The following is a 57,671-nucleotide window of genomic DNA, read 5'->3' as shown; positions in this document are numbered from 1 at the left end:
CTCAAGCGCATGGACACGATGAGCTTTTCTGGCGCCGTCAAGGGAACAGTGCCTCCGATGGACAGCCTCATCCTGGTTGCTGCGGAGACATCAGGCGACCTGCCCAAGGGGCTTGCGTTTCTCGCCGAGAACGTCCGGGCGATTGAGAAAATCAAGGCGACACTGATAGGCGCTATCGTCACCCCCGTCATCGTGAGCTCGATGATTATCGGGATGCTCGTTGGATTCCAGCAGTTCATGGCGCCAATCCTGAAGGTTGTAGTGCCTGTTGACCATTGGCCGAAGCTGGGCAAGCTGCTCAACACGGTCTCTACCGCTGTCGTGAATCTGGGCGCACCGGGCGCCGTTGCGCTAGCGTTGGCAATCGTCGCATTCGCATGGTCGCTTCCCAACTGGAGCGGTGCCGCACGGGTGAAGGTCGACAAGTACATCCCCTACAGCCTTTACCGGGACTACTTCGGTGCGGTCACGCTCGTGTCTCTGGGCGGACTTATGCAATCAGGCTCGAGCCTGGTCGGGTCGTTGACGGCAATCCGCAGCTTCGGCTCACGATGGATGGCTTGGCACATCAATCGAATTCTCCTGTTGCTTGATGAGGAGTCGGCCGCGCCGGCCAAGGCCTTCGACACGGGCATCTTGCCAGAAGACCTCTACGAGCGTGTCGTCGACTATGGCGAACGCTCCTCCTTTCAGGACGCGCTCGGGAAAATCGGCAACCAGGCCATTGAAAAGGTGTCCGTGAGCGTCACGAAGAAAGCAAAGATTATGAATACCGTGCTCATGGCACTGTCCGGCATGACACTCGCCATGATGATTGGCGCCGTGATGCTGACCGCGCAGCAGGCTCGTCAGGAAATCCAGAGCACCATGAACGCCGCCCACTGACGCAGCCGCCGGCTTCCCGTCAATCTTGAGTGCCACGTCGTTAGTTGTGCCAATTACTCGCAAATTCCCAAAGGCAAGGGTCATCTAAAAATGTTGCCTATACAAAGCAGGGACCTTAAGGGCCTCGCCCATTAAACCGGAGATATCATGAAGCAACGTAAGAAACAGAGCGGCTTTACCCTGATTGAGCTGGCCATCGTCCTCGCTATCGCAGCGGCGGTCATCTATGTCGGCTTCGCAGTGGTGCCAAGCCTGCTCGCAAGCAACAAATCGAACGCCGAAACCAGTGCGCTGCCGGCCATCGTCGCTAAAATCCAGAAGAACTACGCGACGCAGCCGAACTTCGCGGGCGTGACCACAGCGGGCCTCATTGGTCTGGACGTATTCCCGCCCGAGTATGTGAACGGAGCCGCATTGGCCGACCGCTGGGGCGGCACCATCACGCCGGCGGTCGCCACCATCGTGACCGCGAGCGACGGTATCGCCCTGACCTACACGAACATTCCGCAGCAGGAGTGCGTTGACGTCGCGGTCGGCATGGAACGCACGATGCGCATCATCTCCGTTGGCGGCACGGTGGTCAAGGCTGACGGCGGCGTGCTGAACCGCACCACGCTCGGCACGCAATGCAACAACGCGACCAACACCATGGTCTTCACGTTCGGTCGCTAATGAACATGGGCGCTCCTAACGAGGCCCTTTTCGCGAAATACACCGACTGGCGCATCAATCTCATTGATGTTGGCCAGTCGGTGTTGTTTCCGGGGCAGAAAAGACTTCTCGACGTCGAGCCTGAGGCCTTAGAGCTGGCGCGGCTGATGCAGATGGCCGCGAACAGCGCCTTATCGGCCGGCGTTCCCGACCCGCACAACTTTGTTATCGCCGTCGGCGCTTACCGGTTCCGCTTGCAACTGGTTCGCCCCGGTCTGTACGCGGCACGACGCTTTCAGCCCGCCCTTCCCGAACTGGATAAGCTTGGTTTGTCGGCTGCGCAACATGCGATGTTGACCAACGAGGAGCTGCAGCGCACGGGCGGCCTTATCATCATCGGGGGGACGGCGGGTAGCGGCAAGACCACGACCGCCACCGGCATTATGGCCTCGCGCCTGAAAAGGTTTGGCGGCTACGGCCTAACGGTTGAAGACCCGCCAGAATACCCCCTTGAAGGTTTCTACGGCGAGCGCGGCTACTGTGAGCAAATCGATGCATCGAAAACTGGTTTCACGCAGGCCATCATGGATGCGTTGCGCTGCTTCCCAGCAGGCCAGCATTCCATGCTCATGTTTGGCGAGGTCCGCTCCCGCGAGGCTGCGTACGAGCTAATTCAGGTTGCACTCGACGGGCACCTTGTAATTACCACGCTGCATGCCAAAGACATTGTCTCGGGAATTTCGCGGCTTATTTCGCTCGCCGCGCATGCGAACGGGGAGAAGGAGGTCCGAACCATGCTCGCGGCCAGTCTCCAGATGTTTGTGCACCAGCGGCTCGAGAATGGTCGCCTGCACATCCAAACGTTAAAGATGGACCCTGTCAGCAGCGCTATCATTCAGAACGGCGCCATTCACAGTCTGCAAGACATCATCATCCGGCAGAACAAGACGCCTGGCACGCGGTAGGCATGCACCGGCCGTAACGCAAAAGCCCAACGACTAGTCGTTGGGCTTTTGCGTTGAGATGCGAGCAGGTGGAACGATTGCGTCTTAGAACGCGGGCAAACGAAGCCAATCAAAATGAATAGTCACAAAACTCACCACCCCCCCGGCGACCAGGAAAGGGCCGAAAGGCGTCCGGCTTTGCCAATGTGCCTTTTTTGCTGCGATGAGCCCCAGGTGGATGACAACGGCCGCCACACTCGCCACCAGGAGCGTGCCCACCACGCCGGCTATCCCGAGGAAAGCGCCGAGCGCCATCAGGAGCTTCAAGTCGCCACCCCCCATTCCCTCTTTATGCCGAATCAGCTTGAATATCCACGCCGGGGTCGCCAACAGCAGATAGCCAAACAACGCGCCTTCAATGCTTTCTGCAGGACGCACAGTCCATCCCTGAGTTGCGGCGAAAAGACCTACCCACAATAGCGGAAACACCAGCACGTCCGGGAGCAACTGATGCTCGATATCAATGGCCGACAGGTACAGCAGCATCAATCCGGCCGTCCCTAGCGCCAGTGCCGCGACAGTAAAACCGTAGAGGTCGTACGCACCTAGCCCAATCAGGCCGCCAGCGAGTTCGAGGACGAAATACCGGGCGGAAATCGGCGCTGAGCACATGCGGCATTTCGCCCTTAAGACGAGCCAGCTGAGCAGCGGCAGATTGTCGTACCAGGCTATCGTCGCCTTGCAATGCGGGCAGTGTGAGCGCTTGGATACTAACGTCGTGTCGGCATCCGTTCTTGCCGGTTGTCCCAAAACGTCTCGAGCCTCGGCCTCCCAATCCGCGTGCATGCGTCGAGGCAGTCGATGCACGACGCTATTGCCGTAACTTCCGAACAGCAGCCCAAACACAAAAGATATCAACGCGTACACGGCATCCCTTTTAGCGAGAAAACTCTTTTAGACATTGCGTTTATCCGATGCGGTCGCAACGACGCGTTCGACCGACCCCCTCGGTACGTGTTGCATATAAACAACGGTAATTTTCTCTCTACACAACGCACGGCACCGACGAGTGCTCCCTTAACCAACGTGGAGAATCACCTCATGCGTAAAGCTCTTCTGGCAGCAGCAGCCCTCAGCCTCATCGCTTCCGCTGGCGCACACGCTCAGTCCAGCGACAAGTACTTCGGTGTCTCCGTCACCGAAAGCCACCTGACGAAGGGTGCTGACGAGAAGAACAGCGTCGGCGAAAAGCTGACGGCTGGCGTCAAGCTCAATCCGATTGTCAACGTCGAAGCATCGGTATCGAACAGCGAAGGCTTCAAGGCCGGCGACGGTTCGAAGTACAACCTGACGGAAATCGAAACCGACGTGCTCGCCGGCACGGACGTGGGCTACGGCCTGCACCCGTTCGCGAAGACCGGCCTGGCCTTCCAGCACGTGTCCAACTCGGGCATGAGCGCTGACGGCGTGACGCCGGTCCTGGGTGTCGGCGTCGACTATGCGGTCACGAAGAACTGGACGGCTCGCGCTGGCGTGGACTACAAGTTCCGCACGGCCGGCGAAGGCCAGGTGCACATGGTGCAAGGCCAAATCGGCGCCCTGTACAACTTCTGATGTAAGCGCTCAGTCGCTCAAAAGCCCGCCTTCTACGGCGGGCTTTTCTTTGTCTGCGTCGTCAGCTTTACAAACATCCGGCACCGCGCAACCTTAACAATTCAGCTCTGAAGGTGTGGCAGCGTGGTAAAATTGACAAATGAACCTGACCAACGACATCCCCACCCTTGTCAGCGAGGAACTCGCCGTCTCTTTTCTATGGGAGGCCGCTTCCTACATGGACACAGTGGATGCCGGCCGCATGGCTGAGCCGGACGCGCGGATGTATCAAGCGTATGCGCATCACACCGCAGTGCTGTTTCGAGAACATTGGGCAAATGAACGCATCGTGCGCGCATGCAACAAAAGCCCTTCGTTGCGGGAAATTCGCTTTAACGTCGCTTTCGAGTTAGGTAGTACACCTCTTTGAAGTTGAGCGTGGCCGCCAGTCGCTCAGCCGATGTGTTTTTTCTTATTCGCCGCCACACCTAGGACATCCCAATGAACGTCGCCGTCAGTATCAGTGAACGCGCCGCCGCGCTGCGCAAGGACATCGAGCACCACAGCCACCAGTATCACGTGTTGGACAATCCCAGCATCCCCGACGCTGACTATGACCAGATGTTCCGGGAACTCCAGGCACTCGAGGCGGCGCATCCGGAACTCGTCACGCCGGACTCTCCCTCGCATCGCGTGGGTGGCGCCCCGCTCGCCGAGTTCGAGCAAGTACGGCATTTGATTGCCATGCTGTCGCTGCGCGATGCGTTGAACCGCGACGAAGCATTGGCATTCTTTTCGAGCCTCCAGCAGCAGCTCGGCCGAAGCACGGTAGAACTGTGTGGCGAACTGAAGTTCGACGGCTTGAGCGACTCGCTCGTGTATCTCGACGGCCTCCTGGTTCAGGCGGGCACGCGCGGTGACGGAGTAGTTGGCGAAAATGTCACGGCGCAAGTTCGCACCATTCGTAACGTGCCCCTCAATCTCCGTGACAAGTTTCCTGCGGGCGGAGTCCCCGCCCGGTTCGAAGTACGCGGCGAGATTGTGATGCCGAAGGCTGAGCTTGCGAGGCTCAACGAACTGCGGCGCGCCGCCGGCGAGAAGGAATTCCAAAACTGCCGCAATGCCGCCGCCGGCAGCGTCCGGCAACTGGACCCAGCGGTGACGGCCAGCCGTCGACTGACGTTCTACGCTTATGGCATTGGCGAGTGTGGAGACCTTGAATTGCCGGACACGCATACGGGCCAACTGGCGCTGCTCAAGAGTCTCGGCTTTGCCGTGTCGGAGGAGACTACCGTTGTTCACGATTTCGACGGGCTTGACGCTTTCTTCCAGAGCGTCGGCGAGAAACGGGACGCGCTTCCCTTTGACATTGACGGCATCGTCTTCAAGCTCAATAACGTCGAGGACCAGAAACGCCTGGGGTGGGTCTCACGCACGCCGCGCTGGGCCATCGCCTATAAGTTTCCCGCGCAGGAAGCCAGCACGAGACTGCTCGCTATCGACATCCAGATTGGCCGCACCGGTGCCGCGACGCCAGTCGCGCGCCTTGAACCGGTATTTGTTGGCGGCGCCACTGTGTCGAATGCGACGCTGCACAACCTCGATGAAATTCGTCGCAAGGACTTGCGCATCGGTGACCATGTCGTAATCCGCCGCGCGGGAGACGTCATTCCTGAAATCGTCAAGTCCATTGAAGAGCGCCGCGACGGGACAGAACAGGTCTTCGAGATGCCGGACGCGTGCCCTGTTTGCACCTCGCCGTTGCACCGCGAAGAGGACAAGGCCGCGTATCACTGCACAGGGGGGATGTCTTGCCGCGCGCAACGCGCGAATGGCCTCGCTCACTACGCCAGTCGCCTGGCGATGGATATCGATGGCTTGGGAGACGCGACCGTGGAACTGCTGCTCGAGCATGACCTCATTGCATCGGGCGCTTCGGACCTTTACCACCTGAGCGTTGACCGCCTGATGCAGCTGCCGCGCTACGCCAAAAAGTCCGCGCAGAATCTCGCCGATGCAATTGCCGCGACCCGCACGCCGGAGCTCCATCGCTTCATTTACGCTCTCGGTATCCCGACCGTGGGCGAGAACACCGCGAAATCGCTTGCGCGCGTATTCAAGACCTGGGCAGCGTTCAAACTCGCGACCCAAGAGCAGTTGATGGACATTGACGACATCGGCGAAGTCACCACGTCGAACATCCTCGGTTTCCTCCACGCACCGGTCAACGTAGAAGAACTCGCGCGTCTTGAGGCTGTCGTTGCACCGCAAGACGCGGAACTCGCAGCCGCCGCAGAGGGCGTCGACTGGACGGGCAAGCGTTTCGTGGTAACGGGGACGCTGTCGGTGCCGCGAGAGGAAATCAAGGCTGAAATCGAACGGCACGGCGGCAAGGTTTCGGACTCAGTGTCGAAACAAACGTACGCCGTTATCGCCGGCGACGCTGCCGGCACGAAACTCGACAAGGCGCGCGCCCTCAACATTCCCGTCTGGGACGAAGCCCGCTTCCGTGCGGAACTTTAAGGCTTAAGCGCTTCCAGCCGAACGTTTCTCAACCGGCAAACCCGCTGGAGGAGTTTCTGGATTTCTACTTCCGACTCCTCCGGCAACCACGCGTCCCCACGGTCTCCTTGTCCGACGACGCCCTTGCGCGCCTCCCAAATCAATCGCCCGCTCGAGTGGCGAACGGCTATCCGGTCAGCGTCAACCTTTTCGACCGATAGCATCATGTCCGTGTAAGCCTGTCGCAGGCGCGTTGCGCGCATTGCATCAGGCAGGCGCAGGGGAGGGGCCAGATTGACGAGTCCGGGCGTCTCGCCCCGAAACAGTTCCGCGCACAGCACCGCAGCGGCCGTCCTTCGCCACTCTGATAGCCGCGCCGGCGCCTCTGCGGGGAACATCGCATCAGCGCTGTCGTCAACCACTTTATAAACTCCCAGCCATAACAGTTGGTCCTCGCCGGCGACAATACACGAAGGAGCGATTTTCCGGCTGTCGCCATAGTCAACCAGCTCGGCCCCGAAGCCCGCCAGCTCGAGAGGGCCGAGCTGTTCTATCGCGGAGAGTCTGCACGGATAGGCGCTCAGCCGGACCGTAAGGTAGGGCAACCCGAGTGCAGATTGAAGCGAGTCTTCGATTTCCCGCCGACACTCGATATAAGGGAAGGCAAGCTCGCGAGGTGAACTGAACCCGGTCGGGATGGCGAACAACACTCGCGTAAAATGCTTGTGAAAAAAGACGGAACAAATCATCCGCAACTGGCGCCATGCAAACGCATATGCAGGCGTGCCCGGGCCGCCAAGCGTCGCCGTAAATGCGGAGAGTGCGTTACCATCGCGGGCGCGGACGATATCCTCCAGCCATGCCGCGAGTTCCGCCGCTGGCTCCGAATAATCGCCTCCGATTGCCAAGGACTCTGCAGCCTGCTGCGCAAGGCCGGAAGCGTAAAGCACCTCTGCTTTCGAAAACTTCGCCATATGCCAACCGTCTCTCCCAGGGAGGAACTCCCGATAGACGGTATGTTACACGCAGCAACAGGCGCCACGGCCTCCTTCAGCCCGAGCGGATTCCCAAGCTGACCCGCCCGTTAATTCAGATGGCGGTCCGGCTCCCGCAAAACCGGGCGACGGTCTTTTGCCGCAAAACAGCCCAGACCCGGCCTGGTGTTATCTGAAGGCGCGCGGCAACCGGCGGCGGCGCGTGGCCGGCGGCGGTTGAAGCGTTAGGGCCGGGCTTGCTCCACTCGCGGATGCCATCGATTGAAAAGTAGAGGTAGACCAGATAGAGGCCGGTCATCAACCACAGCCCGGTCATGTAAGCGAGCACCGCCGACACGGCACTTGAGATTATCCATCCGTAGAACCCGAGGATGTTCTTCTTGTTGACCAGCTTGTTGCCGCCCAGCCCGAATACTACGGCTGCGCACTGTAAAGCCATTGAAAGTGTATGGTGTTCTGTCATGAAATCGAGTCAGATGTCCTGAAATGCTGGCATACGGGCGAGTCCTGGATACAGCCGGTCCAGGATTAGCCAGGGTGTTTCCTGCGTGATTGCCAGCTCCGTGTAGGGAATGTCCTTCTTCTTCAAAAACTCTTTCAGCTCGGCCTCCATTGCGAGCGCCTCGGACTGTGTGTGGCGACGGCCCGAGTTTTCGTACTGCTCGTTCGCGGCCGGCTCGCGCGTGAGGAAGAAATTGACGTTTTCGAACGCGCTGTCATACGCCTCGACCGCTTCATAGAAAGCTGCCGGATGCGTGTCGCGCGGCGCGTAGAAGGCGCAAAGTAACAACGGCGAGTCGGAAATGACGTACTCGTACGCGCCGCGACGCACGAGCAAATACTGGTGCTGCTGCGCGCAGACTGAGAACTGGTCTTCGGCCAGCTGCCACTTGGTGCCCACGAGGCAAAGATGCTGTGCGTATTCGGCCGTCCGGTCCGCGCTCAGACCGTGCGTGCGCATAAGCCAGTGCAGTCCGGACGCGACGGCTGTCTTGCCGACTTGCGGCCGGCCGTAGAGGTTGATGACCTTCAGCGGCCGCGAACTACGCGGCGCGCCGTCTATGCCACGTTTCATCATGCCGGGACCTCTTCCCGCACCTCGAATTGCTGCGAGCGCTTGCTCTCGAAAATCAACCAGTCCTTCAGCTTGGAATAGCGCTCATCGATTTGGCTATTTTCGACGGCCTTCTCGGCAGCCCATTTTGTTCCCATGACAACCATGTACTTCTTCGCGCGGGTCATTGCCGTGTACAGCAGGTTCCGCTTAAGCATCACGTAGTGGCTCGAGTCCAGCGGCATCACGACCACCGGAAACTCCGAACCCTGGCTTTTGTGAACCGTAATCGCGAAGGCAAGGTCAAGCTCTTCGAGCTCGTTCGCGGCGTACACCACGATATTTCCATCGAAGTCGACAGTGACCGTTTTTTCCTCGAGGTCTACTTCCGCTACGTACCCGATGTCTCCATTGAAGACCATCTTCTCGTACGAGTTCTTCTTCTGGATAACCTTATCGCCCGGCGAGAACACCTGCCCGAATCGCTCGAGCGTCGGCTGCGCGTCGCCATTGAGCATCTTTTTGAGCGCCAGGTTCAATGCGATGGTCCCGAGGTCACCCTTTTTCAGCGGAGCCAGCACCTGGACATCGCGGATTGGGTCATAGCCCTTTTTCCAAAGGTCGCGGATAAACTCGAGCATCTTCGCGATGCCGGCGGCCTTGTCTTCCTTGAAGCCGGGGTCAACAAAGGCAAAATCCGACGACTCGTCCATGCCGACGTCGGGTATTTCGCCGTTGTTGACCTTATGCGCGTTCGAGATGATTTTGCTCTTGGCAGCCTGACGGAAAGGCTTCAGAAGCCGAACGGTCGGGATAACGCCGGAGTCGATGATGTCCTTCAGGACCTTGCCCGGGCCAACCGAGGGGAGCTGGTCAACGTCCCCGAGAATGACGAGGCGCGTGTAGAACGGCAGTGCGACCAGGACGGACTGGAAGAGGGCAACGTCAACCATCGACCATTCATCACCAAGAAACAGGTCGGTCGTGAGCTGGTTGTGCTCGTTGAAGTTGAACTGCCCTTTACCGCCCACGCCCAACGTCTTGTGAACGGTCTGCGCGCCCATCTGCGAAGCTTCAGAAAGGCGCCGTGAAGCTTTTCCGGTCGGCGCGACGAGTTGCATCGTCACGCCTGCCTCGCGGAAAATGGTCGTGATGACCTTTGTGATGGTCGATTTACCGGTGCCGGGGCCGCCGGTAATAACAGTCACCTGATTTTCCAGTGCGACGCGCACGGCTTCCTTCTGAGCCTCCTCGAGGTCAATACCGAGCTCCAGCTCGGCGTGAAGGATTTTGTCTTCGATATCGGTGATGACAGTGCGCGGACGCAGCTGGGACATCCGGAAGAGCTTGCTGGCGATTTGCCGCTCGGCGTTATACACCTTTGGCAGGAAAAGGCACTTCTCACCTTCGGTTGAGTCGAGGATGAGGCCCTTCGCATCGAGTTCGGCCTTAAGCGCCTTGTCGAGGCCGGCCTCTGGAAGGCTCAGCTTATCGGCAGCGCGCGCCATGACCATGCTCAAGGGAAGGCCGCAGCTACCCTGCGCCGTGGCTTCCATCACCGCGAAGCGGATGCCCGCGCGCAACCTGAACTCGGACTCCATCGCGTAGCCCATTGACCGAGCGACCTTGTCTGCAAGGTCAAAGCCAATGCCCCAGATATCCTGGCAGAGAACGTACGGGTTCTCCTGAATTTTTTCGACGGCTTTTTCGCCATACATCTTGAAGATGCGATTGGCGCGCGCGGTCGAAATTCCGTTGCTATGCAGGAACACCATGATGCTGCGGGTAGCTTTCGCCTCCGTGATGACCTCAACGATGGACTGGGCCTTCACCTTCCCAATCCCTTTCACCGCCGCAAGCTGCTCGGGTGACTCGTCGATAACCTTAAAAACATCCTTTCCGAACGCGCCAACCAGTCGCTTCGCAAAAGCCTTCCCAATTCCCTTGATGCCCGACGCCAGGTATTTCTCAATACCTTCGAGCGACGTCGGTGGAACAACCCGGACGGAAGCTGCTTTAAACTGTGTTCCCCACTTGCTGCGCTCGAAGGTTCCGGTCGCCTCCAGGTGTTCGCCTTCCACAATGACCGGGGTGTAGCCCAGTACCGCCGTTGGCTCCTTTCCGTCGCCAGTGTCAAGCTTGGCGATGAAATACCCGTTTTCCTCGTTCCGAAAGGTGAGGTTTTTTACGGTACCGGAAATAACGTCTCTACCTTGAGCGGCCATTGTGAGCACTTTCGAGATAAGCGCGGAAGCCCCAGATGCCGCCGTGCATTGTAAAGTAAAACGGCCACTCCTGAGTGGCCGGTTCGAGCGATTTTGTGGGCTTTACGCGCCCATGCCCGGGAGTCGCAGGCCGAGCGGCAAGATACTGCCCTGGGCGACGTCGAGCTTCTTCTTCGTGAACGCCTCCTTCTTTCCCTGCGCGGACCCGTACGCGGTCTTGACAAGCGCAGCAACCGTCTCGCCGTCTTCGCTCATGACCGACGGGTCGATTGTCAGTCCAAGCAGGTCGCCTTTGCCGTTGAGTTGCAGCTTCACGAGGCCGCCTTGTGCTACGCCCTCGAACACTTCCTTCGCGATTTCCTTCTGCGCATTGGTAAGGGACGCCTGCGCCGCCATCAGCTTTTTCACCATGTTGCCGTTTTGCATGTTTCTCCTGAGGTCCACGGACTGTAAAAACGTTCGCAGGTATAGGTCTCAGCTTTAAACGGCCGTAAAAAAAGCCTCTCGAACGTGTCGAGAGGCTTGAATGAGTTTCATGCTGCTACGGGTTCTCTCCAGTTTCGCCATTCGTGCGGAAAGCCCTCAAGGCCGTCGTCCACCAGAACGTCGAGCCAATCGACTCCCTTCTTTCCATCGGGAATCTGCCGGTGCGGGTACAGAATTTCGTACGTCTTGCCGGCCGTCTCAAGTCGCTTGGCCAACTTGTTAGCCGCTTGTTCACCACCCCGAATTCCTGTTTTAGCCGCCGGACGGTCCAGGTCGGCCCAGATGACCACGTGTCGAACTGAATCAGGGATGTCGACGGCTGCGAGAAGCGTCGTGTTGTAGCACGACCAGACTGGAATGCGCGCGATGGCGTGCGCCGCCAGCGCCGTCTCAATCCCTTCTGCAACTCCGAGCACTTCGCCGGCGGGAAAGAGCTTGATAGCACAACCGGGCATATCCCCCGCAGGACTCATCACCTTCTTGACTTCATCGAACGGTGCCTTGTTTCCTTCCGGCGTAAGGTAGGTTCGATGGATGGCAATCAGGGTGCCGTCTTTGTTCATCATCGGGGCGACCAGACACGGAAAAGTACCCATGTCCTCCTTCTTCTCGTTGTCCCAGTATGACAAACCCCGATGAAACCGCAGGCTCTTCGGGATGTTCTGCTTCCAGATTCCGCGCTTTTCAAGATACAGCTCCGCCGCAGTTCCCTGCAGAGGGCGCGTATCCTTCCAGACACGATATAGGTCAGCACGCGCCTTTGCCGGGTCCTTCTTCTTGGCTGGAGGGGGCGGCGGGCGGTACGTTACAGCTGGCGCACTGCTATCGCCGCGATACCACTGCGCAACCTCACGCACGGCGTCGGCACCGCTGTAGTTATTCACCCATGCAAGCATCGCGAAGCCGGAACCCTTGCCAAGGCAGCTATTGCAATATCCGCCTCCGGTTTCCTGCCAGTCCTTGAAAAAACGGAACCCATCCTTGCCCCCATGAACGGGACAAGCCACGTGCGTCCCGTTCGCTTCCATCGCTTCCTTCAACTGCGGTGCGAGGGCCTGAAAGATGAAGGGCCATTGACCGGCGACCTTCCCCTTAAGCTCCTCAAACGTCATGAGCGGTTGATTCATACCACACCTTTACAATTGTTGACCTCTTTCGTGTAGCGAAAATCCGTGGCTGCTCGCCAACGCTGTCGGCGCGCTGCGCGCGTTCGCTATACAGAGCACAGCCATTCTACAGCGAGACCCAATGAAAAGTCTTTTCAAAACAGCGATTGTTCTTGCTTCTCTAACGCCTGCGCTGGCTTTTTCGGAGAGCCGGCTCAGTACTGATAACCGTAGCGTTCTCATGTTTGTCCACCAGACCGTGGACAACACCGGGACCTCGAATACGGTGACGAAAGTAGGGGGGTTGAACTACTCAAAGAACGGCAATTACAACATTTCCTCCTCCGGTGCGACCGACACGGGGGCGGCGCGCTTCGTTGGCGCGCTGCCGAAATTCTCGCCGCCACAGGCCGTTTTCGGAAGCACCGTGTCTTGCACGACGGGAGATAACGCTTCGTGCTCGCTTAACCCGCCTGCCATCAACTACGGTGCGAATCCGGGCGATGTTGCCGTTGTTTGCGCCGGTCAACTAATGCCACCTACGGCCGACCAGATACAGGGAGACGCGGTCAACTTTTTCGTCGCGAACAAGGCCGCGCTTGGCGCTCAAATGTCCAGCCACATGAAGAAGTACGGAATTCCTGCGGCCTTTTTCCGCTACGAGCAGTCAGTCCAGGTTCCGACCGACCTCAACGCGGCTGTGGTAGCCACCACGACCACCGATACAAGCCCCGCCGCCGCCCCTGACCCCTGTGCAGGTCAGACGGACTGCGTGCTTACATACGGATGCGACTCTCAAGGCTACTGTTCCATCTGGTATCCGTCTGACCACCCCGGCGAGGCCTATCCAGGGCCGACCGGCATGCCGGGTAACCCTGAAGCGGGATACGGCGGCACATCCGATGGCTCTGGAACGACCACGACCACGACCACTTACACCTGCGACCCCTCGCGAATTCCGTTTGAGCAGGACCGTGTGGTCATGAGCGCGTATGTCGACCAGAATGGCAAGATGATTTGGGGCATGCCAACGGTCACCCGGTCGTCCGCGCGCATTCTGGCGGCCACTTACACCACACTGGCACTTGACGATAATTTGCCGGCCTCGCTCGCACATACGAACGGTGGAAAGCTGACGTATCACGTCGACGACCAGAACTTCAACACGCTCACGCCTGAGACGACTATTGATACTGGCGGCGCGTATGACCCGAATCCGAACGATACGTCCGCTGACCCGGGTGTCACATGCCTGGTGAACAATTCCAACCCGGGATGCAGTCCGCAGAACTTCGACCTGCGTTCGCTCATGGGTAGCACCGGCGCGACCGTCGCCATTCTGCAATACGTTACTCCCTGGACTGTATCGTCCCAGTCGGTCGACGGGGTTGCGGCAGACGGCAGCCCTGCGGCGGTCGTTACCCCGCAGTTCACGCTCAACGTGCTCCAGAATCAGCTGGCGTACGAAACCTGCGGGCCGGCGTCGTACGTGAATAGCGGCAACTATCAGTTCACGCTGCAGTCGGAGGTCGACCAGTATCTGGTGAACTCGGACGGCACATTTAGCCGTGTCAACCAGATGCCCCTGACGAACCAGGCTCCGCCCCAGTCGTACACGTTGACACAAACACCGCTAACTTCAATGTTGTCGAGTCTGCCGTCCTACGTCATCGACCCGCTCGACGGGAACCAGCTCCTTCCCGTCAGCTCGCTGCCGGGCCAGAACATCGCACCGCTCACCACGACAGGACCAATACCGCCCGCAGCCATCCGCTATCCAATCAGCTATCAGGGAACGACAGCCCTTTGCCTCACAGACACACAGCAAATCGCGGTTCCGCAGTGCGAAAGTGGTTACACCCCATACACGGACGGGACCACCCTTGGATGCGAGATGCCCATCACCGGCCCGTTCTGCCCGCAGGGCGACACGGAGGACACAGCTCAAGGCAAGTGCCTGCACAGCGCACCGGTGTCGCTCGTGCCGTGGGGCCTTCCCTGAAATAGCAACGGCCCCAATGTAGCAGCAGCGCAACGCGGTTGATTTGTAAAGGCCACGCTGCGCTGTTACAATGTAAAGTCAAGCAAAAGATAAAGGCCGGCATGGCATCGATACTTAATCATCCTAAGGCACCTCTTGTTGCGGGAGGCCTCGCGGCCGTCGTACTCGCTGCTGTCGCGGCTTCGTCGATGAATCGAGGGCAGCCAGAGACTTCGCCGACTTCTGGGCCAAGCCTCCAGAGCGCGGTCAGCGCCGTTGGCAGCCCGGCCGTCGCCGTTGGCAGCGCGTCGGCGCTTAAGGCCGCACCGCAGTCAGCCACCCCCTCCGTCGTCAACGATACGAGCGCAGAGCCCGCTGCATCACGCCATGAACCGCCTGCGGCCGCCGAACCGAACAGAGAGATGCCTTCTCCGGCGGCGCATCTTGTACAGGCGCCTGTTCCAGCTCCGGCCCCGCCCAGCCTACCGCCTCCACCCAGCTTGCCCAATCTGGCTCCCGCCCCGGAAGTCGTGCGAGTGCATTCGAGCGTGAGCGTAGCCAAGGCTGCCCAGCCGGTGACAGCGGCGGTGACACCTGTCGTCGTGAAGCCGGCTCCGAAGGAAGTTCAACCGCAGCCGGTGGTAGCAAAGGCGGCGGCACAGCCTGCGCAACCCCGCGTCCAGGACCCGCCCTTAACGCACGAAGTCCTCAAGCCCTATCCGGTCAAGCACGTAAGCGCCTGGGATTCAATGGCGCCGCATCGAGCAGTCACGGCTCCCGCCGTCGCCCCCCCTTCGGACGCTGCAGCTTCGAACGTCGATACGCGCGTACAGCCCGCTCAAACAAAGCGCACGGTCAGCGCGAGCAAGGCCACCGCGACTGCAACGCCCGATGAAGGCGAGTACACCGAGATTAAGGCACCTGCGTCGAATCAATACCTTTCCTATTCGCCGCCTCGCAAATCCGCCGCCGAGGAAGCCGTGTCTGGCAGTAGTGGCTTCACGCCGCATGTCCTGAAAGCGGCAAGTAACGCAGCGTGGGTCCAGGTGAGCCCCTCTCAAACGGTAATGGTAAGGCCCGGTGAGGATGTTCCAGGGCTTGGGAAAGTCACCTCCATCAACGCTAAAGAACTCGTAACCGACAAAAGCCGACTGGCTGTCCCACAGGAATAAGGTACCAATGAACCGCTCAGACGTCTCGAAAAGCACGCTTCTTTACTTCATCGGCATCCTCGCGGTCGGCGCGAGCGAGTGGGGCATTCGTCGCTGCCCCGTATCGCTAAACGTCCCGCACGCGAAGGAAGTCACCCTCATTCTGTTCGCAATGGCCGCTGTCTTTGGCGCCACCGCTTTTTATTGGCACGTCCGCCGCACATCCAAGCCCTGGTCGATTTCCAGCGCTTCGGTGAACATCAGCTATGCGCTCTTTTTCATCGCTGCCGTCGCTGGCGTCGCGGTGAGTCACGCTCCGTTTTGAATCAAGGACCCAAAAAATGGATTCCCTCTTCGTAGACACGCGCGTTCTCGACGCGCTTCGGCGCCTGCGCGGCGCGAGCCGCTCCGAACTGGCTAAAGCAGCGGGCGTCGCGGCGCAGAACCTGAACGCGTGGCTCAACGAGAATGAAGAAGGCGACGGCTATGTCGCCCGCAAGAATCAGTACGAGGTCATGCGCGCGCTTGGCATCGAAGGCGACCAGCTTCGTCCCAGTGTGGTTCATCACTGGCGCGTCAATGAGAGCTACTTCGGCGGCGCGCAGGCTTATCGCGACCTTCACATCATGTTGAAGGTGTTTGGTCCGGCCGCGCTCATTTCCTTCCAGCGGCGCACGGAACCCCTGTTCTCCTTATCTGGCACCCAGGTCTTTGGCTTGCGGTTTGCCGATGCGCGCGTTGTACTCACCGTTACGCTTCCTTACCTGAAGCCGGTATCGCTCGACCCCAACCGGTTTGATGCGAATGACCTCGTGTGGGCGTTCGAGGGCGAGGACCCTGTAGCGCTTATTGACGACCACGAGTACAACCAGCTTCTGACCGCCGACATCACCCCAGCAGAGTTTGACGATTACGCGACGGGCAAGGGCGACACGGTGAAATGGGCGAAAATCCATCTTATCGCGCGGGAATATAACGTCGGTCCTGATGAGGTCCATGACTGGATTACCAGCCGCGCACGGCAATCGGAAAATCAGGTGGCGCTGGGCATGAACTCGAACATAGCGACGCAGAAGGTTGCCAATGGCGCAGACGTGCCCGTCGGGGCGACGCCTACGCCTGCGCCGGCAGCCGATAAGTTTGAAAAGAGCAGCAAGTCGCAGAACTCGGGACTCGCACGCAAAGCGAGCGTCAGCAACCTGAACGAATTCCGACTCTTCGTCAATAAAAGCGAATAATCCGCATGAAAATATACCTCGCCGGGCCGGACGTCTTCGCCCCCGAACAAAAAGCGCTTTTTGCCGAATTGAAAAGTGCGTGCGAACAGCGCGGCCTCGTGGGTGTACAACCCGTCGACGGGGGATTGTCCGAGGGGCGCGAACCCGGCCCTGAAACGGCCCACGCCATCTATCACGGCAATATCGAGTGCATCCGGAACTGCGATGCGGTCCTTGCCAATCTTTCGGCGTTTCGCGGCGCCGAGCCGGACTCAGGTACGAGCTTCGAGGTTGGGTTTGCGGTCGCCTTGAGAAAGCCCGTCGCGATATACATCGACGACCAGCTGTCTTACGCGGACCGGGTGGAAGCCCTGGTTGGAATCGCCGGCTCCGAGGCCGACATGCGTTGCAGCAGGCACGGTTGGTTTGTGGAGAACATGGGTCTTCCACTGAACCTGATGCTGGCGTGCCCGGCTGTCGGCGTTTTCCCCACGCCCGAGCAGGCTATCAACGCATTGGCGAACATCCTGAAGGCGCAAACAGCCGAGCACTCACGATAGGCTGAAGCAGAAGTAGAAGTAGAAGACTCAGGCGCCCCGCAATGTCGGGGCTTTTTCTTAAGTGCAAAGAAGACCGTCCAGAAGAAAGGCTCGCCCCGAGTGAACCGGGCGAGCCTTGCAAATCAGCTACTGGAAGGACCTTTCAGTATCAGGCCGCTTCTTCGACTTCCGCATCGGTCTGGCCCGCTTGACGCGCCGCCGGAACCGTTTTTCCAACCTTCGCTGCTACGGCTGCACGAACCTTCGCCTCGAGCTCGTCGCGCAAAGCCACGTTCTCGTTCAAGAAAGCCGCCGTGTTTTCCTTGCCTTGACCCAGACGCTCGCCGCCGTACGAGTACCAGGCACCCGACTTGTCGACAATCTTGTGCTCCACACCGAGCAGCAGGATTTCGCCGGCTTTACTGATACCTTCACCGTAGATGATGTCGAAAATGGCTTCGCGGAACGGCGGCGAAACCTTGTTCTTCACCACCTTGACACGGGTTTCCGACCCGATGACTTCATCGTTCTTCTTCACCTGACCGATGCGACGAATATCGAGACGAACCGACGCATAGAACTTCAGCGCATTGCCACCGGTGGTCGTTTCGGGGTTGCCGAACATCACGCCGATTTTCATGCGGATTTGGTTAATAAAGATTACGAGCACATTACGCGACTTGATGGTGCCCGTCAGCTTGCGCAATGCCTGCGACATCAAACGCGCCTGCAGCCCGGGCAGGGAATCGCCCATTTCACCTTCGATTTCGGCCTTCGGCACCAGCGCCGCAACCGAGTCGATTACGATGAGGTCCACAGCACCCGAGCGCGTAAGCGAATCGGCGATTTCCAGCGCCTGCTCACCCGTGTCCGGTTGCGAAATCAGCAGCTCCTCCGCGTTCACACCCAGCTTCTGTGCGTACTGAACGTCGAGTGCGTGCTCCGCGTCGATGAACGCACACGTACCGCCAATCTTTTGCATTTCCGCGATGACCTGAAGAGTCAGCGTGGTCTTGCCCGACGACTCGGGGCCGTAGATTTCCACCACGCGGCCGCGCGGCAGACCGCCGACGCCCAACGCGATATCGAGGCCGAGCGAGCCGGTCGACACCACCTGGATGTCTTCGACCACTTCGCCAGCGCCGAGCTTCATGATGGCGCCTTTGCCGAACTGCTTTTCGATTGCGGCCAGCGCCGTAGCGAGTGCCTTAGCCTTGTTGTCCTGATTCACGCCTGCTTTGTCCTGACTCATGGGGTTCTCTACTCCGAGGGGTTAAATGGATACTCTCTGTTGCTCTGAGTATATGTATCGACGACTATGCGCTTTCGAAATGGTCGACGAGAAGTTGCAGGTCAGTCTTGCCCTGCCAGGGATTGGCTGACATTTTGTAGACCGCGCGAATATTCGTGGGAACTTCTTCGCCCGCATGTCGGAACTTGACGGCCTTGAATGTCTTCCCGTCCTTGCTCAGCAGCATGCTCAGATGGGAGCGGTCCGCACCAATTTTCTTGTGGGACACCACGAAAAAGACGTCGCAGAAAGACGGTGCCCAGAAATGCTGGCCCCACGGCAGGTCTCGCAGCAGGTCTACCGTTTCCAAGGTCATGTCCGACACCGGCAGCGCACCATCAGTCTCGATAGACTGGTTCAACTGTGCAGGTGTCAGCAGCTCACGGGCCACTTCCTCGAACGCGCTCCGAAATTCCTCGAACATGCCGGGGCGGACCGTCACGCCTGCTGCCATCGCGTGGCCGCCGAACTTTGTCATGATTGACGGATTACGGGAGTCCATCAGTGCGAGCGCGTCGCGCAGGTGAAATCCGGGAATCGAACGACCTGACCCCTTGATTTCCTGATTTTTCTCGCTCGTCGCCATGACCACCGTGGGTTTGTAAAGCTTTTCCTTAAGGCGACCCGCCACGATGCCGATGACTCCATGGTGCCACGCCTCTGCGTGGAGAACGGCCGTATATGACTCCGCAGGTACGCTCGACGTGAGCTGCTCGACCGCCTCGTCGACGGTCTCAGCCTCGATTTCGCGACGACGGACGTTCAGTTCGTGAAGCGCTTTGGCCAGCTCGGTTGCGCGAGCAGCGTCGTCTGTGCTCAGACACTCCACACCTGCGTCCATCGACTCAAGCCGCCCGGCCGCGTTGATTCGCGGTCCAACGTTAAAGGCGATATCCGTAGTGGTTAGCACGCGGGGATTTAACTTGCTGACGTTCGCGAGCGCCTCAATTCCCGGGAAATTCGTCGACTGGTCCCGAATGCGCTTCAGTCCTTCCTGTACAAGGATGCGGTTATTCCGGTCCAACGCCACTACGTCGGCAACGGTTCCAATAGCCACAATTGGCAGAAGGCTCTCGACTGTAAATCCTTCCCGTATCGGCATACCGCGCTGTTTCAACTCATCCTGCAGCGCCCACATCACGTACCACATCACTCCACAGCCAGCCAGACTCTTTGAGCCGAATTGGCAGCCCCGCTGATTCGGGTTGATGATGCACTTTGCAGGTGGCGTTTCGTCGCCGGGAAGGTGGTGGTCGGTCACGATGACGGGAATGCCGCTCAGGTTCGCGTGCATGACGCCGGCGACGCTGGTAATGCCGTTGTCCACCGTCACAATCACATCCGGGCGCGGCTCGAGTGCTGCGGCCATATCCACGATACCGGGCTGCAATCCGTAGCCATCTTCCAGCCGGTTCGGAATCAGATATCCCACGTTTGCGCCGAATGCGCGCAAGGCTCGAAGCCCTACGGTAGTCGCCGTCGCACCGTCTGCGTCGTAATCCCCGACGATAACAAGCCGCTTTTGGTCGCGAATCAGGTCCGCGAGCACAACGGCGGCTTCCTTTGCGCCTTTCATGGACGAATACGGAAGCAGGTCGCTGAGCGTGCCGCCGATTTCCGAGCGGCTTTTGATGCCCCGCGCCGCGAGGATTTGCGCGAGCAGGGGGGGCAGACCCGATTTCAACAGGGCGAGCGCCACAGACGGCGAGTATTTCCGTTGGACGATTTGCATATGCGGTTGTTTTGTAAAGGACCACCAGAATAGCACACGGCAGCGAAACGGGCCAAACTGACGCCTTTACAAATAAAGTCTAAAAAATCTTTGCAAACGGTCGGCTTGTGATAAAATTTATACAAACGCACCTCTTGACGGCGGCTTAAGGTGCGTCCTCGCTGCGAACGTGCGGCGACAATGTTAAGCCGCGAACGGGGAAGCAGGTCGAGAACGATAACGGGAAATACGAGGACAATCGTGACAATTACGCCGAGCATCTTTCTGGTCGCAGCACCCGTCGTCTGCATAGGCTGGTACGTCTGCCTTATCCGCACAGTACGGGGCCGGAACCGGCGGGCGCGCGCAGAAGCGCGTGCTGCGGTTGAGCAAGCGCGGACCAAGAAGCTGGTCTCAAAGCCACTTCTGACGCCCAACGAAGTAGAGTTTCACGGCCGCCTGAAGCGCGCCGCCGAGCCGCTTGGTCTCGAAGTCATGACGCAAGTATCGATGGGCGCGATTCTCGATGTCGCGCTGCCGGAAGACCACCCAATTTACTGGGATATCCGCAACAAGTTCGCGCGGAAAATCATTGATTTCGTAATTTGCACGCCGGACGGTATGCAAGTGCTGGGCATCGTCGAGCTGGATGACTCAACGCACGACCGCGAGAAGGATGCGGCACGCGATGCGATGCTCGAGCAGGCGGGCTTTACGACGATTCGGTGGAATTCGCGCAGCAAGCCTTCCGTCGAAAAAATTGCTGAAGCGTTCAAGTGGCTTGTGGACAATCACGGAAAGTCCGCTTCTCACTGAGGCCGCTGTTGTAAAGGTTGGCTCGGAAAAATCGTCAAAATTCAACAAACAACTGAAGCGAGAAGACATGTTCAAGAAACTGATTTCGGCAGCTTTGCTGGCCACTCAACTCTCTGGATGCAGCACTGCTTACTTGCTGGCGACGCTACCTGACCAGACTGAAACACGTGACAAGCCGTATTACAGCAACCAGCTGGTCCGAATCAAAGCGAGCACCACGGAGTACCTTAACCGTGGATTCGACATGGGTTCCAAAATTACGTGGCCCGAGTACGCAGACAAGTACAACTGGGGTCCGGAAGCAGAGCGGTACCGGTGGATAGAAGCGGGCGGGCGCGACATTCGGCCCCGCTTCCTCCTGCTGGCGCAAACACCCGACCAGGTACCGCCCATCCACAAGGGGGATTTGCTCGAAATCCAGGTGAACAATATCCCGGATACCGACTACCAGAAGGGCAATCGCGCGGTAGTCGTCCGCATCGTTTGCCGCAAGGGCGATTCGGCGTGTATGGATGCAGCAGAGCAAGAAAACGGTGGTCAATTGCAGGGAATCGTCCCGAACCGGCATGCTGATATTAGCCAGTTCACTTTTACTCCGAAGTTCACCCCGAACGGTAAGCTCCTGTCGGCCCAATGACCGATAGGAGCGCGGCCTCCTCGTTCTAGCCCGTACCTAGTGCCCGCTTAGAGAACGGCCCCTGCGCGAATCGCTCAGGGGCCGGTTTCAGAGTGGCGCCTTCCCTTTCCCAAGCCGGGCAGAGCCTACTGCGTATCCTGCACGTACCGAAAGGAATTGTAGTCCAGGTTGCGATTCGGGTCCGGCGTTGCGGCAGTGAACCCTTGAACGACTGCCGGGTTCCCGTTGCTGGCGGTCGGCGCGGCCTGCAATGCTTGGACGCTTTCGTTGTTCATCATCCCTTGCACATACGGACTTGAGGGTTGCTCCACAGGTGCGGTGGTATAGCCTGCCTGCGGGAACAGAACGCCAGTTGCGCCGGTCCCGGTGATAGTACCTGCGGCCAGACCGGCAATGGCTCCATCAATAACCCCGCCTCCGATGAGGAGAGCCGCCCCAAGGCTACCAGCCGCTTGACCGGCGCCCAAAGCTAAGCTTGCCATATACGCGCCAAAACTCGCGTTAGCAGCCTGGGCGCCCATTGCCAAAAGCGCAGACCCAGCAGCCCATGACGTCACAACCGCGAGAAGAACGAAGGCCAACAGTGTCCAGCCTGAGTGCGACTCAGTCCAGGCCTGCGCCATCGTCTCGTCCTCAGACAGACTGCCGTTTTTCCACTGCTGGAATGAGACGCCTGACAACATAGTGTGTGCGCCCTGGCACGGATTCTCGTTGACTGCGCATATCGGGCCTCCGTTCAGGAATACGTCGCTGTCGGTGCCGCTTGTGCCTATTCCTTGGTCGGAAGCCCCCATTGCTGCGGGGAAAGCTATATACCACTGCGGCTTCTTCCAGTCCTCAAAGTGGTAAGTAACCGTCTTACGTAGCCACCCACCTGAGGTAGTCTTGTACTGGTTCAACCGGCTGATAAGTACCGCAGTAAGCCCAATGGTCGCGCCGGAATAGCGCATCGCACTGCCAACGACCGTCTGTACGTATTGCTCAGAGAGGCCGTGGAATACGCCGTCGCCGCTTTGGCTGTAACGGGCAAATGGGTTCGGCCCTGGTCCGGGGTTCGTCGCTTTCTCGCCAGCAGACATGAAGGTGCGCGCTGCCGCCCACGTGTTTCCCATGTCGGGGCCGAACTGGGCCATCGCAACATGCACGTTCGTCCGGGACTTCGTCACCTTGACGATGTCGACACGCAATTCCTGGTTCATCGGTGAGTACCGGGCCAGAACAACGGCACCGTCACTCGGCAATGTCTTGACGAGGTCGGCGACCTGACCGGCGCTTTTTCCTATTGCAGCTGCCGTATCATTGAGACCCACCTGCGCAGCATCGCCCGACACGGACGTTCGCACGCCACCGTCAGCGCCGACGTTGTAATCGCCAACAGTTTGCCAGTCAAGCTTCGGGTAGGTCACGGACGTGCCGCCCACGTCGACGGTGACACTGTCTGCCCACGCGCGCGCCGCCGGCAGCAATGTCCCAACCGACGCATACGCGACGAGCGTCAGGGCGGTCAGAGTTTTCTTGAAGGGGAAGTGCATTGATGCTCCAGACAGACAAATTGTGCCTCGTATAGCGACTCCAGCCCCCGGGGCGGCGCGGGCGCGACCTCGGTGAGGCGTTCCTTTACAAAGCAACCCCGGGGCCGCCGACAGGCCCGTGGTATAATTGAAAAACTTTCAATGTAAAGCTGCCACCACATGACGAATAATTCACCGCCGGTTTACGACGAGTCAAAGTTCAAAATCCTCAAAGGGCTTGAGCCAGTGAAAAAACGCCCGGGCATGTACACCCGGGTCGAGAATCCGCTTCATATCGTGCAGGAAGTCATCGACAACTCCGCCGACGAAGCACTCGCAGGTTTTGCGCACAACATCGACGTCGAGATTCAGAAAGACGGCTCAATCATCGTCACCGACGATGGGCGCGGCATTCCCGTCGAGTTGCACAAAGACGAAGGGATTCCCGTCGTGCAGGCGGCCTTTACCATGCTCCACGCCGGCGGGAAGTTCGACAAGGACGACCCCACATCAGCGTATCGCTTCTCGGGAGGCTTGCACGGTGTCGGGGTTGCCGTGACCAACGCGCTATCCACCGCGATGACGGTCGATGTATGGCGCGGCGGCCATCAGTGGCGCATCGGCTTCGCAGGTGGCGACGTCATTGAACCGCTCAATAAGGTTGGCGATTTTCCGCGCAAGCACGGTACGCGGGTCAAGCTCAAACCCGATGCGCAGTATTTTGACAGCGTCGAGGTGCCTCTCGATGCGCTGAAATCGCTACTGCAGACCAAAGCGGCGCTCTTCAAGGGCCTCACCTGTACGTTGACCGACGCAACCGGTGCGGAGCCGACTACGCATACCTGGCAGTACGAGAACGGCCTCGAATCACTGCTCACGGACTTCACGGACAATGACGAACCGGTCACTCCCGTGTTGGCCGGGCACCACTACATGACGGCGGACGACGAGGGTTTCCCGGAAGGCGCCGGCGCGGAATGGGCATTTGGTTGGTACAACGGCGTCACGAATGACGGGCAGTCATTCACCAACATGATTCAAACGCCCGAGCACGGCACGCACGTGAACGGAATGCGCACTGCACTGTACGAGGCGGTTAAGACTTTCATCGAACACCGCGCCATGCTTCCGAAGGGCGTGAAACTGCAGCCCGACGACGTTTTCAAGAACGTTCGCTACGTCTTGTCTGCGCGCGTGCTCGACCCGCAGTTCAAGGGGCAAACGAAGGACGCCCTGCAGTCGCGCGATGCCGTTCGGCTGGTCGACAGGAGCATTCGTCCGCACGTCGAGGCATGGCTTAACCTGAACCCGACCCACGGCAAGACGATTGCCGACCTCTGCATCCAGAATGCAGTCGCGCGCTCGAGAAAGGTAGACGTCAAGGAAAAGCGCAAGTCTTCGAGCGTAGTCATGCTGCCGGGCAAGCTCGCCGATTGCGAATCCAAGAACGAAGCGGAAACAGAACTTTTCCTCGTCGAGGGTGACTCGGCAGGCGGCAGCGCGAAGATGGGGCGTAACAAGGAAAATCAGGCCATCCTCGCGATGCGCGGAAAAGGCTTGAATACGTGGGAGCTCGAGCCGCACCAGGTTCAGACGAACAATGAGGCAAGCGACATCGCGCTTGCTATTGGTGTCCCGATGCACGGTGCCGAAGATGAGGTGGACTGGTCCGGCCTGCGCTACGGCAAGATTTGTATTCTCGCGGACGCGGACGTCGACGGCTTCCACATTCAGGTGCTTCTGCTGACGCTTTTCTACAAACACTTTCCGCAACTCATCGCGCGCGGCCACATCCACGTGGCGCGCCCGCCGCTTTATCGCGTCGACGCGGAAGCGGCCGGGAAAAAGCGGCCAGAGCGCAAGCACTATGCGATGGACGACAACGAACGAAAGGCGATTGAGGATGCGCTGCGCAAGGAAGGCTACTCGAAGCTGAGCGTTGTGCGCTTCAAGGGTCTCGGCGAAATGAACGCCGAGCAGCTTTGGGACACCACCTTGAATCCGGACACGCGCCGCCTGCTGAAGGTCACTGTTTCCGGCGACCTTGTCGACTCAACCCGGGAAATGTTTGGAGACCTGATGAGCAAATCACGCGCGGGATGGCGCAAAGAATGGATGGAACGACGCGGTCACGAAGTGGAGGCTGAATAATGTTTGATGGAATTCGCGACAACGACGAACTGGAACTGGCTCCGTACGCCGAGCGTTCGTACCTCGATTATGCAGTCACCATCGTCAAGGGCCGCTCATTGCCAGGCGTGAACGACGGCCAGAAGCCGGTTCAGCGCCGAATCCTCTACGCGATGAACGAACTCGGCCTCGGCCCGACGGCCAAGACCATGAAGTCCGCACGTGTGGTCGGTGATGTACTCGGTAAATACCATCCGCACGGCGACCAGTCCGCATATGACGCGCTCGTGCGTCTCGCGCAGGACTTCTCGCTGCGCTACCCCATCATCGACGGTCAGGGCAACTTCGGCTCGCGCGACGGTGACGGCGCCGCTGCGATGCGATACACCGAGTGCCGGCTCACGCCATTCTCAGAGATTCTGCTGTCAGAAGTTGAGCTCGGCACCGTCGACTGGCGCCCGAACTACGACGGCACCATGAAGGAACCCGAAGCGCTACCCGCCCGACTTCCCGTAGTTCTCCTAAACGGGTTTTCGGGTATTGCTGTGGGAATGGCAGGCGACCTCCCGCCGCACAACTTGCGCGAAATTGCCGATGCCGCGTTGGCGCTTCTGAAATCGCCGGACATGACTGTCGACCAGCTGGTCGATATAGTTCCCGGTCCCGATTTGCCGGATGGCGGCCAACTCGCGGCCGCCCGTTCCGAAGTTGTCGACGTCTATGCGACGGGCCGAGGCTCGCTGCGCATGCGCGCCCGCTGGCGCAAGGAAGAATTGGCGCGCGGTCAGTGGCGCATCGTTGTGTACGAGCTTCCGTACATGGTGTCGTGTGTCAAAATCGCCACTCAGATTGAGGCAATGACGAACCCGCAGGTGAAGAAGGACAAAAAATCCCTCTCGCCCGAGCAGAAGGACCTGAAGGACCTGTCGCTCAGCCTGATGGAAGAAGTACGTGACGAATCGAGCAAGGACAACAAGATTCGCCTAGTTATCGAGCCACGCTCGTCGCGCCAGTCTCCTGAGGACCTGATGAACTTCCTGTTCGTCAACACGGACCTCGAGGCGAACGTCGTGTTCAACGCGAACGTCATTGACCTGGACCAGAAGCCGAAGACTATGGGCCTGAAGGAGCAGCTGCAGCACTGGCTGGACTTCCGCTTCACGACCGTCACGCGCCGCAGCCGTTTCGAGCTCGACAAGGCAAACGACCGCATCCATATCCTCGAAGGGCGACATCTCGTATTCTTGTCCATCGATGAAGTCATCAAGACCATTCGAGAGTCAGATGAGCCGAAGCCCGAGTTGATGCAGCGCTTTGCACTGTCTGAACGCCAGGCCGAAGACATCCTCGAAATCCGACTCCGTCAGTTGGCCCGGCTCGAGGGTTTCAAGCTCGAGCAGGAACTCGCCGAGCTTCGCAAGAAAGCCGAGCAACTCAATCGTCTCCTCGGGGACGACAAGCTGATGCGCAAGCTCATCGCGGATGAAATCAAGGCGGACCGGGATAAGTTCGGCGACGACCGCCGTACCCTCATCCAACCCGAGGCACGTGCTGTCGCTAGCGTTCAGGCTAAGGCCGACGAGGCGTGCACTATCGTGGTCTCGAAGAATCTGTGGGCACGACGTTTCGCGGGCCATGACGTCGCGGTGGAAGGGCTGACCTACAAGCCAAACGACACCGGCTTTGCGGTACTCCGCACGACCACCAACGCGCCTGTCGCTTTCCTCGATAGCAACGGGCGCGCGTACTCTGTCCTCGCTAGCGACGTTCCTGCCGGCCGGGGCGACGGTGTGCCGCTGACATCCCTCATCGACGTCCAGAATCACGGACGCATCCTTCACGCACTGGCAGCAGAACCGACCGCGCGATTCGTATTCGCGACCGACAAGGGTCTCGGTTTCATCGCAAAGTTCGAAGCGCTCATCGCACGTCCGAAAGCGGGCAAGGACTTCATCAACCTGAAGGAGGCGGGCGGCGCGCCACTCGCACCAGTGGCGATTCCCGCTGAGGACGAGGGCTTCCTCGCGTGTGGCGGCTCGAACGGCAAGATGAGTATTTTCCCAATTGGGGAAATCAACGCGCTGGCGAAGGGCGGGAAAGGCGTTCTCCTGATGTTCCTCGACACGAACGGGGGCGAAACGCTTGCTTGCGCGAAATACTTCGCGGGCGGCCCGGTGTTTGAAGGGGTGCTTGACATTAAGGGCACAGCCGTCAAGTTTTCACTGAAGGGCGACGACCTCGAGAAGCACGTGGGCAAGCGTGCTCGAAAAGGTGCATTTCTGCCGAAGAAGGGGACGTTAGCCGGCTAGTGAGCAAGCGGCTTGGAGAAGGGCGCCTTCGGAAGGCGCCTTTTTTCGTCCCTCAAGTCCGCGTCCCGCGCGCCGATAGCACAATTACCTGATGCAGCTACACCCATATCCGAACATGACCGCTTACACCGACTTCGACGTTCGTTCTTTCCTTGACCTGCAGTGGGTTGACCGCTTTGCCGCGTACCTGCCGCAGGCGCACGAATGGTGGAACAACCCGCTCAACGAGACCACCGATTACGGGGTCGACCCGACCACCATCCGAGCCATGGGCACTGGCTCAAAAGAAGGCGACCCCACCTGGGGGCCGCTCGCCGCCTTTAATGCCTGGGCGAAGCACCAGGTGGCCGAGCTCGACCTGTCTTCTCCAGCGACCGCCGCGCACGCATCGGCCAAATGGAAGCGGTTCGATATCGAGACCTTTGACGATTTTGAGACCTGGCACCGGAACTTGGCGGAGTCGCTCGACGGGCACTGGCGCGACTGGCTTGAGAAAACCCGCGCCGCCAGCCTCCACCCGGATACGGGTTGGCAGGAACGGGCGAGAGCGTGCAACGCCGACGGGTCCTTGTGTGTTGCGCACAAGTACAAGCTCGTCGACCTCTTCGTTCGATTTTTGCGGTTGCTGGCGCCGGCCGGTACAAGCTTCGGCGCGGCCCTCGTGCGCCACGCCCACATTCCCCTTGACATGAAAAGCATTGCGGTCATCAGCGCGACCGTCGGAAACCTTTCGGTCGGGGGCGGCACCAGCATGGGCGACATCAAAACCGAACTTGCGTATCAGACGTACCAGCGCCTTGCGCGCGTGATTTGCGACGTCGTAGCCGCTCGGTCCGACAATCGAAGCGTCGCAGTCTCGCCGATTATCTTTGACGTGTTTGCGTGGCATAACCGTGACGCTCAGGCGCTTTACACTGACTTCGCGAAGGAAGAAAAAAAGCGCGCCGCGAAAGAACAGGGCGCAAACGAGGGGAGCAAACGCCGGCGGGCGCCGCGAAAATCCAAACCGAAGTGGTGGCAAACCACCGCCCCGGTTCTTTGATGCGAGGAACGGCCCGTTCTGGTCACGCGGACCTTACGCGCCGCTCTTTACCCAATTAGGTAAAAGGCCGCTCCCTCCATAGCGCGGCCGCTTTGCTTCGGGCGTTGGACCCACGCCGCCGCGTTCGGCGCCTTTCTTTGTCCGGGAGGCTATTCGTACTGTCCGTCCGGGTCGTAGCTGTGCGAAGTCGCCGGCGGGACATACGAGACGCGCTCGGGAGTCGCAGCCGGCGACGAAACGGACTGAGCCTCCAGAGGCTTCTCAGCTACTCCGGCACGCGCCGCCGCTTGCTCGAGCGTACGAATCCGCGCGTGGGCCGCTTCGAGCTCATCCCTGACGCGGGATAGCTCATCGATAGCGTCGTTCTTCTGAATCATGAACCGTTGTTCACGCATCCGCGAAACCTCGAGCTCATCCTTCAATCGGCGCGCGTCGTTCGCAGCCGCCGTTCGGATGCGGTCTGTCTCCAGCATCATGTGGCGGCGCGAACCGTCGAGCTGCTTGGCCGCCTCGGCCACCGCCCGTTCTCGCTCAGTGAGCTGCGCCTGAAGTTGCTCGACCTTTTCGCGCGCCGCCAGCTGCGCGGCCTTAACCTCACGCTCCAGCTTCGCGCGCGCTTCCGCCATCTCTTTCTCAAATGTCTGGGCGCGCTGTTCAAGTATCCCTAACCGGCTCGCCATGTCCGTACCCCGGCGGACCGCTTCGGCGACGAGGGCGTCCTTCTCCGAGCAGAGTGCCTCAAAGTGTTCGGCGCGGCTGGACGCAGCGCGCACTGCGTCCTGGAGGTCGAATATCTCGTACTGGAAGCGGGCTTGTTCTGCGCCCCCTTCGTCCGACGGGGCGGCGCCCGTCCCGCTGATATTCAGCGTTTCATGAAGCCCGAGGTTTTCGTATCTCGCCGTTTCGACCTCTCCGAACACAGCCGGCGCGGAAGAGGGCGCAGACCCCGGAACCGACTGCCCGATGCCGCCTTTACCTAATTGGGTAAACGCTGCCATCTGCGGACCCACCTCCTGCCAGAAAGCTTGCAGTTCTGCGCCAACGACATTCGGACTCGCCTTCACACCATACTGCGCCGCGATAAGCTCCCGGATGCGTGCTTGCGTGGGGGACACGCCGTCCGCGAGGAGTTCTCGGGCAAACTGCGCGACGTAGGTTCGCGTGGGGCTTACTCGGGGCATGATGGCCATCCAGATAGATGTGCTCATTTTACAGTAAGTTTCTTATTCAATCCGTATAAAATCGGCTCATATGCATCATTATTGTTATAATGATGCGCTATTGTGGTTGCCGCCGCAGAAAGGAGGTTTTACGGCTGTTGTTCCGTGGAACAGTCACACCGGTACATCATCAGACTATTCGAACTTCACGCTAAGTGCCTGATTGTGCTATGCTTTTACCGGTCGACCGACCGCTTTTTATACGGGCGACGATTTTTCGATATTGTTTCACGGGCGTGTTTTATGCAGTGGCGGCGCGCCAAAAAAGACCGAGCAACGGAGTTCTCTCTTCAGGTTTCGACTCCGAAAGGAACTGGCAATGGACGACACCCACGAACTCGCTCGAGCGGAAGTAAGCACACCGCCGGCGCGCACCGCACCCGGCACGAACGGCCGACCAGATGATGAGAGCCTCATCAACGCACACACCGATGTCGAGGCAATCGACGTCTGGCTCGCGCGCTACGCCGACTCTGCGAGTACGCAGGAATCTTGCCGGAAGGAAGGCGCGCGGTTCCTGATGTGGATTCAAATGCGTGGGCTCGAACTTTCGACGGTTCGTGTCGAAGACGTGAACGACTACAAGGCTTTCCTTGCGGACCCGCAGCCTGCAGAAATCTGGGTGGGCAAACGCCGTCCCCGGATGGTCGACGGGCGGCCCAACCCTTTATGGCGCCCTTTCAACGGACCGCTGAGCAAAGCAAGTATCAAACAGTCCGCGACTATCCTCTTTGGACTGTTTGAGTTCCTCGTATCGGCAAACTGGCTCCGCGCGAACCCCTGGCGCTTGACGTCAAAGGTCCGCGTCGTGAAGGACGAACATATTGAGCGGTATCTTGCCCCGACGGCACGCGACGCCCTCTTCTCTTATGTGCGTCAATTATCAACTAGTGACGACAAATTGCTCAGGGCGCACGGGGTCCGGAGTTATTGGCTTCTCACGGTCTTCTACCTTGCGGGACCCCGCAGGAGCGAAGTCGCCAACGCACGGATGGCCGACATCTATCGGGACGTGAAAGGCTGGTGGTGGCGTATTACCGGCAAGGGCAACAAAACAGCCGACGTACCGCTGACCGCCGACTTTGTCGACCTGATGAAAGTCTATAGAACGCATTACAGCCTGCCTCCCCTGCCCTCGCCCGCTGAGACGGATATCCCGCTAGTCGGCGACGTTTACACCGGCCGCCGGCCCGCCAGCGCGACTGTCATTTATAGGGTCATCGTTGAGCTCTGTCGGCGCGCCGCCGAGACAGTAGACGACCCGTGGGCGCGCGAGCAACTCATAAACGCTTCGCCTCACTGGCTGCGCCATACGTCGGCATCGGACCAATTGAATGAGGCGAAGCTCCCTCTCCTGGTCGTATCGAAGAACCACCGCCACGCCAACATTTCGACCACTGCCCCTTACCTGCATGTCGAGCGGTCGGAGCGCCACGACGCTGTGCAAGCCCACCACCTTCCGAAAGCGCAACCTGAGTAGGCCTCGCTGTCTGCGCTATCGGTAACGGTCAGCGATTCCCGGGGGGGTGGCCTGCGCACCCTCCTCTCCCCTGCTCTTCCGCGACGACAACCACAAAGGACACCCGCTAGCGTCGCCTGAGGCTTCCTGCCCAGCCGCTGGCCGACGACGACACGACACAACAAAACGCGGAATTTCGGCGGAGGTTGAAGATAAAGTCCGGTTTTGCAGACCGCCGGCGATTGCCCGGCTTTACCGCTTCGCGCTGCTTCGCGTCACACACGCGCCCGTTGCTCCCCCTCGCCAATTGCAGTGCAACTCCGCGATAGTTAGGCGATTTAACGCGGAGGGAGCTATACAGGCTAAATTGATGCTCGGCATTTCGGCTTGCCCTCATGTACTGCTAGTCAATCTTACGGGACGGTTTAATGGCGCATTTACTCAAGCCTAGTGCACAAAAACGGCATATGCTGCGGTTGACCGAATCAATGTTTCTAGTCGTTGGGCCGCCCCTGGCGTGGTGGCTGCAGCTCCTCTGTTTTGGCGGCACTCAGCGCTGGAGTCATTCGAGATTGCCTCTTTATACTTTCAGTTTTTTTCAATTAGTCAATCTGTACATATTTTTACCGAAAATAACTAAACCCGAAAAAGACTCAGGTTTCATTACGAAAGCATTGTTTTGGTTTTACATTCGGATTCAACCTGACAATCGTGTACGGAATATTCGCGTGCTACATCTCAATATTTAACAACAAATAAATCAAAATATGACGTTGAGGGAGACACGGTCTTTTTCGTACCGACTGCGACAGGGCTAACGGCGACAACCCACCATCCCGTCGACGCGCCGCCCCTGCTATCGACAGCGGACCGGGCAGGCTAAGTTCCGCGCTGCCCTCCCCGCTCTGCGCGACTAGGGACTCGTTTACCCAGTTGGGCAATCACGGCACGCACTCGGAAGGCACGCGCGTAAAGGTCTCTCAAAGCCAAAGCCGCCCTGACCCACCAAGCGACCGACCAGCGAATGGTTTACCCAAGTGGGTGAAGGCGCCGATGGCGAACACCATGCACGGACCCGCGTAAGTGGGTTGCCTCACGCGCTCGGCGGCACGCGCGAACGCGCACACGTGCTTCATGCGAGGCCAGCTACCCCCCATCGCCCTAACCTGCCTATGGTCTTTATGCCATCGAGCAAACAGGACGCCGGCACATGTCACGCGAATCCGTGTATTACCCTTCGAAAGCTCCACCGGGATTCATTGCGGGGGTCACCCACCGGTTGGCCTCTCGTCCCCAGGGGACCCGCCTTCTCCACGTTATCCTTTCTCATCTTTCACCAGAGCCGAGTAGTCGTCCGAGATGCTCGTCGTCACGACCTCGAGCAGCTCGTGCTTGGCTGTGAAAAGTTCGGAGGGGCTGCGGACGGATAACGGAGCATGCATGCCAAAGCAGATGAGGCCTCAGATAAACATCCCCGCCCTACTGCCTAAAATCCTCAATCAATTCCTTGCAAGCACGGCCCACAGTGAATCCGAACCAATCAATCTGAATATGCCGCGAGTGCTCGTTTAGAACTCCGTGTGAAGCTCGGCCACGACATGTAATTGTCTCGGCCCTGAACCGTTTCCGGGTACCGCACGCATAGCGGGACGCCCCTTACCCAACTGGGTAATTTCCGGGTCTGCTTCAAACTCCGCCGCCCTTTCTCGCGGAGAACATGCGCGTCGACCCTCCTGCTCAAAGTGGTTCATCGTGGCTCACGCCGACTCGGGTTCGTCATTACCCAACTGGGTAACACGCTTTAAAACGCCCGACTGCCCCTCGCCTGGAGCGGCTGAGCGAACCCTCACCGCCAGGACTTCAGCGCCCGCCATCGCCCCGAGGGGTATTGCATGGATGGCGGCCTGGCTGGCTTCAGCCCTTTGCTGCCGTCTCGTTTTCTGAAGCGGCGACTTCCCTATTCGCGGTTCTCGTATCAATTACGCTGATAGCAGCGAAGACCTTGGGTCATAGCGGCATCTGAGTCGTTCGGAATTACGCGCCCGGCCTGGACCCTAATGGCACACGCGACGAAGCTCCGCCTGCTTGTACTGCAGAGCCGCAAGCCTGAGCAGTCATTCCCGCAGCGGCACCACCTGGCCTGAGGACGCGATTACCCAAGTGGGTAGAGCCGGTCAGAACGCCAGCCGCTCATCCCTCACCCTCGAGAACGGGCGCAAGTTCGCGGCGCCGTTCATCTCTCGCTGTTCGGCCGCATGCAGTCGCATCCAAGCGGGACGCCCACTTACCCAACTGGGTAATTTCCGGGCCTGCTTCAAACTCCGCCGCCCCTCTCTCGTGGATAACACGCGCGTCGACTCTCCTGCTACAAAGTGGTTTGCATGAGCTGTTTCAATCGTGACTTCCGCCGACTCGGCGTTCGTGATTACCCAATTGGGTAACACGCTTTAAAACGCCCGACTGCCCTCGGCCGAACCGGCTGAGCGAGCCATCACCGACCAGGACTTTGGCACCCGCCATCGCCCCCGACGATGCCACCTCGCGGCCGCCCCTGCCGTTCGTTGTTGCAGCACCATCTGAAATTGCCGCGAGTGGTCGTTTTAGAACTCGGTGTGCCGCTCGGCCACGACATGTAATCGTCTCGCCCCTCCGAACCCGTTTCCGGGTACCGCGTGCAACACGGCCCCTCGTACCAAACCCGCCCCACAGCGGTAGGCCGTTCAAGCAGGCTGACGCGGCGCCGTAACCCACATGAAAAGCCGGCCGAAGGCTGCTCAATCACTTACATCGGCTTCAGTCCGGTCTTTCCTTCGACGGCGAGACCTTTCGTGGCGGCACATTTCGTTTACCCAATTCGGTAATCGCCCCCGCACGTCGAAGCGCTCGGAGTGCGGACGGCCACCCGCCCACCGCACTAGGCCAATCGCCCGGCCCGGCCATCACTAAAGTGGATAACCGCCAGGGTGAGTGGCGGCGCGTTCTCCGCTCTGAGGCGGTGACCCTCTCCTGAAAATTGAATTCGCAGGCTGCGCTCTTAGACGGAATTGGTTTCGTTCGACGTACCAAAGCGGTGGCCGAAGTCCCGAGTGCGGAAACACTCCCGTTGCCTACCGGCGGGCTGTCCGGTTTACCCAACTCGGTAAAGACCTCTTTGACTCGTGCCCTCGGGGGCTTTTCATCGGCCACGCGGCTTTGACGAGACCGGTGAATCCACTGCCAACAATGCGCACTGCAGGTGGATGACAGTAAAAAGCCGGTACGCCGAAGCGTCCGAGAGGGCGCCAAGCCAGGCACCAGCGGGTTACCCAATTGGGTAAACACGCGCGCGGAACCATCCGAAAACGCGGTCGCCGACCGCAACTGATGAAAGCAACCCCGTTTGCTGCGAGCCGGGAGATGGCTGGAACCGGTGTATGCGCCTGCGAACAATCCCAAAACAATTAAATGTTGTTTTGTATCAAAGTTTTATACGGGGCCGGATAATTCACATATAATTCCGACGGTCTTAAGAAGTTACTTGAACTTCGGCCCGTCCGACCTTTTTAGTCAACCCTCGCGGAGGCGCAACATGGCAGCCCTGGTAATTACAAACGCAAACAACAAAGGTGGCGTGGGCAAAACCACCATTACTGTGAACCTAGCTGACGCACTCGCGCGGGAGGGTTTCTCGGTTTGCGTTATCGACCTCGACCCACAGTCGAACTGTTCCCAGCACCTGAGCAAAACCCTGATTGACCCCGACCGGTCAATTGTCAACGTGCTCCAAGCTGCCGATGACGACCTGCCGTTGGACTTCGACAGTTTTCTGACAGAAACCATCATTGACAATGTAAAGCTGCTCCCCTCGACGCTCAAGCTCGATGGCCTCGAATCCGACATCCACAATGCATACGTTAATCCGCTCCTGGTTTTGAAGCGGCGCATCGAGCCACTACTGGACCAATTCGACATCATCTTGATTGACACGGCACCTTCACTCGGTCTTTGGCTACGAATGGCACTCACCGTGTCGTCCAAAGTGATTATTCCGGCGGACACCTCGGGCCAATATACGATGCAGGGGACCAAGGACTTGCAGAAGTTCATCAAACAGGTCCAGCGGGATGTCAACCCGGAGTTGGAGACGCTCGGCGCGGTTGCGACCAAAGTAACCGCGACAAATGCCTCACAGGCCGTCATGGGCTTGCTGTCAATCCAGTTCAACATGTTCGAAACCGTCATTCACTCAGCCACCGTCATCACAGAGAGCCAGCTCGCGAAGATGACGGTTCTGCAGCACGCACGAACGTCGCGCTGCGCGAAGGAGTTTGTCAATCTCGCCCGTGAAGTCCTGTCGCGTTGCGGGCTTCAGCCAAAGCGGAAGAACAAGCCGGGTCCCAAATCGAAGACAACTGTGTCCACCCTCGCTACGCAAGAACTTGAGGCCGCATCGTGAGCGCAAATCCTGTGAAAGTGAACAAGGACAATGCAACTGCTACGAAGCCGCTCTCGAAGGCGGCGCTGGCGATGATGCAAAAGTCCGAGAGCAACTACCACGGTACGGCTGAGCAACGTGAAGCTGATTTGGAAAGTACGGCGGTCCTGGATAAGGAACGCGAAAGAGCGAAGGGCGGCAAAGGGGCCAAGCTTCTTCCAATGGAGCTGATTGACCCCAGCCCGTTTCAACCCCGCCAGCGTGGCTCAGCAGGCTTTTCGGACAACGAAATAGCATCGCTTGCAGAAGCCATCGCAAAGCAGGGCTTTGGACTGCTCAATGCCATTATCGTTCGGCCGAGCACGCGAGCAGAGGGGCGCTTCGAACTCATCGCAGGTGAGCGACGAGTCCGCGCCTTCCGCCTGCTGAATCGCGCCGAGATTCCCGCCATCGTCAAGGAGATGGACGACCAGGATGCGGCCGCCGCAGCGCTGGTTGATAACGAAGAGCGAGTACAGCTGACCCAGTACGAGATTGCCCACAGCTTCAAGCGCTATGAGGAATGTTTCCCGGGAACGCCGGCAGCCGAGATTGCGCGCCGCTTTCACCAGGACATACGGCTCGTGTACCGGTGTGAATACTTCTGGAAGCTGCCCAGCGAAGTGCTGGACTTGCTGGACAAAAATCCGGCCCTGCTGCAGGCGTCGTATGCCGAAAAATTCTCACTTCTTTGCGACAAGCATCCTCAGGGAGAGACCTTTGTTATCGAAGCGCTAAAGCAGGTCAATGATGGCCTCAATGATAGTGACCCTGAAAAGGAGAAATTTACACTGAGCCATGCGAAGAAACAGGTAGAAAGGCAAATCAAGGGGGTCGAACGCAAGCCGCCCGCGCCTAAAGTCTCGCTGTTCGTCGACGGCGTCGACAAACCGGTGGCAAGCATGACTCGCAGTAAAAGAAACATAACGCTGAGTCTGGATAGAATCGTGGACCCGGCACGATTCGAGAAGTGGCTGCAGGAAAACCTGAAGGGCGCCCTTCTCGAATTGGCCTATGAGAAGCAGGGCACATGACTCGCCCCATTCCTGTCTCTTCTTGAGCGAAGCTGTAAGGCCGGAGGGAGCCTCGCTCCTTCTGGCCAACATCCCATCCCGTCTTACGCGACACCTGATATCCCGCGCGTTGCGTTCAAAGCGGCCCAGGCAGTTCGCGCACCTACCCCCTGGCGCACGTTCTGACCACCCGGCACCACGCGCTTGTCACGCTGCCCTCGATACGGTTCAACCAGGTGACGTTTTGTAAAGCCCATCCACGGGCGCTCCCGTATTCTTCCATTGCATACCTCGCGCGCTGCGCGCGGCAGGTCTCCGGGGTGCCCATAACCGTCGAGATAGCCGGGGAACGCCTAAATCAGGTGGTTGGCGCCCCGGCGGCTGCGGGGGCGGAAGCCGACGGGTGATTCAACAGCGGGTCGCCTTTACAAAAGAACGTAGCGGCATTGGGACGTGCCTTTACAATATGCTAAGATGCCAGTTCAACGAGTAAAACGCACCCACCCGAAAGCACGCTTCTATGTCCAATGTCGTCCAGCTGCGAGAGTCGCGAGTAACTGCTGAAACGTACGACTACGTCGGCGAAGCGTACGGTAAGCTCAAACGCCTTTCGGACTTTCGTGAGCGAGACGGGCAGGCCAATCTCTCGAAAATCATTGAAGACTGCCTCGCGTCGTCCGTGCCGCTTGCCGCAGAGGCGCCGACCGGGACCGGCAAAACCATTGCGTATCTTGTTGGCGGCGTGTCCGCCGTGAAGAGGCTCGAGTCGGCTGTCGCCGGCGAGGAAATGCCCATCGTTGTGGCCACTGCCACGGTCGGATTGCAAACTCAAATCCTCGCGAGTGACCTGCCCAAACTCATGGAAGCTGGAGTCATCGCGCAGGGGAGTGCGGTAATCGCGAAAGGGCGCGGGCGGTACTTCTGCATCCTGTCCGCCGAGCGCTTGCTCGCTGGCGAGGTCGAGAACATGCAGTACGACATCTTCGACCCCGAGTCGAACGTCAAAGTCGACGGCATCGACGAGATTCGTGAAATGTCCTCCGCGTGGCACACTGCCGCGTGGAAGGGCGACATCGACACCTACGGCCACAAGCGCCCTGTCTTTTGGGCCACCGTGCAGGCTTCGAGCGACACCTGCATCGGACCGCGCTGCGACTTCTACGAGGACTGTCCGTACTTCGAGGACAGGCGCCGCCTCGCGAAGGCAAAGGTCGTCATCGCAAACCACGACCTTGTCCTCGCAGACTTGTCTGCCCAGATGTCCGACCAGGAAACCGTTTTCCCGTTCAACCGGTACATCCTTCTTGTGGACGAGGCACACCACCTTCCGAGCAAGGCCATGGAGGCGGGCGCGGCGAACGATAACCTCTGTGAGACGCTCGAGAAGCTTCCTGCCGTCGCAGCGGCCGCCAAAAAGTTCTTTGTCAACGGTGAGTTCGCGAAGTTTCTCGATTCCAAGGGCATCACAACCTACGACTTCGATATCAGCCGCACGCAGACGCTGCTACGCAACGCCATCGACCTCATTCGTCAAATTAGCGTTGACCCAGACAGCCGCACCAAACGCTTCACGAAGGGGCAAGTGCCAGAGTCGCTGCGGCTTCCGCTCGCTGAGCTGCTCAGCGAGCTGGGCAGCCTCAAGGACAACGTCGCAAAAGCGGCGTCCTCGCTCAAAAGCTCCAACCTCGCGAACCGCGACGCGCGATTCAAACCTATGGTCGCCGAGGCGCTGTACGAGGCGTCGATGGTGAACGGGATTCTGAGCTCTGCCTGGCAAGCTCTGCGGCTGTTCACCGAACAGAGTGAGATTGTCCGGTGGGTCCACCACACAGAGACCGACGCATGGCTCTTCGCCTCGCCCGTCGAAGGCGACAAGATTCTGACCGAGCTCATGTGGAAGAACCCGCGCGTACGAGTCGCGCTCCTTAGCGCTACGCTGAAGGACCTGGAAGGGTTCGAGCGGTTTCGCATGCGCTCCGGACTTCCTCAGGAGGCCCGTACCTTCGCGATGCCGCATAGTTTCCCGTACCAGGAGAATCTGCTCGTCGTGTATGACACGATGAAAAATACTCCGGCGCGCGGAACGCGTGATGAATATATCAAGGAGCTGCAGACCGCGATGCCCTCGGAAATCAATCCGGGGGAGGGCACCCTCATCGTGTTCACGTCAAAACAGTTGATGAATGCTGTCGTCCCCGCCCTGCGCAAAAAATTTGGTGACCGGGTCCTCTGTCAGGGCGAGATGGGCATCAAGCAACTTCTCGTCGAGCACAAGGGACGCATCGATGCAGGGGGCGGGAGCATCCTGGCGGGACTTGCAACCGTCGCCGAAGGGCTTGACCTACCCGGTGCGTACTGCACCCACGTGATGATTACAGGCATTCCGTTCGCCGTTCCGACGAATCCGGTCGAGGAGGAAAGGGCAGAGCAGCTGGGCAATGACTACTTCAACAAACACTCATTGCCCGACGCCTTCGTCAAACTTACCCAGATGGTCGGCCGGCTTATGCGCCGTGAAACCGACAGAGGCCGCATCACCATTTTTGACAAACGACTCGTCGAAACCAAGTACGGGTGGAAGCTTATGCGCGCCCTTCCTGACTTCCGTAAAAAGCGCAAGTCCACTCTGGTAGCCGCACAATGCATCCCACAATAATTCTGCCGTTTCTCGCCGCTATAACCGCCGGCGCGCTCGTAGGCATCGAGCGCAGTTACAGCGGCCGAGCCGCAGGCTTTCGAACACTTTCGCTTGTTTGCCTGACAGCCTGCCTTTTGATGGTGGTGTGCCAGTTTCCAGGACTCACGCAGCGATTCGGCGGGTTTGACTCCACCCGGGTCGTGCAGGGCGTAATGGCTGGCGTTGGCTTCATCGGAGCCGGCGTTATCGTGAAGGACGGGGCAACAATCAAAGGTTTGACCACCGCCGCGTCCATCTGGTTGGTTTCTGCCCTCGGCATCGCGATTGGTATGGGCTTCTATGCGGAAGCGGCTATCACCCTCGCACTCGCGTTGGGGATTCTGTCTGTCTTTCGAAAAATCGAAGACCTTATTCCCCGGCGCCTCATGGTTCACTACCTCGTGCGATTCCGCGTCGAACACGGACTTACAGAAGTACGCGTTCGCGAATTCCTCAAATCACAGGGCTTCCAGGTTTCCGACCTGACCTACAAGGTTAAGGAGTCGGGCGAACTGTTCGAGTACAAAATGACGGTCTATACCCAAGCGCGTGATGGCCTGTCGAAACTTGCAGCTGCGCTTCCGATAGGCCTGCCCGCGCTCGAATATGAACTCTATGCAACGCGGGACTGATTCCGGAAGGTAACTGGTTCGCATCCGCGCAGCGCGGCCTGGCGGCGCGCTCGGCGGCGCGCAGGACCCGCGCCGTGTCGGTGCCCCACAGCACTTCTCCTCTCCTCGTCCCAGACGCAGGCATCGGCCGCCGCGCAATACCTCTAAAACTCGTTCCTACACTCCCCGAACTCTTTCTTTCGGTGAGTAAAAAGTGATACATAAGGAATTCTGGGGACTCCTCTTTCTAGCGTTTGTTGGCTGGATTTTCGTGAGCGCCAACCCCTCCGAGCGCATAGACCGAGTCTGCCGGCCCATTGGCTGGTCCGGTAGTGTCGTCGTTTCTCTCTCGGCGCTTGTGCTGCCAGAAAACCAGAAAACCGTCCAGGGCTGGTTCGACAAGCTCGAGTATGGATGCCGATACACGGCCTGGCGCCTCATTTACCAGAACGACTACAACCACGCTGTTGGTCAAGGGCAGCAAGCTTCCCAGTTGCGCGATATCGCGACAGGCGAAGATGTGAAGCCCGCAGTTCCGGCCAGCGCGTCGGCCGCGTCGGAGACAGCGCCCGCTTCTGCGGGGGCCGCCAAGTGATACGCAAACTCGCTGTCGGTGCCGCCTTCCTGCTGGCTACCGCCATCGCCTCGGCTTCGCCCGTTGACGTCGTCAAGATTGTCAACTTCTCTTGCCCCGTCTGCAGGGCCTCCGAGTTCCAGAACGGCGTCATCAAAGATGCGGTTGAAGCGACGGGCGGCCGCTACGTAGTCGCACCCATACCCGAGCAAGACGGGACAGGTGCGCGGGAAGAGGTCTACTACGCAAGCCGTAGCCAGGGTGTCCCCATAGCGGACGCCGTTAAGGAATCCCTTTTTCGCGGCGCTCAGGATATGGGCCAGCCGTTCAGCGACCTGACTCAGGTCATGGTCTGGCTACAGGGCGACCTTAAACCGGAACTCCACGTCGACTGGCAAAAGCTCACTACGGAGGCTGGTGCAGATGCTGCCAAGGCCTCCGTGGGCAAAGCCGCGCAAATGACGCTGGACGCGGGAGCGTCGCAGTTGCCAACGTACCTCATTCTCAAGAACGGCGTTGTCGTCACTTCGCTCGACCCCAACACGGTCAACAAAACGAGCATGGCTGCCCTGCGTGCAGCGGTCATCGACGCAGTGAACAAGGCTTCGGCCGACAAACAATAGGGAGGCCTTCGTGCCCTTTATCGACGTACCCGCCTACGTAGTGAATCCGCCAGTCATCGACCAGCACGTCCGAATCGAGGGAGGGACGAACTGGGATTTGTCGCGCTCGGCCGTTGCTACCCCTGTGTACCCGGTTCTGGACCCGCTCCCAGTCCGGGCAGACTCCGACCTGTCGCTCAACCGCGCGCGACTCGGCATGGTCGTCAGATTCGCCCCGAATAGCGCGCGGTTGCCCGCCGACTTTCACAAGGCGCTCAAACAACTCCCCACGCATGCGCAGTTCATTGTTAAGGGCGTGAAATCCCAGAAAGAAAAGGCAGGCGTATCCAATGCACGCCAACGCGCCGTCGAGGATGCACTTACGAAGGCAGGCTTCACAATTTCCTCAGGTGAGGGGTATGTCCTGCGGGAATCGTCCGTTTCAAAGGACAGCGCGTCAAAAGCTGAGGTTTTCATTACCGAAAACTGACCCGTCTTCGATAGTTTAAAAGGCCGTCCCTATAGGTATGGCTTGCAGGACTTTACGCATGTTCCCCCTACCTAGATTAAGAGGAGATAACCGTGAGCAACGGTACCATCAACGGCTTTTATTTGCTGGCTGAAATCAAGAAAATCGACGAGTCGATTCCCAAGGACCCGACGAAAAAGCCGTCCGCTGTTCTGCTGTGCCAGTACGGCGTGCAGCGCGACGAGTCCAAAGGTCCCGTGGACTTCGTGAACGCTGTCCTGGTTCGGGTGCCCTCCTACAAGTACCCGGAACTGCGGGACACACTGAAGGTCGGCCAGCGCATCCTCATCAACGGCCGCCTGCAGGGCGTGGCAAAGCCGACCGGCGATGGCCGCAGCTACCTGACAGTTGAGCTGGTTACAGAGCGCATCACCATCGACGGTGGCTTGACCGAGCAATAGGCGACGGCTGAGGGATGACTGCTGTCGCACCGTCTCTTCCGCCCTACGCGCATATCAACACCGAGGCCCTGCAGTGTATCGCAGAGGCCTCGCAACGTTATGACGTGCCGGAGTTGCTCCTCCATTCGATTTTGATGAAGGAGAACGGCCGAACGGGCAAGTATTCCACCAACAAGGATGGAACGTACGACCTCGGACTCGCGCAAATCAATACTCGCTGGCTGTCTTTCTTCGGTCGTTATGGCATCCGCCCCGACGACATCATGAATAAGACCTGCACCAATGTCGCCATTGGTGCCTACATCCTGAAGTACAACTGGCAGCGTCAGGGCCACGACTGGTTCAAGGCCACCGTCGCCTATCACATCGGAAACGCATCATGGACTCCGGAGCGGTACGCGCGCGGCTATCGCTATGCAAAGGACGTCGTCCAGTACTGGTGGGGCTTTTACAGGTACGTAGAGGCAGTTGACGCGGCTCAACAAAAAAACTAACGGCCCGTGGCCACAACTACCTATACGAAATTGTTAAGCCGCATTTCCACCAACCTGGGAGCCGTAATGAACCTGAAGAGCGTTTTCAAGAAGACGTCTGCCGCCGCCGCTCTGTCCCTCACGTCCGCAGCCGCGTTCGCGAGTGTCGACACTGGCGACGCATTTTACGAATACTACAACACCGTCAACGGCTGGGTGACGGGCCCGCTCGGTATGGGCCTAGCGACGACGATGCTGTTGATGGGCGGCGCAATCGGCGTCGCAAAGAACAGCCCGATGCCCGCGCTTACTGGTGTTGCTGGCGCGGCGTTCCTTCACTGGGGCCCGACGGTTATCAAAACCATCATGTTGAACGGTTACCTGTTCTAGGTTTAGGCATCCTCACCTATGGACCCGCAAGCGCACGTTATCCCTTCTGACATTGAGAAGCCGGTGCCGATTATGTTCTGGGAGCCCATCGAATTCGTGATGGCGCTCTCACTCATGGGCTTCGGCATCGTCATGAACCTGTGGGTCTTCGGCATGGTGTCTGGGGGCCTCGTGTTGGTAGGCAGCCGCTATCTAAAACGCGGCGCTAAACAAGGGGCCATGCAGCACCTGCTGTGGAGCATGGGTGTGATGTTGGACCAGCCTTTAAAGACGAAATTTCCCCAGCCATGGATGAGGGATTTCATTGAGTAGAGCTTCTTGAGTCGCATTGGCACTAACCGGTTTGGTGTATGTCGAAAACAACCTATTTGGATGTCGTGGCAAACGCGTTCGGCGAGGCAAAGGCATGGAAGTTTGCCTGCCTCGCTCTTGGCGCTGTATGCGCGGGTCTTACCTTCGGACTTGTCTACCAGGCGCGGAATAGCCCCGTAGTTCTAGTTCCGTTCAACTTCGCGACGATGGACGGCAAGCAAACGGTCAGCCCTAACGGGAACTTTGCCGATGCCAGCCCCGACTACCTCGCTCAAATCGCTCTGGGAGACCTGGCGCTTGTCCTGAACTGGACCCCGGACGACGTGCTTGTCCAGTATCAGCGCTTTCTGAACCGGATGACGCCGGACCTCTACGCCGAGCAGAACGTGTCGATGCTCGCCGAGGCGAATGACTATCGCACAACCGGCACCACACAGTCGTTCTACCCAACTGGTGCACGTGCGACCTCGAAGAACGAGGTAATCGTGGACGGCACCCTCGTTCGATGGACTGGGGAAAAAGAGTCGCTCCGAATGAAGGCCACCTACACCATTTCGTATACACCGTTCAAGGGGTTCCTCCATGTCTCCGGACTTCGGATTCAAAAGTAAGCTGTTCGCTGCGCTCGTGGGGGTGGCTTTTGCGTCAGCAGCGAACGCACAGGAAAAGCCGAAGCTTTCCTACACGCCGCAGCCACAAACGACTGTGCCCGTGGCGAGCGGGCCCGCCGCGTCTGTCTACGCACCGGCTGCCGCAAGCGCTCAAGCATCTTCCTCAGGCGTAACTTCGGGGCAGCCTGCCCCAAGTGCGTCCATGAAGACCGAGCCTTCGAGCTCCGACACTCGCGCCGACGCGAACGCCGCGCAAAGCATTGCCTCGAGCGCCCCCACCAAACACGTCAATACAAAGCGCGTAGCACGACGCAAGCATAGTGGGGTTCACCCGGCCGTCACGGTCGTCAAGCATACGGCCGCCGGCGCGTCGGACGATGTACACATTCAGGCCCCCTTGCCCGGCGAAGTGATGGTGTCGGACAGGGACCTGAACCAGTTCATCTTTCCGGTGCCAATCTCCCAGGTCATTATGCCGGCGGGCACGCCGGTGTCGCAGTCCATCTATCTGTCGAACAACACGCAGGTGTTGCTCCAGTTCCAGAAGGGATATGACAAAGACATTCAGTTCCTTGCCGAGGCGGAAAACGGGCAGGTGTTCAAGCTCTATCTGAAGCCACGTCCTATCAACGGCATCACCTATCGGGCTGACGCGCGGCATGACGCGACCCCTGTCGCGTCCAGCGCCCAAGCGGCCGGCCAATCGACCGCCGCTACAAACGACCCGACCGACGCGACTCCCGGAGAACCTTCCGCACGTGGAGAAGACATTGAGCTTCTGAAGCGCGTCGTCAAAGGCGACGTGCCGGCCGGGTTCGACCAGATTACGCTGCCGGCACCGACGCGCTTCGACAAATTCACCGCTGTGCCCCTCACGGGGTGGTCTGACGGGGCGAGACGCGTTCTCGCCTTCAGCCTCGTCTCCAACAGCGGACAATCCGCCGTCGTCGCTCCGCCGCAGTTTTACCGGCAGGGGATAACGGCCGTGATGTTGACGGGAGACAGCGTCACGCCTGACAGCTCCCCGCAGTTATTCGTGGTCGAGGAACTGAGCGATGAGTGATGACAAGAAATCTGGTCTGGGTCTCTGGCTGTCGAAAAAATCTGACGGAGCAAGCGGGTCCGGGCCAATCACACCCAAAAACGTGGGAAAGCGTTGGTGGGTTGTAGTCGCCGGCGTAGCCGGTTTTGGCATTGTCGTGTCTTCTTTCATGAACGGCAGCAATGCGCCCCCGCCCCAGCGCGAAAAGAAAGTCGATGTTGTGGACTTGACGCCGAAGGGCGCCGACCAGAAAACATGGCAGGCACAGTCGCAATCCGACATCACCGAACTGAAAGACGAGAACGCGAAGCTCGCGGCGAAACTTGACCGCCTGACAAGCGCGCTCGCCGACAAGGACGCCGCTGCAAAACAGGCCGCGCAGGCAGGCTATGTGCCGCCCCCGGTGATGCCGGGCACGACGTCACCACAGCAGATGCCTACGTTGCCGGCGGTCGTGCCGCCTCCGCCTCCGCCCACGCAGCCCACGACGACGATTAACCCGTCATTGCCGCCCGTTGACTCACTGCCGCATGACATTAAGCCGGTGGTGTTCAAGGCCGAGAAGCGGGATGTGAGCAAACCCGCAACCGATGCACTGGGCAACGCCATCGATAGCGTTAAAGCGAAAGTCGCCTATCGCAAAAATCCATATTCGGGATTTTTGCCCGCTGGGGCTTTCTCTGATGTCGCGCTACTAAACGGCCTCGACGCGGGCACGGCAAGCATGAACCAGTCTAACCCGCAGCCGATTCTGATGCAGATTCAGAACAACGCTGTGCTCCCAGGTTCGGCTAGTTATCGCCTGAAGTCTTGCTTCATCCTGGGCAGCGGCTATGGAGACCTGTCGGCCGAGCGCGTATATGTGCGCCTTGCCCGTCTTTCATGCGTTGACAAGGCGAACAAGCTCATTCTGACGTCCCAGATTGGCGGATACCTCGTTGACTCGGACGGCAAGCTCGGGCTGCGTGGCACTGTCGTCGACCGGCAGGGCGCGCGCCTTGGTAAGGCACTGCTCGCGGGATTTGCCCAGGGTCTAGCTGGCGCGCTCGGTACGGCGCAAGGCACGACGACCAATAGCGTATTTGGCAGCACCAATTCTCTTGACGGTACCGCAGCGCTGCGGGCCTCCGGATTGACTGGTGCACAAACTGCGTCTTCGCAACTTGCCCAGTTCTACCTGAAGGAAGCTGAGGCGATTTTCCCGGTGATTACCGTCGACGCAGGTCGGGTCGGAACAGTCGTCTTTACAGAAGGCACGTCACTGGAGTGGGGCCAAGGCGACACGAATTTCACCAAGGAAGTTAAGCCCGACGGGCAATAAATTAACCACGCCGGAGTAAGAGTATGAACAAGTTGCTAATTCCCGCCGCGCTGACGACCGCTATGTTGTCCGGCTGCATGTTTACCTCTCCGGGGTACGAATGCGAGCTCAAACCGAATCCGCAAGGCAAGTGTGCGTCCATGCAGCAGGCGTACACAGCGGCCGGGGCCGTCCAACGGACCACGGCCATTAAAAAGCGTGAGAGCGTTTTTGAGCAAGCCGACTCTACCGGGGACCGGCGGGAAGCGCGGCAGCCCGTGTTTGACGCCGCCGATTCGGGCCTTCCCGACACTCCAGAAAGTGGGATGCCGGTCTTCCGCCAGCCTAAGGTGATGCGTGTCTGGGTCGCGCCCTATGTCGATGCGGATGGAAATTTGCGCAGTGGCGAGTACACGTATTTCACAACGCCGGGACAGTGGAACTACGGCTCTCTGCACAAGCCCGGCGATGCTTCCGCGAGCTTTGGCCCGGCGCGTGCCGGAGGCAATCTCGGCTTCAATCCGATAACCGACAAACCCAAGGTGACGCCGCCGCCCGCACCTCCGCCCGGCCAGAACGGGGCCGTCAACATGCCTATTCAGAACGGCAAGCCGGTGGAAAAGCAGGGACCCGCGACCGTAGATGGCGTAACTCAGCCTGCGCAACGCTTCTAATCTCGAGACGAACCGATGAACCCGAAAGTCAATAAAATCCTCAAAGGCGTCCGCACGTGGTTGAGCCCCGAGCAGCCGGGCGCAACGCCGCTCGTGATGGCGCAGGCGAGGGCGCTGACCGAGCGGAACCGGTTCGTCTCTTTGCTCAACTATCGCGATTTCGACGAGAAAGACAATCTGTCGTATCTCGACGATGGTTCCCAACTCAGCATTGCTTTCGGCCTGCTGCTAGCTCCGCTTGTTATGGCGGGCACAGACTCGGAAACGCAGATAGAAGCGGCGATTAACGCCTGTCCCGCCGACACGATATTACAGTTTGGCGTCCTAAGCAGCCCTCAAATCAAGGGCTTCGTCAACACGTGGGTGAACTCGAGACTAAGCGGCAATACGAACCCTCTGCTGGAACAGATTGCCATGCGGCGGCGGGAATTCATGCTGACCACTGCAACTGGCCCGTCGATGTTGCCGAAAACCCGGCTGCACCCCCGCATGATGCAGTACTACCTCTTTGCGCGGGTGCCGTTTAAGGGAGACCTCTTTAGCGAGGGGGAGCGACTCGCGTTCATCAAGAGCATGAAGGACCTTCGGAACACCATACAAGGCGCGCTCACCGGCGCACAAATCAGTTCCGACGAAATGACCGGCGACAGCCTGCGATTCCTGCTTCGAGAACTCCTGAATCCGCATCTTGACCCGGCTGAGCGACTCGCCACGTCGCAGCGCGCGGTGCCGCTGCACGAGGACCTCCTTGACCGGAACTGCCGTATTACCGTACAGGACGATGGCACAATTGGCTTTGCCGGTGCAGCCGGAGAGCCGGAAGTGTACCTCTCGTCCATCACGACCGATGCCGCGCCCCGCGAGTTCTACCTGCCCTGGATGGCGCAAACTCTCGGCGACCCGACGGCCCGCGACGAGCGCATCACGTGCCCGTACTGGGCGTATACCACCATCCACGTTCTCGACGCGGAAAACGCGAAGGACACCCTGACCACCAAGCTTGGCGTGCTGAACAAACAGACGATGTCAGAGAGCCCTTGGTACCGGTCGATGATGCGCCATCTATACGACCGGCGCGACATGGCTTCCATGCTCTCTGACCAGACTCGCAACGGGCACCGGCTCGTGCGCGCGTACTCAGGAATCAACCTGTACACCCCGAGGGGCGAAATCCGGGAACAGGTGGAAAGCGTGAAAGGCCTTTGGCGCGCGGCAGGGTTTCGCGTGTCTGAAGAACGATACATCTCCTTCCCAGTTTTCCTGGCGTCGTTGCCGATGCAGTACAGCCCGGCCATGGACCCGCCAAACAAAGGGATGCAGCGGGCGCAATTGATGCACTCACTGAACGCGGCGTCGATGATTCCCATTCAGGGAGACTGGAGCGGCACCGGCCCGGCCCGCGCACTGAAAGACGACGGCTCTGTCGAGAAGTACGGCGCCGGCCCGTTGATGGTGTCGCGACGCGGCCAGCTCGCTTGCTTTGACCTGCTGCAGACGAGCGTTAACTACAACTTTGTCATTATCGCGGCATCGGGCTCAGGCAAATCATTCCTGGCGAATGAGATTGTGTGCGACTTCCTGAGTAAAGGGGGTATCGCGCGAATCATCGACGTGGGTAAGTCGTACTTCCGTTTTTGCTCTGTGATGGGTGGTCAGAACGTCATCTTCTCCCGGGACAACCCGATGTCGATGAACCCGTTCTCGGACCTCCGCAGCCAGGACGACCTCGACGAACTCATGCCGATGTTGCAGGACCTGCTGCGGCAGATGATGTATCCGATGACGGAAGAGAAAGACGTACCGCCATGGGAATACAAGGCAATTGGCCACGCTATCAATGCGGCCTTCGAAGTACATGGCTCGAGCACCGACCTGAAGGATGTGCACCGCTGGCTGGCGGACCATGACGACCCGCGCGCCAAGGACATGGCGTTCCTGTTGAACGACTTTGCCCATGGACGCTACTCGCGCTGGTTCACTGGCCCTCGGACCGTTTCGTTCAACAACCCCTTAGTCGTCATTGAGCTTGAGGAGCTGAAACAGGACCCCCAACTCCAGGCCGTTGTGATGACGCTCGTCATCCACCAGGTCACCAAGGAGATGTACCTTAGCGACCGGAAAATCCCGAAGTTGCTGGCAATCGACGAGGCATGGGATTTACTTTCGGGCATGAGGACCGGAAAATTCATCGAAACCTCTTTTCGCCGGGCGCGAAAATACAACGGCATTGCCGGCGTCATCACGCAGTCCTTCGAGGACTTTGAGCGCTCGGGGGCCGCGAAGGCGGCCATCGAGAATGCCGAATGGCAGTTCATCCTGTATCAGCGACCGGAATCGCTCGCGTTCGCCCTGAAAAACCAGCGGGTTATCGGCGACGAACAGACCCACAAGCTACTGTCGACGGTGCAGTCCGGACCCGGCTATTCAGAGGTCTACGTGAAGAGCAGCAGCGCAGGTGCAGGCCTGTATCGATTCGTTACCGACCGGCATAGCTACTACACCTTCACAACAAAACCCGCCGACATCAACCGCATCGACAGCTTGACGGCCAAAGGCAAATCAATCGCCGAGGCCATCGACGTCCTTGCGCGCGAGGATTATCAAAAGATGTGGGGCTTCCAGCTCGCAGCATGACCCAAAAGCACCTCGAAAGAGGTGCTTTCCGTTTCTTGGGGCCGGGTAATTTGTCGCGCCGCGCCAACCGCACCGCAGCGCCTTTACATTGACCAGTGGCCGCCGCATCCTTTACAATTGCTAAACGACGCGCCGCGCCGACAGCCCCGCCTGCCTATACGCACTATCCTTTACATAATAGGGCTGCGCCCATGGATGACGAACAGAAACAGATTCTGCGCACACTTGCGCCTTACCTTATCGCCACTGCGCTGGTTGCTGCCACGTTAGTTCTTGGCGCACTGCGTTTTTTTGGTTACGCACACTATTCTTCCGGCGGAAGTCCGCAAATGGTCCAGTTTGACGTGGTAAAGCTCGCGAATGCGCAACGCGCAGTAGCGTCACAATTCCTGAAAAGCGGCCCCGATTCTACGGACAACGCGGCGCTCCTTTTGAATCTGTCAACGCGCACACGCGAGGCGATAACCAAGGCTGCCGGCAAAGGGACACTGGTTCTCGTCAAGCAGGGAATCGTACAAGGTGACGTGCCGGACATCACCGACGACGTGCTCCGAGCACTTGGTCTGCCTACCGACGTCCCGACCCAGGACCCGACGACCTACACGCTCGACGTGGCGCCCACCAATCTCGCCATCATTTCAGCACCCAAAAACGCGCCGCGCGCCGCTCTGTCTTCAGGCGGGGGCTCAATTCTGCCATGAAATTCAAGCTCTGGCCGGTAACCCTCGCGCTCACGCTCATTACGGCCGTCTACGGCTTCGACGTCGTCCCCTGGCGGCTGGCGGTCAACCGCACCGAGAGCTTGCCTCTCGGTTTGTACTTCGCCAACCGGAACGTCTCCAACATCGGGAAGGGGCAGCTTATTTGCTTCGTATACCGCGAGCCGAACTGGGCCCGTGGTCGATACCTCCCGAGTGGTTCACATATTTGTAAAGAGGTCCTCGGGGTACCGGGCGACATTATTACAGCAAGAGGCCTATCCCTCTTCGCCCAGCACGGGGCAGAAACGACGTACCTGGGAGACATGCGAGAAGCTGACAGCGCAGGACGGCCCGTGCCGCTCCCGAACTGGTCCCATGTGGTTATTCCTCCGGGGAGCTATTACCTCGGCTCTACACGGTCGCCTAAAAGCTTTGACTCCCGTTATCTCGGCTTGGTTACCACGACTGAAATCGCAGAGCGAATCTACCCCCTCATTGTCTTTTGAACATGGCCAGCAAGCACACCGAGAAGGATGAGCCGATTGAGCAACAGCTGCCTCCCGTCGTCGACGGCGAAATGGCAAGCATTCTGACCATCGAGCTGAAGGAAAAGAAGACAAAAAAACCGGCCTATTACACGGAAGGTGCCCTCATCGCTGATATGAAGGGGGCCGAAAAGTACGTCGACGGCGCAGAACTCAAGAAAGACATGCGGGAAGCCAAAGGGCTGGGAACGGCCGCCACCCGTGACTCCATCATCGAGGAGCTCAAATACAAGAAGCTTCTCGAAACGCGCGGCAAGTACATCGTTTCAACAAAGAAAGGCCGCGACCTAATCGCCTACCTCCCCGCATCGCTTTACGACATCGCCACGACGGCACGCTGGGAGTCCGAACTTGGCGTTGTCGCCGAACGCGGAGGCGGGCGTGCATGGGAGAAGGCCATTGAGGCCGAAGTCCAAAAACAGGTTTCTATATTGAAAGCACATGGGCCTATGACCCGCAGCGAAGCGGTCGAAACCCGAAAACCAACCACGTCAACTGGAGCAAAACGACCTATGTCCGACACCGGCGCACAAAACATGGCCCCTTCTGAGAAGCAGGTGGCTTTTGCAAAGACCATCGCGAAGCGCCTGAACAAGACGCTGCCCGACGATATCGAGACGAATCTCAGCGTTTGTCGGCAATTCATCGACGACAACATCGAGCAGGCGAACGCAACGCCATCGCCTCCATCCGAGAAGCAACTGAACTTCGCGCGAAACATCGCTCAGCGCAAGGGCGTCGAGCTGCCGCCAGAAATCGCCGCAGACTTCCGCGCGATTTCGACGTGGATTGACGAAAACAAGTAACCCACAAAAGCCAGTAGACCAGGTGCCGCCAGCTCTGGCGGCATTTTTTACGCCATCCAATCTGGGGGAAATGGCATATGCGCCTCGTAATAGGCTTGATTGGAATGAAAGGGGCCGGCAAAGACACGGCTGCTGGTTTTCTTCGCGACAAAGCGTTTCGGCGAATCGCTTTCGCCGACGAGTTATATCGGCAAGTTGCCGATACGTTCGGCGTCACCGTCGAGTTCCTGAACAATCGGGACACGAAAGAACTGCCGCTTCAAGAACTAGCGTTGCGCAATTGCCGAGATACCCGCTTTGTCGGAGTGTGTCGCACGCTGGACGCGGACATCTCTCGAGACGAATTTCTTTTTTCCCCTCGAAGCCCGCGTCAGGTGCTGCAACGATGGGGAACCGAGTACCGGCGTGCACTCGACAAGGATTCTTACTGGCTCGATATTGTGCGGGCAGAAATTGACCGCTCCCCCGGACAAAACTTCGTCATCACCGACGTCCGCTTTCCGAACGAAGCCAAGTTTGTCACCCAGCTGGAGGGGTACCTCTTTCGCATCCGTCGCCCACTGCTCGAGGCATCGGCTGCGGCCGACCGGGAAACGAAGGGGACGGCGGCTCACGATTCCGAGCTCGCTCTCCAATACTGGCCGACAAATGCCACCTTTATCAACGACGAAGGGCGACCTGACCGCCTGGAAACTGAGGTGCACGCATTCGTCGAGGGTCTAACCTCCGTTCTTGCGTAGCTTTCCGCAGAGATTCCCCGTCGCACCTCCTTGAACCCCACCGCTTGGTGGGGTTCTTCGTTCTAGCCGGTATAACGCGCGTCCCTACACTGGGCTAACCTTTGTGAATCGGCCCCATGACACGCCTGCTCGCTGCACTGCTTTGCGCTCTCCCGCTTATCGCATTCGCCCAGACTGCTGAACGCGAAGCCCCTGCCACGTCCCTTCAGCAAAACGCTGAGAAGGGCTGGTTTTTTTACGAACAGGCTCCCAAAAAAGAAGAACCCGTCGCTGAGCAAAAGCAGCCGGCGCCGACGCCTCCTCCGCCTAAGGAGGCAAAGAAAGAAGACAAGTGCAAAGACCCCAAGGCATGGACCGCCGATTGCGGCTTTGTCGACCCCGGCAAGGACATGGCGTTTCAGGAAAAAGAACGGGACGCGCTTCTCCAGAACATGAGCCTCAGCAATAACGACCCGAAGGCGGTCGAGGCTTTTCAGTACTACATGCGCTGGGTCATGGGGCGCGCTAGCGAGGTTGCCAACCTCTGGTACTACAACACCGTCCAGAATCCGGACCTGGACGCTTCTGTCAATCAGCCCATCAGCTCGTTCGGACTTCGGCTGATGACCGATGTCCGCAGTGCCAACGCTCAGGAGATGTATGCTGCTCTGAAGAAAGAGGACGCAATTCTTATCCTTTTTTCCCGCTCGGACTGCGAGTTCTGCCACTCAATGGCGCCGACCTATCAAAACGTCGCGCACGATACAGGGCTGCCCCTGTATGACGCATCGCTCGATGATACGTGCCTTCCCGGCATGACGGCCAACTGCCGTACCGGAAAGGATTCTATTCCCCCGGCCGAAAAACTTTCGGTCACCACAGTGCCAGCACTATTCCTTTACATCCAGCCGTCGACCTGGATTCGGGTGGCGACAGGCGTCACCGACTCAGCGACCATCGAGGGGCGCATCGTCTCCTTTTTCAGCGCTTACCGCGCTGCCTTACTCAAGGGAATAAGCAATGGCAGCCAAGGACGGGCATCGGTCGATTTCTCTGATGCCGACAAAGTATCCGGCAATCAAAAGGGTGTCACCGCGCCCGCCGAATCCAAACTGCCGACTGACGACGACGTAAAGAAGATGCTCGGTGACGGGAAATGAAGCTTTCACACTCGCTATACATCCCGTCTTCTCCCCGAGTGCGCCCAATGTTTAAAAAATCGATACTGCTAGCCTGTTTCTTCCTTGCGTTCGCCTGCCCGCTAACGTCGGAAGCCGTCAACCTCGACTCGGCATTCGGGTCGCTGGGGGGAAACATGGTGACCAGCTCCGGGCCAGCGGCGTACTCGAGCCAGTCAAGAAACATCTACATGGCCGGGGGTATTGACGTCCGGGTTCCGCGCTCGAGCGGCGTGACTCTCTTCTCCGTTACCCCTCCCACTTTGGACATTGGGTGCAACGGGATTAGCGCCCACTTTGGGGGCTTTTCCTTCATCACGGGTGCGCAGATTGAGCAGCTCATCAAGAACATTTCGCAGAACTCGACTGGGCTTGTTATGCAGCTCGTCATCAAGACGCTTTGCCCGCAATGCGAGGCGGTGTTGCAGGTCATGCAGTCACTCTCTCAAAAAGCCGCCGCTCTAGCAATCGACTCCTGCCAGGCAGGGGCGTATCTCCAAAACTTTGTTAAATCGGAGGGTCTTGCCCCAACGGCGACAGGAACGCGCTCCGTGTGCGGGACCACGATGACAACCTACTCCAACGAAGGAAGCGACTACAACAGCTTCATGGAAGGGGTCGATAGCGCGTGCTCGACCGTGAATGACGCGCTAGGCAACGTGGAAAAGGCCATCAATGGTATGGCCGGCGGTGACCCGGTTAAGGCGGCCCAGATGAAACGCAATATTGGCATCCCCGGCAACGAAACGTGGGAGGCTCTGAAAATCATGGGCTATAACCCGATGACCCCGTCGTCCGGAAATGACCCGATTTCGTCTGGCGGCTATCGCGACCGGCAGCAGATGGTGCTCCTCATGAATCTACTTGGGACGAGCATTGTGTCGGGAAATTCGGGCAGCAACGACGCCACAACGGCTGCCGCCTCGACATCGGGGGCATCGGGGGCATCCGCTGCCTCTGCCCCGTCAGTAAGGCAAACCACCGACGGGATGACATCCGGCGTCCAGCCCGACGCCCTTAACTACGGCCATCCCACCTTCGTGGCGGTACCGGACATCGACGCTAAGACTTTGTTCATGCTGTTTATGTGCGGCTCGACTGATGCCGGCGCTCCGGACTATGTCAAGCAAATCGTGGACGATTACTGCGGGAGCTTCTTCGCCCAGTACACGGGAACAGGAGGTAGTGCGCAGACCCTGCAAAATACACCAATCATTACGTGCGACAACGCCGATTGGCTGGAGTGCAAATCCCTAACGACCACGACGCTCGGAGCCAGTGGCGTCCTGCAGGGCGCGGGATTCGTTGCTCAAGTCGGTTCCCTCCTTGACTACGGCGTGACGGCCATCCAGCAAAATAACCCAATCTACGACAGTGGCAATCAGGACGCGCGCGCCGTGCAGCTGTTACGTCTGATGAACACCGCGCCATATCCGATTTACCAGGCTATTAACGCTGCGGCGGTATATCCCGCCTCCACACGCGCCATTATTGCTTCGATGACGCTATTGGTAGCCGAATCGCTCGCTACCAATCTCGTCGATGACACGTTGTCGGTGTCCCTGCGCATCACGCCTTCGGACGGCAAAGGAGCGGACCCGCGCTCGGTCCAGCGCCTTACCGTCGCGCTTGAGGCGCTGCGCGGCGAAGGCCGCGAACTCATGAGGCAGGTCGGTGAAAAAATCACCATCCAAGAGACGATTCAGGCTCAAATCGCCCAAATCAACAAGCAGATTCAAAAGCAGGTGATGACCGACGAGCTGCTCGGCAATCAGCGCTACGTCAAGGCGATTATGGACCGGGCGGCTTCCGGCGCGGGTGTCCCGCCGGCGACGACTACGACTACGGGGAACTAATGCGAAATCTTAAGAAGCTCCTGGTCGGCGCCGCGCTTGCCAGCGCACCGCTTGCCGTTATGGCAGCGCCGGGCATGCTCAACCCCACGGGCAGTACTAATGCGTGGGACATGTATGTAATGGGCAACGGCGCCGCCATTGCGCAAATCTTGACGGCTATTACGCTCGTCGTGACAAGCAGCGCCTTCAAGATGTTGATGCTGTTCATGGCTGTATGTGGGTTTCTCGTCATGGCCGTTCAGGCGGGCTTCGACGCCGGCAAAAACCTGGTCAAAATGTTCACCTACATCCTGATAGTGTGGGCCGTCACGCTCACGACGACAGGGATTCGCGCGAATATCCATATCATCGACCCCGTTACGGCCTACGACTCTGTTGTGCCTAACGTTCCTGCGCTGGTGGGCGTCCCTGCCGCTATCGTTTCAGATGTCGGTCACGAGCTCACCTATCGCATGGAACAGGGGTTTAGCACGCCCTCTCAGTTTTCGCTAACGGGCGGGGGCTTCTACAACATCTTCGGTCAGCTGATGAAGGATTCGAACGAAATCCACATCACCAACTCTAACCTGAAGATGTCCCTCGACGCCTTCATTTCGGATTGTGCGGTCCCCGCGATGGCGCAAGGGTCGCTGTCATTGGACGCGCTGACGACTTCGACGAATTTGTGGAGCACATTGTCTGCCGCTAAGCTCAATGCGGTTCTCACCAAATATTTTCCGTACGACAATGGGGCCGCTCTCGGTGGCGTTAGCTCTGGAACGGCGGTCTTGAATGCTGCGTGCGCGTCGGCGGGCGGTGGTGGCATCGCGCAGGAAGGCGGCATGGGCGCTACGGTCTCGTGTGCGACCGCCTACACCTGCCTGGACAGCGACCTGAAACGGCACGCGTCAATGCTCCTTAACTCGAGCGCTAACTCCTGGGCGACGACCGGGGTGAACACGCCGATGGCGACATTGATGACAACCGCGATTCAATGGGCCGGCGGTGGCATGAACTCTGACGCGACGGGTATCGACCCCGCAGGCTACTTCCAGCAAAAGGCGCTGTTGAGCAGCATGACAGGAGCGTTCAGGCAGGCCGCTGTTCAGGCCGGCAACAACGAATTGATGACAGCAGCATTGGTCACCCAGGCCGAGCAGAACCAGAAGAGCACCTGGGTGGTGGGCGCTCAGATATTCCAGAATTCGATGGGTTACATTTACACGGTTCTCCAAGCCTTTATCTTCGGCCTGGTTCCCATCGTGATTGTGGCGCTGATGATTCCCGGTCTGGGCAGGGAGATTTTCGCGAACTTCGCTCAGCTGCTTGTCTGGATGGCGCTGTGGATGCCGATGTTTGCCATCATCAACTACCTCATTCTTCTGTTCGCGGGGCAGAACTTCGCAACCGTCTGGAACGGTGGACCTTCCATGCAGAATCAGTATGCCGTGAGTGAGATGACCAATAACCTGGTCATCGCCGCCCAATTCCTCGGCACCATGGTCCCTCTGCTCGCCTGGGGCGTTGTCAAAGGAGGCCTCGCCTTCACCGACTTTATCTCCCACGGCATCGGTAACAGCTTTGCAGCGGGCGCGGGTTCGGGCGCGGCTAACGGCTCCTTTCAGACCGGAAGTGTTTCGACGGGCAACGTCAGCGGAGGCAAATACGACACGGCATCGACGGCGAGTGTTGGGGCAAAAGCCACCAACTCGTTCGAGGGCGTCGGCTCCGCGCTAACCTCAAATGACCGTGGAGGCTCCACGGCGCAAGGGGACGGCGGGTCGCTTAACGCGAGTGTGTCCACCGACGACTCCCACAAGACATCGATGGGGCATAACTTGAGCGCTTCAGACAACTTCAGTGGGGATAGGAGGAAAACGGCTGGCACCTCGGTGGGCCATGACAGCGGCAACCAGATTAATTCGAGCGGGACGTTGAGCCAGAGTCGTGCAACTAAAGAGGGAACCGGTAGCAATGCCCAGACGGGGCAGAATACTCAAAAAGACCAGAGCACCAACGCGGAAGCCAGCCGCAACAAAAGCACATCAAACACAGACCAGCGCTCGGACGCCGCCGAACTCAGCGGCGGAGCGTCAATGGGCAGCGGCTTAAAGGGTGCCGGCGGCGGCGCTGGCG

The 57,671-nt window shown here is 58.9% G+C and carries 51 protein-coding genes (1 of these 51 running past the window's edge); 40 read left to right on the top strand and 11 right to left on the bottom strand.

The window, feature by feature from the left end; all coding sequences use genetic code 11:
• The 3 genes from F6X40_RS10600 to F6X40_RS10590 form a co-directional block, all read left to right on the top strand.
• Positions 1–885: the 3' portion of a hypothetical protein gene (locus F6X40_RS10600; protein ID WP_187627785.1), read on the top strand. Its footprint begins 258 nt before the window's first position; the window shows 885 of its 1,143 coding nt (coding positions 259–1,143); its start codon lies beyond the left edge, outside the window; the stop codon is at positions 883–885.
• A gap of 147 nt (positions 886–1,032) precedes the next feature.
• Complete coding sequence (locus F6X40_RS10595; protein ID WP_187627929.1) at positions 1,033–1,557, top strand: type 4 pilus major pilin; 525 nt, start codon at positions 1,033–1,035, stop codon at positions 1,555–1,557.
• Positions 1,557–2,501: an ATPase, T2SS/T4P/T4SS family gene (locus F6X40_RS10590; RefSeq protein ID WP_187627784.1), complete on the top strand. Its 945-nt coding sequence runs from the start codon at positions 1,557–1,559 to the stop codon at positions 2,499–2,501. Before F6X40_RS10595 ends, F6X40_RS10590 begins: the two co-directional genes overlap by 1 nt.
• 84 nt (positions 2,502–2,585) lie before the next feature.
• Here the strand turns inward: F6X40_RS10590 and F6X40_RS10585 are convergent, their stop codons facing one another.
• A complete protein-coding gene (locus tag F6X40_RS10585) occupies positions 2,586–3,407 on the bottom strand; it encodes a prepilin peptidase (protein ID WP_187627783.1) in 822 nt (273 codons plus the stop codon).
• A 174-nt stretch (positions 3,408–3,581) separates the two neighbouring features.
• Here F6X40_RS10585 and F6X40_RS10580 point away from each other — a divergent pair, with 174 nt between their 5' ends.
• The 3 genes from F6X40_RS10580 to ligA all read left to right on the top strand — a co-directional run bounded on the left by F6X40_RS10580 (position 3,582) and on the right by ligA (position 6,596).
• Positions 3,582–4,094, top strand: coding sequence for an outer membrane protein (locus tag F6X40_RS10580; RefSeq protein ID WP_187627782.1), 513 nt, complete (start codon positions 3,582–3,584; stop codon positions 4,092–4,094).
• Positions 4,095–4,233: 139 nt separating this feature from the next.
• A complete protein-coding gene (locus F6X40_RS10575; RefSeq protein ID WP_187627781.1) occupies positions 4,234–4,503 on the top strand; it encodes a hypothetical protein in 270 nt (89 codons plus the stop codon).
• A 71-nt stretch (positions 4,504–4,574) separates the two neighbouring features.
• Positions 4,575–6,596: an NAD-dependent DNA ligase LigA gene (ligA, locus tag F6X40_RS10570; RefSeq protein ID WP_187627780.1), complete on the top strand. Its 2,022-nt coding sequence runs from the start codon at positions 4,575–4,577 to the stop codon at positions 6,594–6,596.
• Here the strand turns inward: ligA and F6X40_RS10565 are convergent.
• From F6X40_RS10565 to F6X40_RS10540, 6 genes are all read right to left on the bottom strand, one after another.
• The gene (locus F6X40_RS10565; RefSeq protein ID WP_187627779.1) at positions 6,593–7,549 is read right to left on the bottom strand and encodes a hypothetical protein; all 957 of its coding nucleotides are present in this window, start codon (positions 7,547–7,549) and stop codon (positions 6,593–6,595) included. The genes ligA and F6X40_RS10565 overlap by 4 nt on opposite strands.
• 115 nt (positions 7,550–7,664) lie before the next feature.
• On the bottom strand, positions 7,665–8,033 hold the full coding sequence (locus F6X40_RS10560; RefSeq protein ID WP_187627778.1) for a nicotinamide mononucleotide transporter: 369 nt from the start codon (positions 8,031–8,033) through the stop codon (positions 7,665–7,667).
• 9 nt (positions 8,034–8,042) lie between these two features.
• Positions 8,043–8,648: an AAA family ATPase gene (locus F6X40_RS10555; RefSeq protein ID WP_187627777.1), complete on the bottom strand. Its 606-nt coding sequence runs from the start codon at positions 8,646–8,648 to the stop codon at positions 8,043–8,045.
• Positions 8,645–10,849, bottom strand: a complete 2,205-nt coding sequence (locus F6X40_RS10550; RefSeq protein ID WP_187627776.1) for an ATP-dependent RecD-like DNA helicase — start codon at positions 10,847–10,849, stop codon at positions 8,645–8,647. The genes F6X40_RS10555 and F6X40_RS10550 overlap by 4 nt, the downstream gene beginning before the upstream one ends.
• Positions 10,850–10,951: 102 nt before the next feature.
• Positions 10,952–11,275, bottom strand: coding sequence for a YbaB/EbfC family nucleoid-associated protein (locus F6X40_RS10545; protein ID WP_187627775.1), 324 nt, complete (start codon positions 11,273–11,275; stop codon positions 10,952–10,954).
• 107 nt (positions 11,276–11,382) lie between these two features.
• The gene (locus F6X40_RS10540) at positions 11,383–12,462 is read right to left on the bottom strand and encodes a toprim domain-containing protein (RefSeq protein WP_187627774.1); all 1,080 of its coding nucleotides are present in this window, start codon (positions 12,460–12,462) and stop codon (positions 11,383–11,385) included.
• A 121-nt stretch (positions 12,463–12,583) separates the two neighbouring features.
• Here F6X40_RS10540 and F6X40_RS10535 point away from each other — a divergent pair, with 121 nt between their 5' ends.
• From F6X40_RS10535 to F6X40_RS10515, 5 genes are all read left to right on the top strand, one after another.
• Positions 12,584–14,443 (top strand): hypothetical protein, encoded by a 1,860-nt coding sequence (locus F6X40_RS10535; RefSeq protein ID WP_187627773.1) that lies wholly within the window; start codon positions 12,584–12,586, stop codon positions 14,441–14,443.
• Positions 14,444–14,970: 527 nt separating this feature from the next.
• Positions 14,971–15,594, top strand: a complete 624-nt coding sequence (locus F6X40_RS10530; protein ID WP_187627772.1) for a hypothetical protein — start codon at positions 14,971–14,973, stop codon at positions 15,592–15,594.
• A gap of 7 nt (positions 15,595–15,601) precedes the next feature.
• Positions 15,602–15,898: a hypothetical protein gene (locus F6X40_RS10525; protein ID WP_187627771.1), complete on the top strand. Its 297-nt coding sequence runs from the start codon at positions 15,602–15,604 to the stop codon at positions 15,896–15,898.
• A 16-nt stretch (positions 15,899–15,914) separates the two neighbouring features.
• Positions 15,915–16,811 carry a helix-turn-helix domain-containing protein gene (locus F6X40_RS10520; RefSeq protein WP_187627770.1) on the top strand — a complete coding sequence of 299 codons (897 nt, stop codon included), beginning with the start codon at positions 15,915–15,917 and terminating at the stop codon, positions 16,809–16,811.
• 5 nt (positions 16,812–16,816) lie between these two features.
• On the top strand, positions 16,817–17,350 hold the full coding sequence (locus F6X40_RS10515; protein ID WP_187627769.1) for a nucleoside 2-deoxyribosyltransferase: 534 nt from the start codon (positions 16,817–16,819) through the stop codon (positions 17,348–17,350).
• Positions 17,351–17,498: 148 nt separating this feature from the next.
• Here F6X40_RS10515 and recA read toward each other — a convergent pair whose 3' ends face one another.
• Both recA and recJ read right to left on the bottom strand, forming a co-directional pair.
• Positions 17,499–18,581 carry a recombinase RecA gene (recA, locus tag F6X40_RS10510; protein WP_187627768.1) on the bottom strand — a complete coding sequence of 361 codons (1,083 nt, stop codon included), beginning with the start codon at positions 18,579–18,581 and terminating at the stop codon, positions 17,499–17,501.
• 64 nt (positions 18,582–18,645) lie between these two features.
• On the bottom strand, positions 18,646–20,352 hold the full coding sequence (recJ, locus tag F6X40_RS10505) for a single-stranded-DNA-specific exonuclease RecJ (protein WP_187627767.1): 1,707 nt from the start codon (positions 20,350–20,352) through the stop codon (positions 18,646–18,648).
• Between the two features lie 240 nt (positions 20,353–20,592).
• On the opposite strand from recJ, the gene F6X40_RS10500 reads away from it, so the two are divergent.
• Together F6X40_RS10500 and F6X40_RS10495 are read left to right on the top strand one after the other, a co-directional pair.
• On the top strand, positions 20,593–21,147 hold the full coding sequence (locus tag F6X40_RS10500; RefSeq protein WP_187627766.1) for a DUF2726 domain-containing protein: 555 nt from the start codon (positions 20,593–20,595) through the stop codon (positions 21,145–21,147).
• 67 nt (positions 21,148–21,214) lie between these two features.
• Positions 21,215–21,784, top strand: a complete 570-nt coding sequence (locus F6X40_RS10495; protein ID WP_187627765.1) for a hypothetical protein — start codon at positions 21,215–21,217, stop codon at positions 21,782–21,784.
• A gap of 125 nt (positions 21,785–21,909) precedes the next feature.
• On the opposite strand, the gene F6X40_RS10490 is transcribed toward F6X40_RS10495, so the two are convergent.
• Positions 21,910–23,316: a hypothetical protein gene (locus F6X40_RS10490; RefSeq protein WP_187627764.1), complete on the bottom strand. Its 1,407-nt coding sequence runs from the start codon at positions 23,314–23,316 to the stop codon at positions 21,910–21,912.
• A 159-nt stretch (positions 23,317–23,475) separates the two neighbouring features.
• Between F6X40_RS10490 and F6X40_RS10485 the strand changes: the two genes are divergently transcribed.
• From F6X40_RS10485 to F6X40_RS10475, 3 genes are all read left to right on the top strand, one after another.
• A complete protein-coding gene (locus F6X40_RS10485) occupies positions 23,476–25,446 on the top strand; it encodes a DNA topoisomerase IV subunit B (protein WP_187627763.1) in 1,971 nt (656 codons plus the stop codon).
• Positions 25,446–27,734, top strand: a complete 2,289-nt coding sequence (gene parC / locus F6X40_RS10480; RefSeq protein ID WP_187627762.1) for a DNA topoisomerase IV subunit A — start codon at positions 25,446–25,448, stop codon at positions 27,732–27,734. Before F6X40_RS10485 ends, parC begins: the two co-directional genes overlap by 1 nt.
• Positions 27,735–27,849: 115 nt before the next feature.
• Positions 27,850–28,776: a hypothetical protein gene (locus F6X40_RS10475; RefSeq protein WP_187627761.1), complete on the top strand. Its 927-nt coding sequence runs from the start codon at positions 27,850–27,852 to the stop codon at positions 28,774–28,776.
• A gap of 149 nt (positions 28,777–28,925) precedes the next feature.
• On the opposite strand, the gene F6X40_RS10470 is transcribed toward F6X40_RS10475, so the two are convergent.
• Complete coding sequence (locus F6X40_RS10470) at positions 28,926–29,984, bottom strand: DNA-binding protein (RefSeq protein ID WP_187627760.1); 1,059 nt, start codon at positions 29,982–29,984, stop codon at positions 28,926–28,928.
• A 331-nt stretch (positions 29,985–30,315) separates the two neighbouring features.
• Here F6X40_RS10470 and F6X40_RS10465 point away from each other — a divergent pair, with 331 nt between their 5' ends.
• The 24 genes from F6X40_RS10465 to F6X40_RS10350 all read left to right on the top strand — a co-directional run.
• Complete coding sequence (locus tag F6X40_RS10465) at positions 30,316–31,476, top strand: tyrosine-type recombinase/integrase (protein WP_187627759.1); 1,161 nt, start codon at positions 30,316–30,318, stop codon at positions 31,474–31,476.
• 3,547 nt (positions 31,477–35,023) lie between these two features.
• A complete protein-coding gene (locus F6X40_RS10460) occupies positions 35,024–35,890 on the top strand; it encodes a ParA family protein (RefSeq protein WP_187627758.1) in 867 nt (288 codons plus the stop codon).
• Positions 35,887–36,942 (top strand): ParB/RepB/Spo0J family partition protein, encoded by a 1,056-nt coding sequence (locus F6X40_RS10455; protein ID WP_187627757.1) that lies wholly within the window; start codon positions 35,887–35,889, stop codon positions 36,940–36,942. The genes F6X40_RS10460 and F6X40_RS10455 overlap by 4 nt, the downstream gene beginning before the upstream one ends.
• Before the next feature lie 499 nt (positions 36,943–37,441).
• Positions 37,442–39,577, top strand: a complete 2,136-nt coding sequence (locus F6X40_RS10450) for a helicase C-terminal domain-containing protein (RefSeq protein WP_187627756.1) — start codon at positions 37,442–37,444, stop codon at positions 39,575–39,577.
• Positions 39,562–40,230 carry an MgtC/SapB family protein gene (locus tag F6X40_RS10445; protein ID WP_187627755.1) on the top strand — a complete coding sequence of 223 codons (669 nt, stop codon included), beginning with the start codon at positions 39,562–39,564 and terminating at the stop codon, positions 40,228–40,230. Before F6X40_RS10450 ends, F6X40_RS10445 begins: the two co-directional genes overlap by 16 nt.
• Before the next feature lie 250 nt (positions 40,231–40,480).
• Positions 40,481–40,804 (top strand): hypothetical protein, encoded by a 324-nt coding sequence (locus F6X40_RS10440; protein ID WP_187627754.1) that lies wholly within the window; start codon positions 40,481–40,483, stop codon positions 40,802–40,804.
• The gene (locus tag F6X40_RS10435) at positions 40,801–41,406 is read left to right on the top strand and encodes a hypothetical protein (protein ID WP_187627753.1); all 606 of its coding nucleotides are present in this window, start codon (positions 40,801–40,803) and stop codon (positions 41,404–41,406) included. Before F6X40_RS10440 ends, F6X40_RS10435 begins: the two co-directional genes overlap by 4 nt.
• A gap of 10 nt (positions 41,407–41,416) precedes the next feature.
• Positions 41,417–41,875, top strand: coding sequence for a hypothetical protein (locus F6X40_RS10430; protein ID WP_187627752.1), 459 nt, complete (start codon positions 41,417–41,419; stop codon positions 41,873–41,875).
• A 92-nt stretch (positions 41,876–41,967) separates the two neighbouring features.
• Positions 41,968–42,315 carry a hypothetical protein gene (locus F6X40_RS10425; protein WP_187627751.1) on the top strand — a complete coding sequence of 116 codons (348 nt, stop codon included), beginning with the start codon at positions 41,968–41,970 and terminating at the stop codon, positions 42,313–42,315.
• A 14-nt stretch (positions 42,316–42,329) separates the two neighbouring features.
• Complete coding sequence (locus tag F6X40_RS10420) at positions 42,330–42,809, top strand: lytic transglycosylase domain-containing protein (RefSeq protein WP_187627750.1); 480 nt, start codon at positions 42,330–42,332, stop codon at positions 42,807–42,809.
• A 6-nt stretch (positions 42,810–42,815) separates the two neighbouring features.
• Positions 42,816–43,178 carry a TraA family conjugative transfer protein gene (traA, locus tag F6X40_RS10415; RefSeq protein WP_187627749.1) on the top strand — a complete coding sequence of 121 codons (363 nt, stop codon included), beginning with the start codon at positions 42,816–42,818 and terminating at the stop codon, positions 43,176–43,178.
• An 18-nt stretch (positions 43,179–43,196) separates the two neighbouring features.
• Entirely contained in the window at positions 43,197–43,490 is a 294-nt protein-coding gene (locus F6X40_RS10410; RefSeq protein WP_187627748.1) for a type IV conjugative transfer system protein TraL, read from the top strand.
• 38 nt (positions 43,491–43,528) lie between these two features.
• The gene (locus F6X40_RS10405) at positions 43,529–44,101 is read left to right on the top strand and encodes a TraE/TraK family type IV conjugative transfer system protein (protein ID WP_187627747.1); all 573 of its coding nucleotides are present in this window, start codon (positions 43,529–43,531) and stop codon (positions 44,099–44,101) included.
• Positions 44,102–44,303: 202 nt separating this feature from the next.
• Complete coding sequence (locus tag F6X40_RS10400) at positions 44,304–45,164, top strand: type-F conjugative transfer system secretin TraK (RefSeq protein WP_187627746.1); 861 nt, start codon at positions 44,304–44,306, stop codon at positions 45,162–45,164.
• Complete coding sequence (locus F6X40_RS10395; protein ID WP_187627745.1) at positions 45,157–46,464, top strand: TraB/VirB10 family protein; 1,308 nt, start codon at positions 45,157–45,159, stop codon at positions 46,462–46,464. The genes F6X40_RS10400 and F6X40_RS10395 overlap by 8 nt, the downstream gene beginning before the upstream one ends.
• Before the next feature lie 23 nt (positions 46,465–46,487).
• Complete coding sequence (gene traV / locus F6X40_RS10390; protein WP_187627744.1) at positions 46,488–47,117, top strand: type IV conjugative transfer system lipoprotein TraV; 630 nt, start codon at positions 46,488–46,490, stop codon at positions 47,115–47,117.
• Positions 47,118–47,132: 15 nt separating this feature from the next.
• The gene (locus F6X40_RS10385; protein WP_187627743.1) at positions 47,133–49,751 is read left to right on the top strand and encodes a TraC family protein; all 2,619 of its coding nucleotides are present in this window, start codon (positions 47,133–47,135) and stop codon (positions 49,749–49,751) included.
• A gap of 191 nt (positions 49,752–49,942) precedes the next feature.
• Complete coding sequence (locus F6X40_RS10380) at positions 49,943–50,452, top strand: hypothetical protein (RefSeq protein WP_187627742.1); 510 nt, start codon at positions 49,943–49,945, stop codon at positions 50,450–50,452.
• Positions 50,449–50,958: a S26 family signal peptidase gene (locus tag F6X40_RS10375; protein WP_187627741.1), complete on the top strand. Its 510-nt coding sequence runs from the start codon at positions 50,449–50,451 to the stop codon at positions 50,956–50,958. The genes F6X40_RS10380 and F6X40_RS10375 overlap by 4 nt, the downstream gene beginning before the upstream one ends.
• 2 nt (positions 50,959–50,960) lie before the next feature.
• Entirely contained in the window at positions 50,961–51,803 is an 843-nt protein-coding gene (locus F6X40_RS10370) for a DNA topoisomerase (RefSeq protein WP_187627740.1), read from the top strand.
• Positions 51,804–51,907: 104 nt separating this feature from the next.
• Positions 51,908–52,543, top strand: coding sequence for a hypothetical protein (locus F6X40_RS10365; protein WP_187627739.1), 636 nt, complete (start codon positions 51,908–51,910; stop codon positions 52,541–52,543).
• Between the two features lie 116 nt (positions 52,544–52,659).
• Positions 52,660–53,682, top strand: coding sequence for a conjugal transfer protein TraF (traF, locus tag F6X40_RS10360; RefSeq protein ID WP_187627738.1), 1,023 nt, complete (start codon positions 52,660–52,662; stop codon positions 53,680–53,682).
• Positions 53,683–53,729: 47 nt separating this feature from the next.
• Complete coding sequence (locus F6X40_RS10355) at positions 53,730–55,556, top strand: conjugal transfer protein TraH (RefSeq protein WP_187627737.1); 1,827 nt, start codon at positions 53,730–53,732, stop codon at positions 55,554–55,556.
• On the top strand, positions 55,556–57,671 hold a 2,116-nt coding region (locus tag F6X40_RS10350), incomplete at its 3' end, for a conjugal transfer protein TraG N-terminal domain-containing protein (RefSeq protein WP_187627736.1). The genes F6X40_RS10355 and F6X40_RS10350, both read left to right, overlap by 1 nt.

Origin of the sequence: Paraburkholderia sp. UCT31, from assembly GCF_014397655.1 — a bacterium.
GTDB lineage: Bacteria > Pseudomonadota > Gammaproteobacteria > Burkholderiales > Burkholderiaceae > Paraburkholderia > Paraburkholderia tuberum.
This window is presented reverse-complemented; position numbering and strand designations above follow the sequence as displayed.

Excerpts from the sequence above, each read along its gene's own strand:
- F6X40_RS10595 (WP_187627929.1), top strand. The coding sequence starts at position 1,033 with ATGAAGCAACGTAAGAAACAGAGCGGCTTTACCCTGATTGAGCTGGCC.
- F6X40_RS10590 (WP_187627784.1), top strand. The coding sequence starts at position 1,557 with ATGAACATGGGCGCTCCTAACGAGGCCCTTTTCGCGAAATACACCGAC.
- F6X40_RS10580 (WP_187627782.1), top strand. The coding sequence starts at position 3,582 with ATGCGTAAAGCTCTTCTGGCAGCAGCAGCCCTCAGCCTCATCGCTTCC.
- F6X40_RS10575 (WP_187627781.1), top strand. The coding sequence starts at position 4,234 with ATGAACCTGACCAACGACATCCCCACCCTTGTCAGCGAGGAACTCGCC.
- ligA (WP_187627780.1), top strand. The coding sequence starts at position 4,575 with ATGAACGTCGCCGTCAGTATCAGTGAACGCGCCGCCGCGCTGCGCAAG.
- F6X40_RS10565 (WP_187627779.1), bottom strand. The coding sequence starts at position 7,549 with ATGGCGAAGTTTTCGAAAGCAGAGGTGCTTTACGCTTCCGGCCTTGCG.
- F6X40_RS10560 (WP_187627778.1), bottom strand. The coding sequence starts at position 8,033 with ATGACAGAACACCATACACTTTCAATGGCTTTACAGTGCGCAGCCGTA.
- F6X40_RS10555 (WP_187627777.1), bottom strand. The coding sequence starts at position 8,648 with ATGATGAAACGTGGCATAGACGGCGCGCCGCGTAGTTCGCGGCCGCTG.
- F6X40_RS10550 (WP_187627776.1), bottom strand. The coding sequence starts at position 10,849 with ATGGCCGCTCAAGGTAGAGACGTTATTTCCGGTACCGTAAAAAACCTC.
- F6X40_RS10545 (WP_187627775.1), bottom strand. The coding sequence starts at position 11,275 with ATGCAAAACGGCAACATGGTGAAAAAGCTGATGGCGGCGCAGGCGTCC.
- F6X40_RS10540 (WP_187627774.1), bottom strand. The coding sequence starts at position 12,462 with ATGAATCAACCGCTCATGACGTTTGAGGAGCTTAAGGGGAAGGTCGCC.
- F6X40_RS10535 (WP_187627773.1), top strand. The coding sequence starts at position 12,584 with ATGAAAAGTCTTTTCAAAACAGCGATTGTTCTTGCTTCTCTAACGCCT.
- F6X40_RS10525 (WP_187627771.1), top strand. The coding sequence starts at position 15,602 with ATGAACCGCTCAGACGTCTCGAAAAGCACGCTTCTTTACTTCATCGGC.
- F6X40_RS10520 (WP_187627770.1), top strand. The coding sequence starts at position 15,915 with ATGGATTCCCTCTTCGTAGACACGCGCGTTCTCGACGCGCTTCGGCGC.
- F6X40_RS10515 (WP_187627769.1), top strand. The coding sequence starts at position 16,817 with ATGAAAATATACCTCGCCGGGCCGGACGTCTTCGCCCCCGAACAAAAA.
- recA (WP_187627768.1), bottom strand. The coding sequence starts at position 18,581 with ATGAGTCAGGACAAAGCAGGCGTGAATCAGGACAACAAGGCTAAGGCA.
- recJ (WP_187627767.1), bottom strand. The coding sequence starts at position 20,352 with ATGCAAATCGTCCAACGGAAATACTCGCCGTCTGTGGCGCTCGCCCTG.
- F6X40_RS10495 (WP_187627765.1), top strand. The coding sequence starts at position 21,215 with ATGTTCAAGAAACTGATTTCGGCAGCTTTGCTGGCCACTCAACTCTCT.
- F6X40_RS10490 (WP_187627764.1), bottom strand. The coding sequence starts at position 23,316 with ATGCACTTCCCCTTCAAGAAAACTCTGACCGCCCTGACGCTCGTCGCG.
- F6X40_RS10485 (WP_187627763.1), top strand. The coding sequence starts at position 23,476 with ATGACGAATAATTCACCGCCGGTTTACGACGAGTCAAAGTTCAAAATC.
- parC (WP_187627762.1), top strand. The coding sequence starts at position 25,446 with ATGTTTGATGGAATTCGCGACAACGACGAACTGGAACTGGCTCCGTAC.
- F6X40_RS10475 (WP_187627761.1), top strand. The coding sequence starts at position 27,850 with ATGACCGCTTACACCGACTTCGACGTTCGTTCTTTCCTTGACCTGCAG.
- F6X40_RS10470 (WP_187627760.1), bottom strand. The coding sequence starts at position 29,984 with ATGAGCACATCTATCTGGATGGCCATCATGCCCCGAGTAAGCCCCACG.
- F6X40_RS10465 (WP_187627759.1), top strand. The coding sequence starts at position 30,316 with ATGGACGACACCCACGAACTCGCTCGAGCGGAAGTAAGCACACCGCCG.
- F6X40_RS10460 (WP_187627758.1), top strand. The coding sequence starts at position 35,024 with ATGGCAGCCCTGGTAATTACAAACGCAAACAACAAAGGTGGCGTGGGC.
- F6X40_RS10450 (WP_187627756.1), top strand. The coding sequence starts at position 37,442 with ATGTCCAATGTCGTCCAGCTGCGAGAGTCGCGAGTAACTGCTGAAACG.
- F6X40_RS10445 (WP_187627755.1), top strand. The coding sequence starts at position 39,562 with ATGCATCCCACAATAATTCTGCCGTTTCTCGCCGCTATAACCGCCGGC.
- F6X40_RS10420 (WP_187627750.1), top strand. The coding sequence starts at position 42,330 with ATGACTGCTGTCGCACCGTCTCTTCCGCCCTACGCGCATATCAACACC.
- F6X40_RS10410 (WP_187627748.1), top strand. The coding sequence starts at position 43,197 with ATGGACCCGCAAGCGCACGTTATCCCTTCTGACATTGAGAAGCCGGTG.
- F6X40_RS10405 (WP_187627747.1), top strand. The coding sequence starts at position 43,529 with ATGTCGAAAACAACCTATTTGGATGTCGTGGCAAACGCGTTCGGCGAG.
- F6X40_RS10400 (WP_187627746.1), top strand. The coding sequence starts at position 44,304 with ATGAAGACCGAGCCTTCGAGCTCCGACACTCGCGCCGACGCGAACGCC.
- F6X40_RS10395 (WP_187627745.1), top strand. The coding sequence starts at position 45,157 with ATGAGTGATGACAAGAAATCTGGTCTGGGTCTCTGGCTGTCGAAAAAA.
- traV (WP_187627744.1), top strand. The coding sequence starts at position 46,488 with ATGAACAAGTTGCTAATTCCCGCCGCGCTGACGACCGCTATGTTGTCC.
- F6X40_RS10385 (WP_187627743.1), top strand. The coding sequence starts at position 47,133 with ATGAACCCGAAAGTCAATAAAATCCTCAAAGGCGTCCGCACGTGGTTG.
- F6X40_RS10380 (WP_187627742.1), top strand. The coding sequence starts at position 49,943 with ATGGATGACGAACAGAAACAGATTCTGCGCACACTTGCGCCTTACCTT.
- F6X40_RS10375 (WP_187627741.1), top strand. The coding sequence starts at position 50,449 with ATGAAATTCAAGCTCTGGCCGGTAACCCTCGCGCTCACGCTCATTACG.
- F6X40_RS10370 (WP_187627740.1), top strand. The coding sequence starts at position 50,961 with ATGGCCAGCAAGCACACCGAGAAGGATGAGCCGATTGAGCAACAGCTG.
- F6X40_RS10365 (WP_187627739.1), top strand. The coding sequence starts at position 51,908 with ATGAAAGGGGCCGGCAAAGACACGGCTGCTGGTTTTCTTCGCGACAAA.
- traF (WP_187627738.1), top strand. The coding sequence starts at position 52,660 with ATGACACGCCTGCTCGCTGCACTGCTTTGCGCTCTCCCGCTTATCGCA.
- F6X40_RS10355 (WP_187627737.1), top strand. The coding sequence starts at position 53,730 with ATGTTTAAAAAATCGATACTGCTAGCCTGTTTCTTCCTTGCGTTCGCC.